Raw genomic sequence first — 55,682 nt, forward strand, 5'->3', positions numbered from 1 at the left:
GGTGCGATGCAGGTCTCCGCGGGCGGAGACCTGGCCAACTGGGCGATCCCGGGGAAGCTCGTCACCGGGATCGGCGGGGCGATGGACCTGGTCCACGGTGCCCGCCGGGTGATCGTGGTGATGACGCACACCGCGAAGGACGGCTCGGCGAAGATCCTCACCGAGTGCGCGCTGCCCCTGACCGGCAAGGCGTGCGTGGACCGGATCATCACCGACCTGGGCGTCCTGGACGTCACCGGTGACGGACTCGTCCTCGTCGAGACCGCTCCCGGGGTCGGCGTCGAGGAGATCATCGCCAAGACCGACGCGAAGCTCACCGTCCCGGAGGGTCTGCTGTGAACACGGTGTACATCGTCGATGCCGTCCGCACGCCGATCGGCCGCTACAACGGCGGCCTGGCGGGCGTGCGTCCGGACGACCTGGCCGCCCACGCCGTCCGCGAGCTCCTCGCCCGCACCCCCGCCCTGGACCCGGCCCGGATCGAGGACGTCTACTTCGGCAACGCCAACGGCGCAGGCGAGGAGAACCGCAACGTCGGCCGGATGGCCGCCCTCCTCGCCGGCCTGCCCACGTCCGTGCCGGGCGTCACCGTCAACCGGCTGTGCGCCTCCGGCCTGGAAGCCGTCATCCAGGCCGCCCGCGCGATCGCGGTGGGGGACGCCTCCATCGCCGTGGCCGGTGGCGTCGAGTCCATGACCCGGGCGCCGTACGTCCTGCCCAAGAACGACCGGCCCTTCCCCGCCGGACACGCCGAGCTGTACTCGACCACGCTCGGCTGGCGGATGGTCAACCCCAGGATGGACCCGCAGTGGACCATCCCGCTGGGCGAGTCGGCCGAACGCATCGCCGACAAGCACAAGATCAGCCGGGAGCAGCAGGACGAGTTCGCCCTCGCCTCCCACCGGAAGGCGGCCGCCGCGCAGGAACAGGGCTTGTTCGACGCCGAGCTGGCGCCGGTCGCCATCCCGCAGCGCAAGGGCGAGCCGGTGGTCTTCGGCGCGGACGAGTGCGTACGGCCGGACGCCTCCCTGGCTGCGATGGCCAAGCTCAAGCCGTCCTTCCGTACGGAGGGCGGCACCGTGACCGCGGGCAACGCGTCGCCGCTGAACGACGGTGCGGCGGCGTTGCTGCTGACCGACGAGGAGGGGCTGCGTTCGCTCGGGCGGGAGCCGTTGGCGCGGGTCAGCGCGACCGGGGTGTCCGGGATCGACCCGGACTACTTCGGTCTCGCTCCCGTCGAGGCGGTGACGCGTGCGCTGGGCAAGGCCGGCAAGGGGTTCGACGACCTGTCGGTTCTCGAGCTGAACGAGGCCTTCGCGGCGCAGGTGCTGGGGTGTGTCGCCGAGTGGCCCGAGTTCGATCCGGCGATCCTCAATCCGCAGGGCGGGGCGATCGCGTTGGGGCATCCGCTCGGTGCCTCGGGGGCGCGGCTCGCGGGGACCGTGGCGCATCAGCTGGCGCGGCGTGGCAGCGGTACCGGTGTCGCCACCTTGTGCATCGGCGTCGGGCAAGGGCTCGCGCTCGTTCTTGAGCGGTAGACGGACCGTGCGCACCTGCGGGTTGCGTTGTGGCCGGTCGCGCAGTTCCTCCCCCAGCGCCCCTGAAGGGGCGCTCACCACCTAGGACTTCTCATGACACTCACCCAGGCCGACATCGACCTCGAAATCGCCGCCGAGCACGCCGCCTACGAGAAGGGCGTCGCCGGAGGAGCCCCCGTCGAGCATCACCCCCGCCGGGACTACGCCCCCTACCGGTCGTCCGTTCTGCGGCATCCGAAGCAACCCCTGGTCGCCATCGACACGGCCAGGGACCCGGAGCTGGTGGAGCTGCACTCCCCCGCGTTCGGGGAGCGGGACATCACCGGGATAGACAATGACCTGACCCGGCAGCACAGCGGTGAGCCCGTCGGTGAGCGGATCACCGTCTCCGGGCGGCTCCTGGACCGGGACGGCCGACCGGTCCGGGGCCAGCTGATCGAGATCTGGCAGGCCAACTCGGCGGGCCGTTACGCCCACCAGCGCGAGCAGCACGACGCCCCGCTGGACCCGAACTTCACGGGCGTCGGCCGTACGATCACCGACGCCGACGGCGGCTACCACTTCACCACCATCCAGCCGGGCCCCTACCCCTGGCGCAACCACCTCAACGCGTGGCGCCCGGCCCACATCCACTTCTCGATGTTCGGTACGGCGTTCACGCAGCGGCTGGTGACGCAGATGTACTTCCCGAGCGACCCGCTGTTCCCGTACGACCCGATCATCCAGTCGGTGACGGACGACGCGGCCCGCCAGCGCCTGGTCGCGACCTACGACCACAGCCTGTCCGTGCCGGAGTTCTCGATGGGCTACCACTGGGACATCGTGCTGGACGGCCCGAACGCCACCTGGATCGAAGAAGGACGCTGACCTGCCATGACGAAGATCGACACGAGCAGCCCGGAGAACGTGCTGCCCACCCCGTCGCACACGGTCGGCCCGTTCTACGGTTACGCGCTGCCGTTCCGCGGCGGTGAGGACATCGCGCCCCTCGGGCACCCGGACACGATCACGGTCCACGGGTACGTCTTCGACGGTGCGGGCCACCCGCTGCCCGACGCGCTCCTGGAGGTGTGGGGCGCCGACCCGGACGGGAACGTGTCCACGACCGACGGTTCGATCCGCCGCGACCCGGCGACCGGCGACTACCTCGGCCGCAACGGCGTGGAGTTCACCGGCTGGGGCCGGATCCAGACGGACACCGACGGCCACTGGTACGCACGGACGCTGCGGCCCGGCGCCCGCGGCGGCAGCGCGCCCTATCTCAGCGTGTGCGTGTTCGCGCGCGGGCTGCTGGTGCACCTGTACACCCGCATCTACCTGCCCGGCGACGACGCGGCGCTCGCCGCCGACCCGCTGCTCACCCGGGTGGGCGAGCGACGCGACACGCTGATCGCCGCCGACGAGCGCCGGGGGACCTACCGTTTCGACATCCGCCTTCAGGGCGAGGGCGAGACGGTCTTCCTGGAGTTCCAGTGAATTCAGCGGAGTACGGCGGCGGTGACGCCGGGCTGCTCGGTCCCGGGTGGTCCGGTTCGGCCGCCGCGGCCGCGACGGGCGACGGCGCCTTCCTGCGGGCGCTGCTCGACGCGGAGGCGGCCCTCACCCGTGCCCAGGCCGCCCTGGGGCAGGCCCCGGCCGAGGCCGCGACGGCCGTGACCGAGGCGGCCGGCCCCGGGCGCTACGACGTCGGCGCCCTCGCGGAACGCGCCCGCCGCGGCGGCAACCCGGTCATCCCGCTCGTCGCCGACCTGACGAAGGCGGTGGGCACGGAGTACGGGCCGTACGTGCACCGGGGTGCGACCAGCCAGGACATCATGGACACGGCGACGATGCTGGTCGCCGCCCGCACCCTGGACCTCGTGCTCGCCGACCTCGACCGCACCGCGCAGGCCCTGGCCCGGTCGGCCGCCGAGCACCGCGACACGCCGATGCCGGGCCGCACGCTCACCCAGCACGCCGTACCGACGACGTTCGGGCTGAAGGCGGCCGGCTGGCGCTCGCTGGTCCTCGACGCCCGGGACCGCGTGACCCCGGTCCGGGAGTCGCTGCCCGCCCAACTGGGCGGCGCGGCAGGCACGCTGGCCGCCTTCGGGGCGTACGGCGCGGAGCACGCCGAGGAGCTGCCGGCGGCGTACGCCCGTGAACTCGCCCTCTCCACACCCCTGTTGCCCTGGCACACCCTGCGCACGCCCATCGCCGACCTGGCCGGGTGCCTCGCGTTCACGGCCGGGGCGCTGGGGAAGGTCGCCGCGGACGTGCTGACCCTGTCCCGTACCGAGATCGGTGAGGTCTCCGAGGGCAGCGGGGGCGGTTCCTCGGCGATGCCGCACAAGGCCAATCCGGTGCGCGCCACGCTGATCGCGGCGGCCGCCCGGCGGGCCTCGCAGCTCGCGGCCGTCCTGTACGGCTCGATGGCCGCGGAGGACGAGCGGCCGGCCGGCGCCTGGCACGCCGAGTGGGAACCGTTGCGGGATCTGCTGCGGACCGTCGGGGGCGCGGCCCGGGACGCGGCGGAGCTGGCGGAGGGGCTGCGGGTGCACCCGGAGGCGATGCGCCGGAACCTCGGCCTCACCAACGGGCTGATCGTCTCGGAGCGGCTCTCCGCCGGGCTGGCCCCCGTGCTCGGCCGGGCCCGTGCCAAGGAGCTGCTCACCGAGCTGGCCCGGCGCACCCACACCGAGCACCGGACGCTGCGCGAACTCCTCGCCGAGGAACCCGATCTGAAGGACGTCGACCTCGACGACCTGACCGATCCCGCCCGCTACACCGGGTCCGCCGGTGTGCTCACCGACCGTGCTCTGGAGCGACGTTGACCGAGAACCTCCTCAACCACCGCGTCGAGGGCCCCGCTTCGGCTCCCCCGCTGCTCCTCGGGCCCTCGCTCGGCACCTCGTACGCCCTGTGGGACGCCGTGGCGCCCGAACTGTCCACCGCCCACCGGGTGGTGCGCTGGAACCTGCCGGGCCACGGCGGTTCGGCGCCCGACCTGATCAGGGCGGGGGCGACCGTGGGTGACCTCGCCGGCCTGGTGCTCACGCTCGCCGACTCGCTCGGCGTCGGGCGGTTCGCGTACGCGGGGGTGTCGCTGGGCGGTGCCGTCGGGCTGCACCTGGCGGTCCACCACCCGGACCGGCTGGAGAACCTTGCGGTGATCTGCTCCTCGGCCCACTTCGGCGGATCCGGGCCGTGGGAGGAGCGGGCCGGGCGGGTGCGCCGGGAAGGTGTGGAGTGGCTCGCGGAGAACGCCCCCAGCCGCTGGTTCACGCCCGGTTTCACCGTGCCGCGGCTGGTCGAGGACCAGCGGACGGCCGACCCGGAGGCGTACGCCGCCTGCTGCGACGCACTCGCCGCCTTCGACCTGCGGGACCGGCTCGGCGAGATCGCCGTCCGCACCCTGCTGATCGCCGGCCGGCAGGATCCAGCGACCCCGCCGCCGCACCTGCGGGAGATCGCGGACGCGGTGCCGTCGGCCACGCTGGTCGAGCTTCCGGGTGCCGCGCACCTGGCGCCCGCACAGTGCCCCGAGGCCGTCCTGACCGCGCTCCGTTCCCACCTCGACGGGGGCGCCCGGCGCGGGATGGCGGTCCGCCGTGAGGTGCTCGGCGACGCACACGTGGACCGTGCCCAGGCCCGGCAGACTCCGTTCACGGCCCGCTTCCAGGACTTCATCTCGCGCTACGCGTGGGGCGAGATCTGGACCGACCCCACGCTCTCCCGCCGCGAACGCAGCATGATCACCCTCACCGCGCTGGTCGCCCACGGCCACTACGACGAGCTGGCCATGCATGTGCGGGCGGCCCGGCGCAACGGGCTCACGCCGGAGGAGATCGGCGCGGTGCTGCTGCAGACGGCCGTGTACTGCGGGGTCCCGGCGGCGAACTCGGCGTTCGCGACGGCCCAGCGGGTGCTGGCGGAGGAAGAAGGGTGACCCTGCCGGGGACAGGCACAGGAGGGGGCGCTGTGCCTACGGTGGGGGCATGTCGACCATCCTGATCACGGGTGCCACCTCCGGGCTCGGCCGCTACGTCGCCTTCGAACTGGTCCGCTCGGGACATGTCGTCCTCGCGCACGGCCGCGACCCCGGCCGTACCGAGCGGCTGGTGGAGGAGCTGCGCACCGAGGGCGACGCCGAGGCGTTCGTCGCGGACCTGGCCTCGCTGGCGCAGATCCGCGAGCTGGGCGCACGGGTCGCCGAGGCGCATCCCGACCTGGACGTACTGATCAACAACGCGGGCGTCGGCGCCGGCGCCCCCGGCTCGGGCCGCGAACTGAGCACGGACGGCCACGAGCTGCGCCTGGCCGTCAACTTCCTGGCCCCGGTGGCCCTCACCCGAGCCCTTCTCCCCGTACTGCGCGCGAACACCCCGGCCCGGATCGTGAACGTCGGCTCGGCCGGCCAGGAGCCCCTGGACTTCGACGACCCCGAATTCACCCGCGGCTACCAGGGCTTCGCGGCGTACTGCAGGGCCAAGTTCGCCCTGGCGGCCCACACCTTCGCTCTGGCGGAGGAGCTGGCGGGCTCGGGCGTCGCGGTGAACGTCCTGCACCCGGCGACCTTCATGGACACGGCGATGGTGCGGGAGGGCGGAGTGGCGCCATGGAGCACGGTGGCGGACGGCGCGCCAGGGGTACTGGCCCTGGCGACACAGGACCTGGGCACGGGCGGTTACTTCGACGGCACGCGTCCGGCCAGGGCCCACGAAGCGACCTACGACCGAGAAGTGCAGAAACGCCTGTCAGCGGTGACTGATCAACTTCTAGCGCTGTAGCGCCCCTTCCTTTCAGGGGCGCTGGGGGTACCCCCGGCCGAAGGCTGGGCGAGGAACTGCGCGACAAGCCCCCACGCACCCGCACCCCGCAACGCACCCGTCAGCGCAACCCCCGACCCGTATCCAGCACCTCCCGAGCCTGAGCAACCAACCCGTCCGCCCCACAGGACCGAGCCAACGCCAGCCCCCTGTTCAACTCGGCCACCGACCGCGCGGCGATCCCGTACTCCACCCGAGCCGCCGCGTGCTCGTACTGGCAGGGCGAGGCCTCCAGATACGCCACCGCCTGCGAGGCGAGCCGCACCTGCCGCTGCCCGGTCTCCAGCGCGGCAGCGCACCGCAACGCCTCGCCGATCGCCGTGTCCGTGCCGAACCGCTCGGCCTGCCGCCGCGCATCGGCCGCCAGCTGGGCCGCCCGCACCGGGTCCTCGCCCGCGAGGGCCCGGGCGAGGTCGAGCGCCCAGGGCACGACCACGGGGTTGAAGTGGCCGCGCGCGGCGGCCGCCTTCTCCGCCGCCTCCAGTTCGTTCACGGCCTCGTCCGTGCGCCCGACGGCGAGCAGCAGCCGGCCGCGTACCGAGCGCGGGTCGGGCATGACGATCGTGGAGGGGTACGGCGGTGCGAAGCCGTACTGTTCGGCGGTCTCCCAGGCCTGCTGGACATGGCCACGGGCAAGCAGCGTGTCGATGAGGTTGCAGGTGGCGGTCCAGTACAGGGGCAGTCGGCGGCCGACCCGCTCGGCGATCCGCAGGGACTCCCGCAGCGAGGTCTCCGCGTCCCGGAGCCGGCCGCGTCGCCGGTGGCCGAGGCCGACGTAGGCATGGGCGAGGGCGAGGTGGCCGCCGCTCCAGCCGGACGACTCGTAGGCGCGCAGTGCCTCGTTGTACAGGCTCTCCGCGCGGTCGAGGCGATCGGTGTAGACGTAGGAGTTGGCGAGCATCAGCAGGAGTTCTATGCCCCACTCGGTGTCGGTCCAGCCGAGGCCGGGCGCGAGCCGGCCGTTGACGAGGGCGCGGTCGCACAGCTCGACGACCTCCTCGGCGCTCTCGCCCTGGATCAGCAGGTCGAAGCCGCGCAGCATCAGCAGGGCACGCTCGGAGTTGTCGCGGCCGGTGCAGGTGGCGGCGAGGCCGGCGAGCCGCTCGGAGCGCCGTGGGGAGACGGCCTCGCCGGCGATGCCCTCCCACATGAACTGGACGGCCTGGAGCCGGAGTTTCGCGGGCCCTTCCTCGTGCCGGGCGGCCTCCGCCTCGACCGTGCGGACGGCCTCCTCCAGCTGGTCGTTGTGGAGGAGGGCCTGGGAGAGCCGGAAGACGGCGTCGACGCGTTCGGGACCGGAGAGACCGGGCATGCCGAGAGCGCTCTGCAGATGGCCGATGGTGACGGCGGGCTTGGTGAGCAGGGTCGCGCAGCCCAGTTCGTAGAGCACGCGCGCGTGGACGTCGGGGAGGGGCGGTTCGCGCAGGGCGCGTTCGAGGCAGCGACGGGCCGCGTCCGGGGCGCCGACGGCGAGGTGTTCCTTGGCCGCGTCCCGCAGCTGTTCGACGAGTTCCTCGTCGTCGTCCGGGTGCACCTTCAGCAGATGGCGGGAGGCCTCGGCTATGCCCCGGCCGTCGTCGATGACGATCTGGGCGGCGATGCCGTGCATGGCGGTGCACATCGCGGGCGGGATGGAGTTGTAGACGGCGGTGGCGATCAGCGGGTGGACGAACTCCAGGTCGCCCGTGTGGGACCGGGAGCCGGCCGGGTCGGGCTCGGTGAGGATACGGGCGGTGCGCAGGAGTTCGGCGCAGCGCTCGGCGTCGTCCACGGCCATGCTGGCGAGCTGGGCGACGAGACCGACGGAGATGCCGGTGCCGAGGATGGCGGCGGCCCAGGCGAACCGGGTGGCGTCGACGCCGAGGCCTTCGAGGCGGGTGACGAGGCCGCCGCCCCTGGCCGACCGGTTGAGGGCGCGCAGTTCGCCGGCCCGGGCCTCGACGGGTTCGACCTCGCTGTCCTGGACCTTGGCGAGGAGTTCGACGGTCTCGTAGGGGTTGCCGCCGGTGACGGCCCAGACCTCGCGGCAGAAGGGGGAGTCGGCGTGCTCGCCGAGGGCGGCGCGGGTGAGGCCGGCGGTGGCGTCCGGGGTGAGGGCGCTGATGGTGCGGACGGGCCGGCCGGCCGCGGCGGCCACGGCGTCGAGGTAGCGGGCGCTGTCGCCGTTGACCTCGCCGGGGCGGCGGGCCACCAGGACCAGGACGGACAGGTCGTCGAGGCGCTCGACGAAGGCGGCGAGCCAGGCCAGCGTCTCCTGGTCGGCCCAGTGCGCGTCGTCGATCAGCAGGACCAGCGGCCAGTCGCGTTTGGCGAGCCGGCGGACGGCGGCGACCAGGCCGTCGCAGACGCCCTGCGGGTCGGCCCGGCGGTCTCCGGGGTCGGTGATGCCGAGGGCGGGGCCGGCGATCTCGTACCAGTCGCCGAGGTACTCCCGGGCCTCCTCGGGCAGCAGGGAGACCAGGGCGGGCTGTAACAGCTGCCGTACCACGTGGAAGGGGACGCTGCGCAGGGTCTCCACGCCGCGGGTGGACCAGACGGTGCAGCCCCGGCGTTCGGCGATGCGGCGGGTCTCGGCCAGCAGCGCGGTCTTGCCGAGCCCGGCCTCGCCGCGGATCACCAGCAGGTTCCCGGAGGTGGAACGGTCGGCGCACAGGACGTCGAGCGCCTCGTCGACGGCGGCGATCTCCTCCTCGCGCTCCCAGAGCGAAGCCGAGGCGCCTCCCGGGGGCTGCTCCTCCGTCATCCTGCTACCTCCCCAAGTCGCCCGAACGACGTACAGACCACGAGCGTAGCCGTCCTGTTGGCTGTCCGGAGGCGGGTCCGGGCAGCTGTTGCCGTGACGGGTGAAAGCGGGTGCGGCAGGGCGACGCGGGACGGCTCCGACCTGCCGCTGTGCAGCGAACGGACCGTCAACGGGCAGGGACATGAAGCTGACTTTCGAAGATCGGGCAGCGCCGGAGCGGAACCGGAACCTCCGGGCGCTCGCGGCGGGCTCGGTCGGCAATTTCATCGAGTGGTACGAGTTCGGTGTCTACGGCTATGTCGCGACCGTCGTCGCCGAGCGGTTCTTCACTCCGGAGGGCGCGAGCGCGGCCGAGGGGCTGGTGCGCACCTACGCCTCGTTCGGGCTGGCGTTCTTCTTCCGTCCGATGGGTGCGGCCCTGTTCGGCCGGATGGCGGACCGGCTCGGCCGGCGGCCGGTGCTGATCCTGGTGGTGGCGCTGATGACGGGGGCGACGGCGCTGATCGGCGTGCTGCCGACGTATGCGCAGGCCGGTGCGGTCGCGCCGTGGCTGCTGACGTTCCTGAGGGTGGTTCAGGGGCTGTCGGCGGGCGGGGAGTTCGGGGGCGCGGTGGCGATGCTGACCGAGTTCGCGCCACCGGGGCGGCGTGGGCTGTACGGGGCGTGGCAGTCGTTCACCGTGGCCTTGGGGCTGCTGGGCGGGGCGGGGGCGGCGGTGGGGCTGTCCGTGCTGCTGACGGCCGATCAGTTCGGTTCCTGGGGGTGGCGGTTGCCGTTCCTCCTGGCGTTGCCGCTGGGTGCGCTCGCGCTGTGGCTGCGGATCGGTCTTGACGAGACACCGGAGTTCCGGGAGCCGGCCGCGGGCGCCGGGCGCGCCGTGCGGGTGCCGCTGCGGGCGATCGTACTGGCCGTCGCCCGGGTGATGGGCTGGTCGGCGGCCGGGTACACCTTCCTGGTGGTGCTGCCGTCGTACCTCCAGGCCGCGCTGCACACCGGCTTCCGGCAGGCGCTGCTGGCGACCGTGGTGGCGAACCTGGGGTTCGCGGCGGCGATCCTGCCGGCGGGGCTGCTCAGCGACCGGGTGGGGCGGCGGCCGGTGATGCTGGCGGGCGCCGGGCTCGTGGTGCTGCTGGCGCTGCCGCTGCTGCACCTCCTCCGGGACCCGGGAACCCCGGCCGCCGTGAAGGGCGCGGCCCTGTGCGGTGCGGGCGCGGTGGTGGGGCTGATGGCCGGGCCGGGGCCCGCGCTGCTGGCCGAGATGTTCCCGGCGCGGGCCCGCTGCACGGGCCTCGGACTCGCCTACGCCCTGTCCAATGCCGTGTTCTCGGGCTGTGCGGGCCTCATCATCACGGAGGCGGTGCGGCGCACCGGGGATCTCGACGTTCCCGGCTACTACGCGGCGGCGACCTGCGCGGTCAGCGTCCTCGCGCTGGTCGGGTCGCCGAAGCCGAAGACGAAGGCGGGTTGAGACATTGCTGGTGATCGGTCTGATGTCCGGGACGTCGTACGACGCGGTGGACGCGGCGGCGGCCGAGCTGCGGCTGGCGGACGGGACGCTGCTGCTGAAGCCGCTGGGGATGGTGAGCACTCCGTACGACGAGGAGCTGCGGGAGGCGCTCGCGGGGGCGCTGCCGCCGGCCGCCGTGCCGCTGGCGCGGGTGTGCCTGCTGGACACCCGGATCGGGCAGGCGTTCGCGGCGGCCGCGGTCCGGGCCGACCGGGAACTGTGCGGCGGGCGTGCCGAGTTGGTGGCCTCGCACGGGCAGACGGTCTACCACTGGGTGGACGGCGGCCGGGTGCACGGCACGCTCCAGCTCGGGCAGCCGGCGTGGATCGCGGAGGCGACGGGGCTGCCGGTCGTCTCGGACCTGCGGTCGCGGGACGTGGCGGCCGGGGGCCAGGGCGCTCCGCTGGTGAGCCTGGTCGACCTGCTGTGGCTGCGCGGGCGGCCCGGGACGCCGGTGGCGCTGAACCTCGGCGGGATCGCCAACCTCACCGCGCCCGACGGCACGGCCTTCGACACCGGGCCGGGGTGCGCGCTGCTGGACGCGGCGGTCCGGGAGTTCACCGGCGGCCGGCTGACGTACGACGTGGACGGGGCGCTGGCGGCGCGCGGCCGCCCGCACGGACCGCTGCTCGAGGAGCTGCTGACGGAGCCGTACTACGCGCTGCCCGCGCCGAAGACGACCGGCAAGGAGCTGTTCCACGCCGGGTACTGGCGGGCGCCCGCCGGGATCTCCGCCGAGGACGCGCTGGCCACCCTCACCCGGCTGACCGCCCGGACGGTGGCGGACGCGGTGCGAGGCGTGGCGGCGACGGAGGTGGTCGCCTCGGGCGGCGGCACCCGCAATCCGGTGCTGATGCGGATGCTGCGCGGCCTGCTCCCGGAGATCCCGGTGCGCGTCTCCGACGAACTCGGGCTGCCCGCGGCGGCGAAGGAGGCGTACGCCTTCGCGGTCCTCGGCTTCCTGACCGCACACGGCCTCGCGGGCACGTTCCCGGCCGCCACCGGCGCCCGGCACCCGAGCGTCCTGGGCTCGCTGACCCCGGGACGGAACGGACTGCGCCTGCCGCCGCCGGCACCGGGGCCGCCGGTACGGCTGCGGATCGAATGAGCCGTCCGCGCCCACCCCACCCGCAGCACGCCGTCCAACCCGTCCGACCGTCCGGATGACGCGGGCTCGCCCCGTCCGACGCCCGGACGACGCGGGTTCGCCCCGTCCGGGCCGTGCCGGATGACGCCGGCTCACCTCGTCCGAGGCGTGCCGGATCAGGCGTCCCGCGCGTACCGGATCGCCTCGTGCGAACATCGCCGGATCCTCTCATCCGACTTTCACCGATGCCTCATACGGTAGGAGCATGACGCAGGTGACTCCCCCCGGGTGGTATCCCGATCCCGGGCAGACAAGTGACGGTCCGGCCACCGAGCGCTGGTGGGACGGCAAGGCCTGGACGGAGCAGACCCGGCCCGCCGGGTCGGCCGCGGACTGGGGTCCCCCGCCGCAGCCGCCGGCCGACGGGCCCGAGCCGGCCGCCGGGGCCCACCCGGCGTACCCGGCGTACCCGGCCGACGGTGCCTACCCGGGTTATCCGGGGTACCCGGCGCAGCCGCCGGCCCCCGCCAGGCGCGGGCTGCCTACCGGCATCGCCGTCGGCGTCGCCGTGGCGGTCCTCGTCGCGATCGGGGTGGGCGCGTGGGCGCTCACCGGCAACGGCAGCGGCGGCCAGCAGGCCTCCCAGCAGAGTTCGGGCGGCCAGGGCGGTTTCGGCCAGGGCGGCCCCGAGGGCCAGAACGGCGGGCAGAACGGCGGCCAGGGCTTCCCGTTCGGCGGGTCGGGCGGTGGCTCGGGATCCGGTGGCACCGACGGGGGCGCGTCGCCGTCGCCGGGGCAGTCCGAGGCGCCGAAGGTCAAGGGCGGCGGCACGGTGTCGGACTCGATCAACGCCATCAGCATCCCGGTGCCGGACGGCTGGACCGGGCAGGCGATCAGCTACGGCGCCAACGTCAGCTCCGACGACTCCTACAAGTGCCCGGGCGACACCTCGCAGACCTGCACCGCCGGCGGCGCCTACTCGGCGCCCGCGGTGGTGCTGGGCACCAAGGGGGACACGGCCGAGGAGGTCGCCAAGGCGGACATCTCGGCCAACGCCACGGAGTCGTACGGCGGCAAGACCTACGGCTCGATCACCTCGCACGAGGTGCTGGCCTCCAAGGCGGTCACCGTGGCCGGGCAGAAGGGGTACATGGTCCGCTGGAAGGCGATCACCAGCAAGGGCGCCGACGGTTACGTCGAGTCGCTGGCCTTCCCGTCGCCCGCGAACGCCCAGCAGATCGTGGTGGTCCGGTTCGGCGTCGACGTCGGCCAGAAGGAGTCGGTCATCGACACGATCACCAGCGGTATCAAGGTGTCCTCGGGCAGCGGCAGCGGTTCGAACGTCTGACCCGCACACCACGCACCGGTCCCGGAACAGCAGTCGGCCGGGTGGAGCGCCCCTCCGCTCAAAGGGGCACCCCACCCGGCCGGGGGGTGCGCGCCGCCCCCGTCCCCACGGTGCGGCGCGAGCAGGTCACCGTCCAGTCATCCCGTGGACGGCGGCCTGGGTCTCAGGTCAGTCCGAGTGCGGGCAGCGCGACGGCCTCCACGAAGCGGACGAGATAGTCGGCGTCGGCGTACTCGCCGGTGAGCACGGGCCGCACCCGCAGGACGCCGAACATCATGGCGGGCACGTAGTCCAGCGCGGGATGGCCCTCGGGCACCTCGCCGCGCACGACGCCGCTGTGCAGGATCTGCTGGAGCGCGGCGATCTCGGGTTCGACGAGTGCCTCGCGCAACGCCTGTGCCAGTGCCTCGTCCGAGTGGACCGCGTGGCCCAGCGCCGAGAGCAGCTTGGTGTCCTTGCGGGACCAGTCGCCCGCGACCCGCGCCACCTCACGCAGGTCCCCGGCGAGTGAGCCGGTGTCGACGCCGGCGAAGCGCACCTCGCGGTTGGCCCGCAGCGCGGCCGCGACGAACTGCGGCTTCGTCTTCCACTGCCGGTAGAGGGTGGACTTGCTGCATCGGGTGCTGGCGGCGATCCCCTCCATGGAGACGGAGTCATAGCCGCACTCGCGGATCTGTTCGAGCACGGCGTCGAAGAACTCCCGCTCACGCTCCGGCGTGATCTTGGAGCGGCGCGAGGCTGCGACCGTCTCCGGTCCGTCCGCGGCCTGCGACGTCATGTGCTCTTCTCCTCACTCGCGCATCACTTGCGGATCACTTCCGCCCCGCCCGCCGTTCGGCCGGCGCGGAAACCTACAACCAGTGTGGCCTACGTCTATCGATACGCCACTGTACCGGTACTCCACCGTATCGGTACAGTGGCGTACCGGTACTCCACCGTATCGGTACAGTGGCGTATCGGTACGCTTCCGTATCGAAGAGTTCGGGCACCGTCCGGGACTCGCACAGCACCACCGTCAGTGAGGGGGCCTGGGATGAGATCCCAGTCCGAGCCGGCAGCAGCGGAGCCGGGCGCGATAGCCCGGCCGCCGCTCGTCCGTGAGCTCCTGCTCGTCGCAGGGCTCTTCCTCGTCTACAAATTCGGGCGCCAACTGGCCACCGGCCATACCGCCGAGGCCCTGCACAACGCCCACCGGATCTGGGACCTGGAACGGACGCTGCGCCTGCCCTCGGAGGTCGACGTGCAGTCCGCACTGCTGCACGGCGACACCCTCGTCCACCTGGCCAACACCTACTACGCCACGGTTCATTTCCCGGCCACGCTGGCCTTTCTGATCTGGCTCTACCTGCGGCGCCCCGCGCACTACGTCTGGGCCCGCCGGGTCCTCGCCCTGGTGACCGCGGCCGCCCTGGTGCTGCCGTTCACCTTCCCGCTGGCCCCGCCCCGCATGCTGGCCGCGACCGGCCTGATCGACACCGCCCGGATCTACGGCCCCTCCGTCTACGGCCCGCCGAGCAGCGACCACCTTTCCAACCAGTTCGCGGCGATGCCCTCGCTGCACTTCGGCTGGGCCCTGATGGTCGCGATCGGCCTGATCGTCGCCACCCGCTCCCGCCTGCGCTGGCTGTGGCTGCTGCACCCGGCGATCACCCTCCTCGTGATCGTGGGCACCGCGAACCACTACTGGCTGGACGCGATCGTCGCCACCGCGATGCTCGGCGCCGCCCTCGCCCTGATCCACCCGCCGCACCGCACGGCCAGCACGGCCGGGCGCGGCACCCGGCACCTCGTCTCCGAGGAGCCCGCACTGGTGGGGGCGGGCCGATGAGCGCCGCGGCCCTGATCGCCGTCGTCCTCTCCCTGGTGTCGGCCGTCGCCTACGCGGCCGCCGCCGTCGCCCAGGAGCGCCTCGCCTCGAAGACCGCCGGTGCGGGCCTGCTGCGGCTGCTCGGCTCCGGTGCCTGGTGGGCGGCGGTGGGCCTGAACGCCGGTGCCGCCCTGCTGCACGTCGTCGCCCTGAAGTACGGCCCGCTGACCCTCGTACAGCCGCTGGGCGCGCTGACCCTGGTCGCCGCCGTACCGATGGGCGCCCGGGTGGCAGGCCGCCGGGTCACCGCCGGCGAGTGGCGGGGCACCGCCCTGACCCTGCTCGGCCTCGGCGCCCTCCTGGTCACGGCCTCCGGCCCCGCACCCCACCAGGTACTGAGCCTCACCGAAGCCCTCGCGGTGGCCGGTACGACGGCCGCCCTGATCGGCGTCCTGTCCCGCCCCGGCGCGCGCCCGGGCCTGCGTCATGCCACCGCGTCCGGCTTCGCCTCGGGCGTCGCCTCGGCCCTCACGCAGACCGTGACGGTGGCGGCGACCGACGGCTCGGGTCCGGCCCTGAGCGTCGAGGTGATCGTGGTGTCCCTGCTGGTCGCCGCGTTCGCGGTGGGCGGCCTGCTGCTCTCCCAGACTGCCTACCGCGGCGGCCTGGGCGCCCCGCTCGCGGTCGTCACCCTGTCCAACCCGATGGCGGCCGCGGTCATCGGCCTGACCCTGCTGGGCCAGGGCCTCCAGGACGGAGCCTGGGGCATCCTCCTCGCCCTGACGGGAGCGGGCCTGGCCTCCTGGGGCGTGGTCCTGCTCACCCGGGTGACCCCGCCGCCGGCACCCGAACCGGACGAGGAACACCCGGTGGCGGCAGTCCTGGCCCTGGACCCCACCCTGCTCCCCCGCCAGCCGACGGAACCGAAAAAACTGACGGCCCTGTAACGCGCCCCAAAGGGGCGCGGGGAACTGCGCGACCGGCCACGAACCACCCGCAGCCGCCTGACGGCAGTCCCCCACGCCCCTTGGGCGCACTCTCACACCGTGATGATCGCCGGGTCGCTGACCCCGGGCTCCCCGTTCTCCACGTGCCCGGCGAACCGCCGCACAAAGCTCGCGTCGGCCTCGGACGTGACCGTCACGTCGTACCACCGCTCGCTGTGGTTGAGGTGCACGATGTGCGTCACCACGGCCCCCGCACGCACCGTGAACGTGCGGCCCCGGCCGCCGTACCCGTCGGCCACCGCCAGCTTCACCGTGCCGCTGCCCTTGTTGGTGAAGGTCAGCTCGATGTCGTCGCCGTGCTGCCGGGCGGTGACCTCGGGTCCCGCCACCTTGCCGGGACCCTGGAAGGTGCGCAGGAAGCCGTTCGGGCCGTGCACGGTCAGGTCGTACGAGCCGCCCGAGTACACCGAGTTCCAGGTGTCGGAGACGGACTTGCCGGCCTCCGTGGTGTAGCTCCAGGGTCCGTCGGCGCGGTTGTCGGAGGTGACCAGGAAGGCGGCACCGGCCTGCGCGCCCGACGCGAACGTGAGCGTGAACTTCCCGGCCGCCGCGTCCAGCGCACCGTCCACCAGCGGGGCGTACTTGAGCGGCCGGGTGGGCCGCGAGCCGCGCTCCTGCTTCGGCAGCGCCGGGTTGGCCGGCGGGGTGGGCACGTAGTCGGGGTGCCGGTTGCCGTCCGGCGGCCGGTAACCGTCCGTGGACGGCAGCGCGACCGGCTTGGTGTCCTTGCGGGAGAAGTCGAACGCCGAGGTCAGGTCGCCGCTGACGGTGCGCCGCCAGGGCGAGATGTTGGGCTCGTGGACGCCGAAGCGGGCCTCCATGAAGCGGATGATCGAGGTGTGGTCGAGCGTCTCGGAGCAGACGAAACCGCCCTTGCTCCACGGGGAGACGACCAGCATCGGGACCCGCTGGCCGAGACCGTAGGCGCCGGCCGGGTGGCTCGCGTTGCCCGCGAAGAGGTCCAGGCTCGGGTCGACCGTGGACTTGCCCTGCGCGGCGGAGGACGGCGGGAACGGCGGGATCAGGTGGTCGAAGAAGCCGTCGTTCTCGTCGTACGTGATGAACAGGGCCGTCTTCGCCCACACCGCGGGGTCGGCGGTGAGCGCGTCGAGGACCTGGGAGACGTACCAGGCGCCGTAGTTCGCGGGCCAGTTGGGGTGCTCGGTGAAGGCCTCGGGGGCGACCACCCAGGAGATCTGCGGCAGCTTGCCGGCCTTGACGTCGGCCTTGAGCCGGTCGAAGAAGCCCTCGCCCTTGGTGGCGTCGGTGCCGGTGCGGGCCTTGTCGTACAGCGGGTCGCCGGGCTGGGCGTTCTGGTACTGCTTGAAGTAGAGCAGGGAGTTGTCGCCGTAGTTGCCGCGGTAGGCGTCCTGGATCCAGCCCCAGCCGCCGGCCGCGTCCAGGCCGTCGCCGACGTCCTGGTAGATCTTCCAGGAGACGCCGGCCTTCTCCAGGCGCTCCGGGTACGTCGTCCAGCTGTAGCCGGCCTCGTCGTTGCCGAGGACCGGGCCGCCGCCCTGACCGTCGTTGCCCGTGTAACCCGTCCACATGTAGTAGCGGTTCGGGTCGGTCGAGCCCATGAACGAGCAGTGGTACGCGTCGCAGATGGTGAACGCGTCGGCCAGCGCGTAGTGGAACGGTATGTCGTCCCGGTTCAGGTACGCCATGGTGGTGGTGCCCTTGGCCGGCACCCACTTGTCGTACTTGCCGGCGTCGACCGCGGTGTGCGTGTCGTTCCAGCCGTGCGGGAGGTCCTGGAGGAAGGCGAGGCCCAGGTCGTCGGCGTCCGGGTGGAAGGGCAGGACGTCCTTCGTGCCGTTCGACTGGTGCCACACGGACTTGTTGTTCTGGGTGACCGAGCGGGGGTCACCGAAGCCACGGACGCCGTTGAGGGTGCCGAAGTAGTGGTCGAACGACCGGTTCTCCTGCATCAGGACGACGATGTGCTCGACGTCCTCGATCGACCCGGTGCGGTGGTTCGCGGGCAGTGCGGCGGCGCGCTGGATGCTGCTGGACAGCGCGGTGAACGCCGTGGTGGCGCCCGCCAGTTGGAGGAATCGGCGCCGGTTGACTTCGGGCATGGGTGAGCGACCTCTCGTCCTGACGCACGGGCTGGCCGGAACTGGGCGGATTGTGCGCGGGTGCGAGTGTTCCAAGGGCATCGAACGTCAGGGAAGGGTCCGGTGGCGCGGATGTGAAACTCGGCGGTACGGGAGGTAGGTGGTCGGTAAGGAGACGGAGCCGGCCGCGACGGGGGGTGACCGCGGCCGGCCGCCCGGGGTCAGCTGATGAAGGAGCCCGCGGCGCAGGCGCTCTCCGTCACCCACTGGTGGGACATGATGTTGTCGTTCATGGGGTGGCCGTCGGTGAAGTGGTCGCGGGTGAGGTCGTCCACGTAGAGCTCGCCCGGCTTCAGGCAGCCGTAGCCGCCCGAGTAGTTGGCGTAGTAGTAGAAGGCCACGACGTCCTTGCCGCCGACGTAGCCGCTGTTCATCACGGAGGAGGCGACGTTGCCGACGCCCTGGAAGCCGCCGGCGTTGTCGGCCCAGCTGGCGTCGTTGCCCGCGCTGACGCCGAGCAGGCCGCCCGCGCAGTCCCAGTCCCGCCAGGCCCGCACGTTGCCGTCGCGGCCCGGCCACGCCGCGTTGCAGCCGGCGGAGGCCTGGGCCGTCGTCGGCACGGCGAAGCCGACGGCCGCGAGGGCCAGCGTGGTGAGGGCGAGGGTCATTTTGCGCATGATGAATCCCGTTCTGCCTCGTCGGAGGCGGTCGGTGTGGGAAGGGCCGCGGCGGGCGCCGCGGAGTCATGGGGCCGTGGCAGGTGGTGGTGTCAGGTGCGGGCGGGCACGATCCGCTCGGCGCGCTCCAGCGCCCTGAGGCGCGCCTGCCGGTAGGCGTCCAGCCGGTCGCCGTACTCGCCGTCCAGCTGGGCCAGGTAGTGGGCCTCGCGTTCCTGGCCCACGGACTCGAGGGAGACCTCGCGGGCGCAGGTGGCGTCGGCGACCGCGATCCGGGTCTCGGCGGCGAAGCTCCCGGCCTCCTCCGCCCGGGTCTGGACCGCGGGGTGCTCCCGGGTGGCCCGCCGGGCCGCGTCCGGGTCCGGGTAGGGGTGGCCGGCCCGCTTCATGCAGGCGGACCACGCGTGCACGGCCGCGGTGAACCGCCGGTCGTGCAGCAGCTTGCCGACGTACAGCGGGCGCAGGTTGCTCGCCGTCGTGTCGAGTCGGAACCAGGTCTGCGGATCGCCGTAAAGCTGCCGCTCCGCCTCGCCGTCGCAGCCGCCGGTCTGCTTGCTGACCGTGCCGCCGCCCGGGACGTCGGTGCGCAGCACTTCGGCGTGCCGGCCGCCGTCGAGAGCGGTGTCGTACGCGGCCTTCCGCGCGGGGGCGAGGCCCTTGCGGTAGGCGCTGTTGGGGTTGCGCAGCCGGGCGCGGTCCTCCTTCGCCGTGATCCGGCTGCCGTATCCGTAGGTACGGGCCCAGCGCACGTCGTCCTGGACGTAGCCGAGCGGCCTGCTCTCGGCCAGGCTCAGCGGGCGGTCCGTCCAGTAGCGGAACCCGTGGCGGGCCATGCACCGGGCGACCAGACGCTGTTCGGCGTCCGAGACCCGCAGGTCCTCCGCGTAGGTGAGGTCGCGGACCCGGTGGGCGGCGACGGGGGCCGAGCCGTCGCCGGACGCCCGGGAGCAGCCGGTGAGGGCGAGCGCGGCCACGGCGGCGACGGCGCTCAGCCGCACGGTCCTTCGGCGGAAGGCGGTGCGCTTCATCGGGCGGCTCCTCGGGCGTACGGCGAACGGCTCGGTGCTTACGGGCCGTTGACGCCGCCGGCAGGGCGTTCGTATGACATGCCGCGACGGAGAATTTCCGGCGCCACGGACATCGCGGCGGATCCTGGTGCGCGGTCATACGCGGGCCGGCCGCCGGCCGTCTCCCGCACAGGGGGCTCTATGGCCACCCACAGAAACCAGCCAACTGCGGCAGGAGGGAGAACGGCTCCCGCGGCGCCGACGGGGCCCGTCCCCGTTCGGCACACCGGGCCTCGCGGCGGTTCCGTCCGGCCGGTGGGACGGAACGGTTCCGGACACGACGGCCCGGTCGTCGGCCTGCCCCGACGGTGGCCGCCGATATCGTTGTCGGCATTCGCGGGGCGGCGATCGGGGACCGATGTTCGAAGTACGTCTGCTCGGCCCGGTGGAGGTCTGGGAGGGCGGCAGGCGGGCCCCGCTCGGTGGCTCCCGGCCGCTGGCCGTCCTCGCCGCGCTCGTCGTCCACCTCGGCGAGGTGATCTCCACCGAGCGGCTGGTGGACTTCGTCTGGGACGAGGAGGCACCGGCCACCGCGGGTGCCCTGGTCGCCACCCATGTCTCCGCCGTACGCCGGGCCCTGGCCCGGGTCGGCACGGCCGAGGTGGTCCGCACCCGGCCCCCGGGCTATGTCGCCGAGCTCGCTCCGGACCGGGTCGACGCCCGCCGCTTCGAGGAACTCCTCGCGGCCGGGCGGTCCCTGGGGCGTACGGAGGAGGCCGCCGACGTGCTCACCGAGGCGCTGGGGCTGTGGCGGGGCCGGGAGGCGCTGGAGGGACTCGGCCAGCCGTTCGCCCGGATCGAGGCGGCCAGGCTCGCGGAACTGCGGCTGGTGGCCGAGGAGGAGTCCTTCGCGCTGGCCCTGGACCTGGACCGCGCCGACGGCGCCATCGCGCCGCTGCTCGCCCACGTGGCCGCGCATCCGCTGCGGGAGCGGCCGCGCGGCCAGCTGATGACCGCCCTGTTCCGCACCGGCCGGGTCTCCGACGCCCTGCGCGTCTACCAGGAGGGCCGGTCGGTGCTCCGCGACGAGCTGGGCATCGACCCGGGGCCCGAGCTGCGGGCGGTGCACCAGGCCGTCCTCACCCATGACACCGGTGTGCTGGGGACCGGGCGGGCCGCCCGGCCGCCGGTACCGGCTCACCGGAGCGGGCGGCCCCGCCCCGCACTCTCCCATCTCCCGCCCGACATCGCCGACTTCGTGGGCCGGGCCGAGCAGGTCAAATGGGCGACGGAGCTGGTGCGGGGCGTCGGCGACAGCGGCCGGACCGCACCGCCGATCGGGGTGATCTCCGGGCGCTCGGGCATCGGCAAGACCGCCCTCGCGGTGCATGTCGGCCACCGCACCGCCGACCTCTTCCCGGACGGCCGTCTCTTCGTGGACCTGCGGGCCGCCGACACCACCCCGCTGGAACCCGCCGACGCACTGGCCCGGCTGCTGCGGGCGATGGGCGTCGACCCCGACACGCTGCCCTCCGGCGTCGAGGAGCTGACCGGCCTGTACCGCACCCACATCGGGCACCGGCGGACCCTGATCGTCCTGGACAACGCGGCCGGTGAGGCGCACCTGCGGCCCCTGCTGCCGCCGGGCCCCGGTGCCGCGGTGCTGGTCACCAGCCGCCGCCGGCTGGTGGCGCTGGAGGGCGCCGCCCATCTGGACCTCGCCGTCCCGGACGAGGCCGAGGCCCTCGACCTGCTCCGCCGGGTGGCCGGTGCGGGACGCACCTGGGCGGAGCCCGAGCAGGCCGCCGAGATCGTCACCCTGTGCGGGCGGCTGCCGCTCGCGGTGCGGATCGCCGGTGCCCGCCTCGCCGCCCGCCCGCACTGGGCACCCGGCCGGCTCGTCGTCCGGCTGCGCGACGAGCGCCGCCGCCTCAACGAACTCAGCGCCGGGGACCTGGAGTTGCGCGCCAGCCTGGAGCTGGGCTACTCGGACCTCGCACCGCAGGAACGCCGGGCCCTGCGCCGCCTCGCCCTGCTGGACCTGCCCGACTTCGCGGCGTGGATCGCCGCTCCCCTGCTCGACATAGCGACGGAGGAGGCCGAGGAGGCCGTCGAGCGGCTGGTGGACTGCCACTTCATCGACGTGGTCGGTGTGGACGGCACCGGCCTCGCCCGCTACCGCATCCACGACCTGGCCCGCGAACACGCCCGCGAGCGCTGCCTCGTCGAGGAGAGCGCCGAGGACCGCACGGCCGCGGTGCTGCGGCTGGCGGCGAGCTGGCTGGACCTCGCCCGCAAGGCCGCCGCCCGGGGCCCCGGCGGCGCCACCCGCCACTTCCCCGAACCGGCCGCCGTCCGCCCGCTCGGCCCGGAGACCGAGGAGGCGGTCCTCGCCCGGCCCGCGGCCTGGTTCGCCGCCGAGCAGGCCGGGCTGCTGGCCGCCGTGACGCACTGCGCCGACCACGGCATGGCCCGCACCGCGCGTGATCTCGCCGGGGCGCTGATCGCGAGTTCCGCCGCGCTGTACAACCAGTTCGACGCCTGGTCCCGAGCGCACACGGCGGCCATGGCGGCGGTGCGGCGCGGCGGTGACGTGGAGGGCGAGGCCTGGCTCCTGGCCGGCCTCGGTCAACTCCGGTACGAACAGGACCGGTTCGACGACTCATACGCCTACTTCGCGGACGCCTTGCGGCTGTTCGGGGAGCGGCTGCCGGACGGGGCGGCCGTGGCCCTCGCCGGGATGGGCACCGCCCGCCGCGAACAGGCCCGCTATCCCGAGGCGTTGGAGCTGCTGGAGGCCGCGCTGGAGCGGTACGGCGACACGGGCGACGCCGGCGCCCGGGCGGGCGTGCTGTACGGCATCGGCTACGTGCACCGCGAGCAGGGGCGCGGCCCACAGGCCCGGGCGGCGCTGTCCGGGGCCCTCGCGCTGTACCGGGCGGCGGCCGACCTGCACGGCGAGGGGCTCACCCTGCGCTCGCTGGCCCTGTGCGACCGGGCCGATGGCCGGTACGCGGATGCCGAACGGCTCTTCCTGGACGCGCTGCGGATCTTCACCGGCCTGCACGACACCTTCGGCGTGATGTACACCGAACAGGCGCTGTCCAAGGTGGAGTTGCGTACCGGCCGGCCGGCGGAGGCGGGACGGCGGCTGATGCGCTGCCTGACCGTGGCCCGGGAGCGCCAGGACCGGTTCGGCGAGGCGCTGGTGCTGCGCACGCTCGGGGAGCTGCGCCTGGCGGCCGGTGACACCGACGCGGCCCGGGAGCCGCTGGAGCTGGCGGCGGCCCTCTGGGCGGAGTTGGGGCTGCCGCTGTGGCGGGCCCGCACGGTGTGGGACCTGGCCGGGGTGTGGTCGGCGGACGGCGAGGCGGAACGGGCGCGGGCGGCGCGGGCGGAGGCGCTGGAGGTGTTCCGGTCGGTGGGCGGACGAGAGGCCTGGGAGCGGGCGGGCGACGATATGCCGTAGCCGCGTCGCGGCCGCGCGGGCGCATGGCCGCGTCCCGGCCGCGCGGGCGCGTAGCGCCGGATCCGCGCTGCAGAAGGGCTGGTGACGCGCTTGCAGGGAAGCTGCAGAGCAATTGCAGGGGCCCCGGGCAGTCTGTTCTGCGTGACGGACATCATCACGCTCTCCGACTCCCGGGTCGCCGAGGTCACCGAGCAGGAGTGCGGTGAACCGCTGGTCGACCTGCGGGAGACACCCGGCCTGCGGATCGACCCGAGGCAGGCCGACGCCGACGGCAGCTACGCGCACCTGCGCCTCGGGGCGCTGCGCCGGCTGCTCCAGGCGCAGTCGCTGCTGCCCGCCGGGATCCGGTTCCTGGTGGTCGAGGGGTACCGGCCGCCCGACCTGCAGCGCCGCTACTTCGAGCAGTACGCGGCGACCCTGCGCGCGGCCCACCCCGAGGCCGGTCCGGACCGGATCCGCGAGCTGGCCAGCGCCTACATCTCGCCGCCCGAGGTGGCCCCGCACGTGAGCGGCGGGGCGGTGGACCTGACCCTGTGCACCGCCGACGGCACCGAGCTGCCGCTGGGCACGGAGGTCAACGCCACCCCGGAGGAGAGCGCGGGCGCCTGCCGCACCGGGGCACCGAACGTCGGCGCCGAGGCGCGCGCCCACCGCGCGTCGATGAGCCGGGCGCTGACCACGGCCGGCTTCGTCAACTACCCGACGGAGTGGTGGCACTGGTCCTACGGCGACCGGTACTGGGCCCTGCTGAGCGGGGCACCGGCCGCCCGCTACGGGCCCGCCGCCGCACCCGTCCGGCCCGCCTGACCGGACACCTCTCTCAGACCGAAGACCAACGGGGGACGACCATGGAAAGCCACGGCGGCACGTGTACGCAGGACCGGCGCGACGAGGTGAACGGCGCCGCCGAGTCCGTGAGCCCGGGAGAGTTCGACGCCTCCTTCACCGCCGACATGCCCAGACTGCGCAGACGGCTGCTCGCCCTGACCGGCAACCCGCACGACGCCGACGACCTCCTCCAGGAGACGTATCTGCGGCTCTCCCGGCGGGCCCGCGCCCGGAACCTGACGCCGCAGCAGCATCCGTACGCCTACACCTGCACGGTCGCGCTGAACCTGCTGCGCGACTCCTGGCTGCACCCCTCCCGCCGGGAGCGCACCACCGACCGGCTGCCGGAGGCCGGCTGGGACGGCGGACTCGGCACGTACGAGGCCTCGGCCACCGCCCTCGCGCTGCTGAGCGTGCTCTCGCCGAAGGAGGCGGCCGCGGTGATCCTCGTCGATCTGGAGGGGCTCACCCACGACACGGCCGGGGAACGGCTCGGCGCCCATCGCGGCACCGTCCAGCGCAACCGGATGCGGGCGCTGGCGAAGATGCGCGCGGCGCTGGCCGGCTGAGCTCCGGGTGCCGCGCCCCGACGGGGGTGGGGCGCGGCATCCGGTGGATCCGCCCGACCCCCGCACCCGGCTCCACGTCGACGAAGGATGTAGACCTTGAACCTCACCACGCCTGCCAGGACGTTCGCGGTGGTCGCTGCTCTGGCCATGGCTCCGCTGCTGCCCGTCACCGCGCAGGCCGCCGCCCAGGACACCTCGTGCGGGGTGCTGGCCTCCGGCGCCTCGGCCACCGCGCAGGCCGCCGTCCAGGCTGCCTGCTCCCAGATCGGCGTCTGGTACAGCTGGGGCGGAGGCCACGGCGCCACTCCCGGTGCCACGTACGGCTACTACGACGGCTCCGACCCGGACAGCCTGCACGACAACGAGCGCATGGGCTTCGACTGTTCGGGCCTGATGCGGTACGCGTACTACCGGGCGACCGGCACGGACCTGCTCAACGGCACCGCCGACGACCAGTTCCACAGCTCCCAGGCCTCGGCCCGCTTCTCGGCGGGCCAGGGCACGGCTCCGCTGGTCCCCGGTGACCTGATGTTCTGGGGCAGCGGGTACATCCACCACGTCGCCATGTACCTGGGCGCGGGGCAGATGGTCGAGGCGTACGAGTCGGGCACCCACATCCGGGTGACCCCGGTCCGCACGGGCGGCGACTACGCGGGCGCGATCCGCATCAACCCGTCCGGCACGCCGGTGCCGCCGCCGGCGAACGGCGGTTCGACCTTCCAGACCTGGGGCACGGGGGTGCACACGCACTCCTCGCCGAGCGTGCACGCCTCGGTGGTCGACACCTTCGCCGGTCCCACGCAGGTCTCCGTCCAGTGCCAGGAGCACGCGGAGGAGGTGAGCGCCGAGGGCTACACCAACGACATCTGGGCCAGGCTGGCCGACGGCTCCTGGATGACCAACATCTACATCAAGGGTCCCGCCGAGCTGCCCGGCATCCCGGACTGCGGCGGCGACAACCCGACGCCGCCGAGCGGGGGCAGCACGGCGTTCCAGACCTGGGGCACGGGCGTGCGCACGCACAGCGAGCCCAACGTGAACGCCGGTGTCGTCGACTACTTCGCCCAGCCGACGACGGTCAACGTGGTGTGCCAGACGCACGCCCAGCGGGTCACCGCCGAGGGGTACGTCAACGACGCCTGGTCCAAGCTGACCAACGGCGCGTGGATGACGAACATCTACATCAAGGGGCCGGCCTGGCTGCCGGGGGTCGCCACCTGCTGATCCGGGCCTGGCTGCGGGGCGTCCGACGAGTGGGCGCCCCGTGGGCACGCCTATTCACTTTGTTGTCCATGCCGAGCCGCCCGTTGCTCCAGCCTCCGCAGGGCCAGGTCCCCCCACTGGAGGTTCTCCCGCTCGAAGGACATCCCGCGCAGCAGGGTCAGGTACGGGCCGATGCGGTCCGCCTCGGCGAAGTACGCCTCCTCGGACCGGCCGGCGAGGAGGCGCTGCCGGATCCGCTCGTAACGGGCGAGTTTGGCGGTGGCCCACTGCATGCGCTCGGCGACGGCCGTCCGGACCGCCTCGATGTCACCGGCGTCCGCGCACTGCACCTTGACCAGCAGCTCGTCGCGGACCACCGCGGGCCGGCCGGGGGGCTCGGACGTGTAGGCGCGTACCGCCTCGCGGCCGGCGTCCGTCAGCGAGAACAGCCGCTTGTTGGGCCTGCGCTCCTGCTCGACGACGCGGGCGGCGACCAGTCCGTCCGCCTCCATGCGCTCCAGTTCGCGGTAGAGCTGCTGGGGCGTCGCCGTCCAGAAGTTGGCGACCGTCGCGTCGAACCCCTTCGCGAGGTCGTAGCCGGAGGCCTCTCCCTCCAGGAGGGCGGCCATCAGCGCATTCCGCAGAGCCATGGGAGCACGCTAGCATCTATCTACTCAATTTTTTGACTAGATGAGGTGGGCTCCATGCATCCCTTCCGCAAGGCCGTCGAGAGCGGTGACATGGACGCCGTGGCCGCCCTGCTGGCCGACGACGTCGTCTTCACCAGCCCGGTCGCCTTCAAGCCGTATCCGGGCAAGGCGATCACGGCCGCGATCCTGCGCGCGGTGTCGCAGGTGTTCGAGGACTTCGCCTACGTACGGGAGATCGCGAACCCGGACGGCCGCGACCACGCCTTCGTGTTCACGGCCGAGGTCGCCGGCAAGCAGCTCCAGGGCTGCGACTTCCTGCACTTCGACGAGACCGGGAAGATCGACGAGTTCACGGTGATGGTGCGCCCGCTGTCGGCCGCGCAGGCGCTGTCCGAGGCAATGGGCGCCCGGTTCGAGCAGATCGCCCAGGAGGCCGCCGCCGCGCGGTGACCCGGGCGGGCGGGTACGCCCTCCGAGCCGTAAGGGCCGACCGGGCTCAGGAGCGGCACCGATCCCCCGCGCCGTCTGAGCTGATGCGAGCACCGTGGGAGCAGCACGGGAGCGCGGCGGAAGCAGGGCGGGGGTCAGGAGATGGGGTCCAGCCCGTAGCGGGTGCGGCCGCCGGTCAGTTCCCGTCCGGTGACCAGTTCCGGCTCGATGCGGACGAAGACCTCCCGCGAGGACGGAACCCAGGACCTGGGGCCGTCCCGGACGAGCCGCGCGTGCTCGCCGGAGTCCCTGACCACGGCCGCGCGGCCGGTCACGACGACGCTCCAGCCGGCCTGCGCGACGGCGTCGACCTCGTCGACCTCGAACGCGACGACCGAACCGTCGACGGCCCGCACCAGCTCCGAGGCCTCGGACGTGCGCATGACCACCGCTCCGTCGCGGTCCAGAGCGAAGTTGACCGGCAGCACGGCCGGCAGCGCCCCGCGCGTGTGGACGATACGGCCGACCGGCACCCCGCCGAGCAGCCGCAGGCACTCGCGCCGGTCGAGTTCACGGAATCCGTCGTTGGCATACATCGGCCGTCTCGTCTCTCAGCTCTCCCACGACGGCGTCCACGCGTACGACGACGCCGGCGGGCTCCTTGATGATCCGCTGCGGGACGGCCGGCAGGCAGGCCCCAGGTGGACGCCGGGAGCTCGCCGGTGTCGCCCCGCCCGTCCACTTTGTCCCGGCCCGGCGGGGTCCGCTTGGGCCGTTCGGCCCCCATCGGCCGCCGGACGGGCCCTCCGGGCCGGCGCCCCGCAAGACGGGCCGTTCGGGCCCGCCGCCGGGACGTCAAGGGGGCCGAACGGCCCTTCCGCGCGACCCGCCGGCTGGTCTTCGCTCTTTCCATGGCCGACAACCACCCGAGGTCCGCGACGTACCGCACGACCCGTACCGACGGGGGCACGACCGTCGTCACCCTGCACGGCGACCTCGACCTCCTGGCGGTTCCGGTTCTCTGCGCGGCCCTCGACCACCTGACGTCCGGTACGGAGCCCGATCTGGTGCTCGACCTGAGCCCCGTCTCGTTCATCGACTGCACCGGCCTCGGTCTCCTGTGCCGGGCCCGCAACCGGGTCCGGTACCGCGTCGGCAGACTGCGCCTGGTGACGCCGGAGGACGACTTCCGGCGGCTGCTGCGCACCACGGGGCTGGGCGACGCCTTCGAGCTGTATCCCGGCCTCCCCGAGGCCCTCGCGGGCACGGACGCCCCCGGAGCGGTCGCCTGACCCGGAGGGGACGGGGAGCAGGGACGTTCAGCCGTTCCAGGTCCAGTCGGCGACCTCGGGCAGGTCGGTGCCGTGCTCGCGGATCCAGGCCTGGTGGCGGGTGCGGGCGTCGGCCATCTGCTGGCGTACGGCCGCGGCGCGGACGGCGAGGCCGGGGACACGGTCGATGACGTCCATGACCAGCCGGTAGCGGTCCAGGTCGTTGCGGACGACCATGTCGAACGGCGTGGTGGTGGTCCCCGACTCCTTGTAGCCGCGCACGTGCAGGTGCGCGTGACCGGTACGGCGGTAGGCGAGGCGGTGGATCAGCCAGGGGTACCCATGGTAGGCGAAGATCACCGGCTTGTCGGCGGTGAACAGGCCGTCGTACTCGAAGTCGGTCATCCCGTGCGGGTGTTCGTCCTTCGGAAGCAGCCTCGTCATGTCGACGACGTTCACCACCCGCACGGCCAGCTGCGGCAGCTGCCGGCGCAGCAGCTGGGCGGCGGCGAGCACTTCCTGGGTGGGCACGTCACCGGCACACGCGAGCACGACGTCGGGCTCGCGGGTGCCGTTCTCGGTGCCGGCCCACTCCCAGATCCCGGCGCCGCGCGCGCAGTGCACGCGGGCCTGGTCCATCGAGAGCCAGTCGAAGCAGGGCTGCTTGCCGGCCACGATGACGTTGACGTAGTCCCGGCTGCGCAGCGCGTGGTCGGCGACGGACAGCAGGGTGTTGGCGTCCGGCGGGAGGTAGACACGGACGACCTCGGGGCTCTTGTTGAGGACGTGGTCGACGAACCCGGGGTCCTGGTGCGAGAAGCCGTTGTGGTCCTGGCGCCAGACGTGGGACGTGAGCAGGTAGTTGAGGGAGGCGACGGGCGCCCGCCACGCCAGCTCCCTGGAGGTCTTCAGCCACTTGATGTGCTGGTTGACCATCGAGTCGACGATGTGCACGAACGCCTCGTAGCAGGAGAACAGTCCGTGCCGGCCGGTGAGGAGATAGCCCTCCAGCCAGCCCTGGCAGGTGTGTTCGGAGAGGATCTCCATCACCCGGCCGTGCCGGTCCAGGTGCTCGTCGACCGGCAGCAGCCCGGCCTGCCAGGCCTTGCCACTGGCGCCGTAGACGGCCTGCAGCCGGTTGGACGCGGTCTCGTCCGGGCCGACCAGCCGGAAGTCCCGGCGCGCCCCGGTGTCCTTCATGACCTGCGCGAGGAGGTCGCCGAGCACCCGCGTGGGTTCGTGCAGGGCCGTCCCCGGCTTGTCGACGGGGACGGCGAACTCGTCGAGGTCGGCCAGGGGCAGGTCGCGGACGAGCAGCCCTCCGTTGGCGTACGGCGACGCGCCCAGCCGCCGTGCTCCCTCCGGGACACAGGCGAGCACGTCGGCGACCGGCCGCCCGTCGGAGGTGAAGAGCTCGTCGGGCCGGTACGACCGCAGCCACGCCTCCAGCTGCCGCAGGTGCTCCGGATTCTCCCGGACGCCGGCCAGTGGCACCTGGTGGGCCCGCCAGGTGCCCTCGACGGGGACGCCGTCCACCTCGGCCGGACCGGTCCACCCCTTCGGCGTACGCAGCACGATGACCGGCCAGTGCACACGCTCGGCGACCCCCTCCTCGCGTGCCGACCGCTGCATCACCGCGATCCGGTCCAGCGCGTCGTCCATCGCCGCCGCCATGGCCCGGTGGACCTCGTGCGGGTCGTCGCCCGTGACGTGGATCGGCTCGTGGCCGTAGCCGCGCAGCAGTTCGTCGAGTTCGGACTCGGGGAGGCGGGCCAGCACGGTCGGGTTGGCGATCTTGTAGCCGTTGAGGTGCAGGATCGGCAGGACCGCGCCGTCGTGGACCGGGTCGAGGAACTTGTTCGAGTGCCAGGAGGCGGCCAGCGGCCCGGTCTCCGCCTCGCCGTCGCCGATCACACAGGCGACCAGCAGGTCCGGGTTGTCGAGGGCCGCACCGTAGGCGTGGGAGAGGGAGTAGCCCAGCTCACCGCCCTCGTGGATGGAACCGGGCGTCTCGGGGGCCACGTGGCTGGGCACCCCGCCCGGGAAGGAGAACTGCCGGAACAGCCGGCCCATCCCGGCCGCGTCCCGGGGAACATCGGGGTAGGTCTCGCTGTAGCTGCCCTCCAGCCAGGAGTTGGCCAGCACGGACGGGCCGCCGTGGCCCGGCCCCCACACGCACAGCGCGTCGAGGCCGCGTGCCCTGATCACCCGGTTGAGGTGGGTGTACACGAGGTTCAGGCCCGGCGAGGTACCCCAGTGGCCCAGCAGCCGGGGCTTGATGTGCTCGGGCCGCAGCGGTTCGGTGAGCAGCGGGTTGGACATCAGGTAGATCTGGCCCGCCGCCAGGTAGTTGGCGGCACGCCAGTGCGCGTCCAGGGTGCGCAGTTCCTCGTCGGACAGTACGGTGGCGTCCTGGTGTTCGACCTTGGACATCGGGTGGCTCCATGGGTAGGTCATCGGGCGGTGGAGGCGGCATGGCCGGCAAACAGGCGGCGGAGCTGCCGCGCAAGGTGTACGAGGCGGAACTGCTGCGGTTGCAGACCGAGTTGGTGAAGCTGCAGGAGTGGGTGCGGGCCACGGGTGCACGTCTTGTAGTGATCTTCGAGGGACGGGACGCGGCCGGCAAAGGCGGGACGATCAAACGGGTGACCGAGCACCTCAATCCGCGGATCGCCCGGATCGCGGCGCTGCCGAAGCCCACCGAGCGCGAGCGCACCCAGTGGTACTTCCAGCGGTACGCGGAGCATCTCCCGGCGGCCGGGGAGATCGTGCTGTTCGACCGGTCCTGGTACAACCGGGCCGGCGTCGAGCACGTGATGGGTTTCTGTACGCGGGAGGAGTACCAGCTCTTCCTGAGGCACTGTCCGATCTTCGAACGGATGCTGGTCGAGTCCGGGATCCTGCTGCGCAAGTACTGGTTCTCGGTGAGCGACACCGAGCAGCAGGACCGGTTCCGCAAGCGTCTGGACGATCCGCTGCGGCGCTGGAAGCTCTCGCCGATGGACCTGGAGTCGATCACCCACTGGGAGGCCTACTCCCGGGCGAAGGACGAGATGCTCGTCCACACGGACGTCACCGACGCGCCCTGGTACGTCGTGGAGAGCGACGACAAGCGCCGGGCCCGGCTGAACATGATGGCCCACCTGCTGTCGACCGTGCCTTACCACGATGTGCCGCCGCCGGTGCTGGAACTCCCGAAGCGGCCGCCGTCGACCGGCTACGAGCGCCCGCCGAGGGATCTGCAGACCTACGTGCCCGACCACGCGGCGAGCCTCTGAGAGAGAAGGCCGCCGGCCGGTACCGGCGGGCGGGACTCGGCCCGCCGGCCGGGTCCTGCGGTGGCGGTGCGAAGCACGATCTTCTCCTCCTGGGCCGTGGGCCCCGCGAGACTCCTTCGGCGGAACCGGCTCCAGCATCGCGTCCGGGGGGTGCGCAGAGCAGGGGCCACTGGTCCCGGACCGGGGCCGCTCGGCCCATGCCCGGGGCCGGGCGGCACGGCCGACGGCATCGGGCCGGCCCCCGGGCGCCGGACCCCGAAGGCCGGTACCGACGGATTCCGGGACACCGGACGGAAGGCGGCGCATGACCCACGGCAGGGGCGGACACCCGGGGTGGCACCGGCTCGTGCCCGGACTCGTCTCGCTGCTCGGCTACCGGCGCGCCTGGCTGAAGGGCGACCTGCTGGCCGGGGTGACCGTCGCCGCGTACCTGGTGCCGCAGGTCATGGCCTACGCCGGGGTGGCCGGGCTGCCCCCCGTCGCCGGCCTGTGGGCGATCCTGCCCGCCCTGGCCCTGTACACGGTGTTCGGCTCCTCGCGGCTGCTGTCGGTCGGCCCGGAGTCGACGACCGCCCTGATGACGGCCACCGTGGTCGCCCCGCTCGCCGCCGGCGATCCCGGCCGCTACGCCGTGCTGGCGGCCGGCCTGGCCGCCACCGTCGGACTGCTCTGCCTGGTCGCGCGGGCGGTCCGCCTGGGATTCCTGGCGGACCTGCTCTCCCGCCCCGTCCTGATCGGCTACCTGGCCGGGGTCGCCCTGATCATGGTCGTGGACCAGCTGCCCAAACTCACCGGAGTACCGGGGACGGGAACCGAGTTCTTCCCCCAGCTCTGGTCGTTCTTCACCCACCTGGGCGAAGCACATGCGGCGACCGTGGTCTTCTCGGCGACGACGCTCGTCTTCCTCCTCGTCGTCACGCGGTACTTCCCGGTGCTGCCCGGCCCGCTGCTGACCGTGGTCCTGGGCACGGCGGCGGTGGTGGCGTTCGGCCTCGACGGCCGTTACGGCATCAGGGTCATCGGCACCGTCCCGGCGGGCCTGCCCGGCCTCGCCGTGCCCGACCCGACCGAGCTGCCGCGCCTGGTCCTTCCCGCGCTCGGGGTCCTCCTGGTGGCGTACACGGACTTCATCCTCACCGCCCGCGCGTTCGCCGGCCGCGGCCCCGACGAGGGTCCCGGGCTCGACGCCGACCAGGAGTTCCTGGCCCTCGGCGCGGCCAACCTCGGCGCGAGCGCCCTGCACGGCTTCCCGGTGAGCAGCAGCGCCAGCCGCACCGCCCTGGCCACCTCGGCGGGGGCCCGCAGCCAGGCGTACTCGCTGGTCGCCGGCGCCCTCGTCCTCGCGGTCCTGCTCTTCCTCAGCCCCCTCCTCACCCGGACGCCCGCCGCGGTGCTCGGCGCCCTGGTCGTCTACGCGGCGACCCGCATGACCGACCTGGCCGGTTTCCGCCGCCTGGCCGCCTTCCGCCGCCGCGAGCTGCTCCTCGCGCTCGGCTGCCTGGCCGGGGTCCTCGCCCTGGACATCCTGTACGGCGTGCTGGTCGCCGTCGGCCTGTCGGTGGCCGAACTGCTGACCCGGGTGGCCCGCCCGCACGACGCTGTCGAGGGCCTGGTACCCGGCGTGGCCGGTATGCACGACATCGACGACTACCCCACCGCCCGCACGATCCCCGGTCTCCTGGTCTACCGCTACGACTCGCCCCTGTTCTTCGCCAACGCCGAGAACTTCCACCGCCGCGCCCTGGCCGCCGTCGACGAACAGACGACGCCCGTCCGCTGGTTCGTCCTCAACATGGAGGCAAACGTGGAGGTCGACATCACCGCCCTCGACGCGGTGGACGCCCTGCGCCGCGAACTGACCGCGCGCGACGTCGTGTTCGCCCTCGCCCGGGTGAAGCAGGACCTGCTGGACAGCCTGGAGGCGTACGGCCTCGCGGACACGGTCGGCCACGACCGCATCTTCCCGACCCTGCCGACGACGGTGACGGCGTACCGCGCGTGGCTGGCGGCACGGCCGGGCCGGTAGGACGGGGACCGGGCACCGCTGCGCGGGGCGGGGAGCGGGCCGTCCGGTCCGGGGCCGTACCGAAGGTCCCGGGCCGAGGGACCGCCCGGCCCATGGCGGGCCCGGCCCCGGCACCGCACGCTGGCCGTGGTGGCCCGTACCCACGTCCCGTCCCGGGAGGCATGCCATGAACACCCCGTCGACCCTCGGCACGCTGCGCGTCCTGCCCGCCGACCGGCAGCGGCAGCTGATGCGGCACGCCCGGGAGGTGGCCTTCCCGCAGGGCACGCGGCTCTTCGAGGAAGGCGGTCACGCCGACCGGTTCTGGATCATCCGCACCGGCCGCGTCGAACTCGACATGCACGTCCCGGGCCGCCGTGCGGCCGTCATAGAGAGCCTCGGGCACAACGAGCTCATCGGCTGGTCGTGGCTGTTCGCACCCCCCGTCTGGCACCTGGGCGCCGAGGCCACCACGCCGGTACGCGCCTACGAGTTCGACGCCGCGACCGTCCTGGCCCTGTGCCAGGAGGACCCGGAGCTGGGCAACGCGATGAGCCAGTGGGTGGGCCAGGTGCTCGCGCACCGCCTGCGCGCGGCCCGCAAACGGCTGCTGGACCTGTACGCCCCGTACGGCGCCGGCGCGAACGTCTGACGCCGGCCGCCGGGCCTGGCGGTGGGGTCCCCATCTCGAGACCTCAGGTCTGTGTGTTCGGCTCGTTCCCTGCTACTGCTCTGAGGACTCGTCATGTGGAGCGGCTCGGCCGCGGAGCGTCACGAGGGTCAGCAGCGCTGAGAACAGTGCGGCCGAGCCACAGACGACGAAGCCGATCGAGTAGCCGTGGCCGAGCGCGTCCAGGGCGAGAGGGTGCAGGTCGGCCAGTTTCGGTGACGCCGCCGAGGCACCGTTCACCGCGAGTGGGCCGCCCTCTTCCAGCACGGCCGTGCCGGCGCCCTTGAGTGCCTGCGGCAGCGCGGAGTCGTGCAGGGAGTCGGAGAAGCTGCTCGCCGCGCGGCTCAGGGCCACGGCGCCGATGACGGCCGGGCCGAGGGTGAAGCCGAAGTCCCGCAGCAGGTTGGTGGTGGCGCTCGCCATGCCGGCCAGGTGCAGGGGAACGGTGTTGACGGCCGTTGCCGTGATCGACGAGACGGTGATCGCGAAGCCCAGGCCGACCAGACCGAGCGGCAGGATCAGCGAGGTGAAGGCGCTGTCGGTGATCGGCAGCGTGGCCGCCCAGTAGTCGCCCGCCGCGATCAGCAGCAGCCCCGCACCGAGCAGGAGCCCCGGTGCCACCGTTCTCAGCAGCCGTTCCGTCAGCGGCAGCATCGCCAAGGTGATGCCGTTGAGCAGGACGAAGGCCAGGGCTGTCCGCATCGGGGCCTGGTCCTGCACCGGGCCGAGCCGGATGCTCACGGAGTAGGCGGTGCCCAGAAAGGCGAACATCCCCACCACGGCCACGACGGAGGCCACCGCGAAGGCGCGGTTGCGGAACAGGTCCAGGCGAAGGAGCGGGGACTTCGCACGCCTCTCGGCCAGGACGAAGGCGGCGAGGAAGACGGCCGCCAGGACGAAGGCGGCGATGATCGAGGGCGAGGCCCATCCGTCCGTGGGGCCCTGGATGATGGCGTAGAGCAGGGAGAACAAGCCGAGGCCGATGGTCAGTTGGCCCGCCACGTCCAGCGAGCGTCCCTCAGGCGCGCTGGAGTTGACGACGAACAGGGCGCTGACGGCGGCACTCGCCGCGGCGATGGCGGTGACCACGACGAAGGACCAACGCCACGAGCCGTAGGTGGCGGTGATGCCCCCGAGCAGGGGCGCGAGGAACCCGCCGGTGGAGAGCAGGGCCGCCCACATCGCGATGACCCGGGCCCGCTGCGCGGGCGAGGTGGTGCCGGCGGCCAGGATGGCCAGCGAGGTCGGGAACAGCGCGGCGGCACCCAGGCCCGACAGGGCCTGTCCGGCCCAGAGCTGGTGGACGCCGGAGGCGGTGGCGCTGACCAGCTCGCCCACGGCGAGCAGCGAAGCGCCGCCTATCAGCAGCCGCTTGCGGCCGAAGAGATCGCCGAGCAGGCCGAAGGTCAGCTCCAGTACGGCGACCGGCAGCAGGAAGGCGTCGGAGATCCAGGTGAGCTGCGAGCCGACCGGATGCAGGTCGGACTGGAACAGCCCGTTGAGCGTGGCCGGAATGGCCAGGCCGATCTGGGCGAGGCAGACGGCGAGGAGACCGGCGACCAGGGTGCCGGTGGTCAGACCGCGCCCGACCTCGGTTCTGGCGGATGGTTCGGTCGTCATTGACACGGGGGCTCCTGAGGTAAGCGGGTTCGGGGCGGGGAGAGGACGCTTGGGGATCAGCGGGTACCGGTCAGACGATTCGGCCGGTAGTCGGTGAAGGCGGCGCCGCCGAGGTCCAGTTCGTCGGCGCTCTGCTGGAGTTCGGCGGGGGTGGCGGAGTTGTCCCAGTGCCCGGTGTCCAGGCGGTGCTCCACGGCGTGCAGCCCGGCGACCACTTCGGCGGTGGTGAAGTTGCAGTGGCTCTGGCGTGCCACATAGGCCTGCCGCAGCAGCGTGGAGTCGCCGGCCCTGCGCACCCGCCCGGCGAAGGCCGTCTCCTGCTCGACGGGCACCAGTTGGTCGGCGGTGGTGTGGATGTCGAGCAGCGGCACGGCCAGTCCCTGTCCGGCCGTGGAGGTCCGCTTCAGACGGGCCACCGCGGCCGGGTCGGCCGATATGTCCGCACCGCGGGTGAGCCGGTTCAGGTCCGTCCGCAGGTCGAGCCCGGCGTCGTGGTAGAGCGCCTTGATCTGCTGGGCATGGCTGGACTTGTGCAGCAGGCCGGCGTAGTCGACGCCCTTGTTCCAGGATGTGTTGCCGCCGGCGGACTGCTCCACCGACCAGCGCGCCGGGACGATGAAACCGAGCAGGCCCTGGGCCAGCCATGCGTACTGCTGCTCCTCCTGGCCCGCGAAGTCGTCACGCGCGGGCGGCTGTTGCCCCGGAGCCCAGTCGGCCAGGTTGAGGAAGGCGGCGGCCAGGGCGATACGGGCACGCCCCGTGGAGGACTGCTGTGCCGTTTCCACAGCCTTGGTGAGCCGGTCGGCGAGGGCTGCGCCGTCGGCCTGGCCGTCCAGGTTCACGAGCTTGTCGGCGTCGGCGGGGTCGAAGAAGGTGGCCAGGGTGTACTCGGCGTCCAGCTGGTAGTTGTCCAGATCCACGCCGCCCGCGACCAGGCCGCACAGGCCGAGCGAGCCGTCGACACGTCCCGCGCCGTCGCGGGCGATCTGGGCGTTGATGAGGCCGCCCATGGACTGACCTACGGAGATGGTCCGGGTGGGCGTGCCGACCTGCCGGCGGAAGGCGGTGAGCGCCGCGAACTGATCCCGCTCGGCCGAGTCGAGTGCCCACATCGAGCCGTTCGGGTCGTAGGAGGAGCCGACGAGGGCGTAGCCGGCGTCGAGCAGTGCCTGGCGCGCCGCGGCCGACGGGGCGTCGGCCGCGGTGGTCGGTCCGAAGCCGTGGCTGAACAGCAGCAGGCTGCCGTTCCACTGCGCGGGTTTGTCCGCGATCCAGGTGGCGCCGTCGGACAGGGTGCCGGAGTAGTGATCGGCGGTGGTGGCCTGGGCGCCGGTCGCCGGCCCGATCAGGGAGGCCGCGAAGGCAGTCGCACAGGCGGCGGCGAAGGTCGAGAAACGGGGTCGGGGCATGGCGGCGGCTCCGCGAGTCGGGGGGAGGACCGAGTGAGGGCGCGAGCTGGAAGAGCGCTGCGAATGTAGGGCTCTTTTTTCATTGCCGTCAATGGCATGCCCAATATTGAGGCAGGTGACCCCGCGTCCGGATGCGCGAGGCCTGGGTGCGGATCAGCCCAGCGGCAGGATGTCGAGCAGTCGGGCGGCCACACGCGCGGCCGGGCGCTCCCAGCGGCCGGCCAGACCGCGGAAGACGGTCTCCGCCTCGGCGGCGGGCCAGTCCCTCGGAAGGTGCTCGGCGGGCAGATGCGGGTCGCGTCGCACCAGGTCCAGCCAGTCGGTGTGGAGCAGGAGCTGGCCTGCGAGTTCGTCGCCGGAGACCGCCGCGGGAAGCGGGTCGGTACGGTCCCAGCGCTCCAGGAACGCCCGGTACCGGGCACCGATGGCCGGCACGTCGAAGGCCTGCTCCAGCACCTCGCGGACATCGGTCGGCGACTCCACCTCCGCCCGGAACACCCGCAGGTACGGTTCCAGGCCGAGATCCGCCACCATCTCGCGCACGTCGACACGCGCCGGTGCCACCCACAGGCCGCTCTGCAGGGGGCCGAAGCCCGCCCAGATCAGCCGGGAGCGCAGGTCGTGCCGTTCACGACTCCACGCCTCGGGCAGCGAGAAGCCCACCATCGTCCACCGGCCGTCCCAGTCCCGGTTCACCGCACCGGTGCGCCAGATGCGGTCCCTGCCGTCCGCCAGCACCTGGACGGCATGCGGAGTCAGCCCGAAGTAGGCCTTCCGGCCCTGGCGATGACGCTCCAGCAGGCCGCGTTTGACCATCCGGTTCAAGGTGGTCCGCACCGCCTCCTCCGTACTGCCCGACCTTCCGAGAGCAGCGATCACGCTGCCCGACGACACGGCGATGGGCCGCCCCAGTACATGGGCACCGAAGAACGTCAGCATCAGGGACTGGGTACGCGGCTCGGGACCGCTCTCCGCGACGGCATCGGCACTGGTCATCGGCACAGCCTAGGCCCGGAGCGGGTGCACACCGTTTCCCGCGTGGCAAAAAATGTCATTTTTGTGACCGCGGTCGAAAGATTGCCGTGTGATGGCGATCGGTGGACGCAGTCGGAAGGCGCCGGGAGAGCTGTTCGGCGGGCGTCAGGTGTCCGGCCGGTTGCCGGCGCCCCCGAGGAGCCCGTCTCCGTCAACGTCTTCACGCTGATCATGGGACGCCGGTCGATCGCCGGTTCCGCCATCGGCGGCATCGCCGAGACCCAGGCGGTGCTCGACTTCTGCACCGCGCACGGCTTCGGCGCCGAGATCGAGGTGATCGGCGCCGACCAGATCAACGATTCACCCCCGGCCCCGAACCCCGACAGCCTCAGAAATCGACTTCCTCGGCACACGCCGGTAGCCATGAAAGGCGTTCTCGGCTTTCCGCCGTGGAATCACATCAAGTTCCGCGAGTTCCCGCAGAGTCAGGGCCACATGCGGAAAATCCGGTCACGCTTCTGTTCTCCATCGTGTCCATTGTGCGAGAAGCACACCGATGGAGGGCAGGGCGATGCCGACCATGGAGACGTCGAGGCCGTCGAGGAACAGCACCAGACAGAGCACGGCGAGGACGGCCCACAGGCGGGCGGTCCAGCCGGGGGTGGATCTCTTTCCCGGCACATGAGCAGACAGGTCGGACGCCTCGGCGCTGAGGAACCGGTCGGAAGAGGGCCGGACCGGGGGCGGAGGCGCGCGGCGCGGTCGGCCTGGTGACGAGCGTGCCAGGAGATGCCGTACCCGAAGAAGGGAGAGCCTCGTCCCAGGCACGGGGTGCGTAGGAGAAAAGGCTCCCCCTTTGAAGGGAATAGCTCGTGAGGGGAACCGCCGGCGGGCGTCAGGCGGAGTTGCTCCTGGCCGTGTGGCCCGGGTCCGCGGCCCAGGAGGCCAGCAGGCGCAGGCTGTCGTGGGTGGGTGTGCCGGATTCGGCGGTCCAGACGATGATCTGCAGGTCGGGGTCGGCGGCCCAGGTGACGGCGTTCCAGTCGAGATACAGGTCCCCGACGACGGGGTGGCGCAGGTGCTTGCTGCCGGTGTCCCGGACGGCGACGTGGTGGGCGCCCCACCATCGCCGGAACTGGTCGTCCCGGACCGAGAGTTCACCCACCAGAGCGGCGAGCTGCGCGTCCCCGGGGTTGTTCGTGTTGTGCATCCGCATCTGGGCGATGGCGAGCCGGGTGACGCCCTCCCAGTCCGCGTACAGCTCGCGCATCGTGGGATCGGTGATGAGCAGCCTGATGTAGTAGCGCTGCTTCTCGGGGATCTTTCCGAAGTCGGCGACCAGGGCGGCGCCCATGGCGTTCCAGGCGACGATCTCGGTGCGCGGTCCGATGACGAAGGCGGGGGTGTGCGCCATGTCGTCGAGCATGCGCTGCAACTGCGGCTGGGCCTTGGGGCGCGGCCGGCGGCGGGGCGGACGGAACTCCTCCTTGGCCGCGAGTTCGTACAGATAGGCACGCTGGTCGTCGTCCAGGCGCAGGACTCGGGACAGGGATTCCAGTACGGACGGCGAGGGCTGGATGCGGCCCTGTTCGAGGCGGGCGTAGTAGTCGGTGCTGATGGCCGCCAGTACGGCGATCTCCTCACGGCGCAGACCCGCGACGCGCCGCGGGCCGCCGTCGGGCAGTCCGACGGCGGCCGGGTCGAGCTCGGCACGGCGCGCCTTGAGGAATTCCCCCAGATCATGGCGGTGAGGATCGTGGCTCATGCCCTCACCTTGGCACCGGAGTGCGGCACTGTCAGGGGGAGGGATCTCTCCCTGGTTCAGCGGACGCGGCTCCACTGGCCGTGCAGCTGGACGAACTGGCCGCCGATGACGGAGCTGGCCATGCAGGTGCCCTCGGTGTAGTCCTCGATGTGCGTGACGTGGTCACCGGCGTCGGGCTCGGTCCAGCGCACGACGAAGAGGCCGTCGCGGAGCCGGGTGGTGGTGTACTCCATCGTCTGCTTCCGGCCCTTGATGGCGCCGCCGGTCACCTCGAAGCTGACCTGCGTCGCCGAGTCGAAGGTGATCTCCACCGTGAAGTGGCCGAGCGGGGTGTCCGGACCGAGGTCCGCCAGCCAGGTCTGCCCGACGCTGGGGAGAGTCGTGTTGCTGTCCATCGTCGTTGTCTCTTTCTGTGGTGCTGTGAGCGGTGGTACCGGGCGTCGGCTCAGTGCCTTGACGACTTCCTGGGCGAGCGGGACGGCCGAGGCGGGGTTCTGGCCGGTGAGAAGGGTGCGGTCCGCTTCGAGGTGGGGGGCGAAGTTCTCCTCGCCCTTGCGGTAGTCCGCGCCCACGTCCGAGACGAGGCGGTCCTGGAGGAGCCACTTCGCCCGGTCGGCGAGGCCGTTCTGGATCTCCTCGGAGTTGGACAGTCCGGTCAGGCGGTAGCCGGCGAAGGGGGACTTGCCGTCGGCGTCCACGGTGGACAGCAGGGCGGCCGGGCCGTGGCACACCAGCGACACGATCTTGCCGGAGGCGAGCCAGGTGTTGAGCAGCCTGCCGGTGGCGGCGTCGTCGGACAGGTCCTCCATAGGGCCCCAGCCGCCGGGGACGAACACGGCGTCGTAGTCGTCGATGTTCACGTCCTCGATGCGGATCGGGTTGGCCAGCTCGGTGGCCTCCCGCAGCGCGGTCCGCATCTTCTCCGCGCCCTCCTCGCCACCGTTGAAGTCGGGGGTCAGGCTGAGCGCGTCGGCGGTCGGCGGGACGCCGCCCGGGGTGGCTGCCGCGATCTCGTAGCCGGCTTCCTTGAAGACGCCGTACGGGCCGATGGCCTCCTCGGCCCAGAAGCCGGCGGGCTGCTCGAACCCGTCGGCCAGGGTCCAGTGGTCGGCGGCGGTGACGAGGAAGAGGATCTTCGTCATGGTTTTCTCCCTGCGGGGTGGGTCGAGAGTGGTCAGTCGTCGTTCGCGGCCAGCTGGACGACGTGGCTGTCGGCGGCCTGGATCAGGTGGGTGAGCTTGCCGCCGCTCACCGTCCACAGGTGGATGAACCGGGCGTCCGACTCGGCGCCGGACGTGGACACCGCGTGGTAGTGGCCGCGGACGAAGACCTCTTCACCGGCGTCGTAGAACTCCTCGGCCACCGCGCCGAAGGACGTGAAGCGGGGCGCGAGCCGGCCGAAGAAGTCGGCCCCTGCGCTCGCCCAGGTCTTGTAGACGCCGCCGTAGGGGAATCCGGGAGTGATGTCCCAGACGATGTCGGGGTCGATGACCTCGGCGACCACGTCCGGGGCCATGCCGGAGTCGTAGAGCCGGCGGACGAGGGCGGTGTTCGGGGAATCGGACATGGGGGTGCTCCTCAGAGTTCTGCGGTGGGTGTCTCAGGCGGCCAGCGCGGCGCGGCCCGCCAGGAAGAACGCGGTCTGCTGAGCGACGCGGGCGCCGAGGCCCTCGGCGGTGGCGATGTCCGACTTGTGGACGGCCTCCGGACCGGCGTCGACCGGGGTCTGGGCCCCGGCGCCGACGAAATAGCCGAGGCGGTTGACGTCGTCCTCGCTGCCCTCGGTGGAGGCCCAGCCCGGCTGCACGCCGAGGCTGATCCAGTGCATGCCGTGCTGGGCGGCCATCGTGAAGAAGTAGCCGAGGGTGGAGGACTTGTCGCCGTTCTTGGCACCGGAGTTGGTGAAACCGGCGGCGATCTTGTCGGCCCAGGTCTGGGTGTACCAGCGCTTGCTGCTGGTCTCGGCGAAGCGGTGGAAGGCGGCGGACGCCGTGCCCATGTAGGTCGGGGCGCCGAAGACGATCGCGTCGGCGGCGTCCAGCTGCGCCCACTGCTCTTCGGTGATGGAGTCCACGGGGATGGAGATCACCTCGGCACCGGCTTCGGCGGCGCCGCGAGCCACGGCCTCGGCCAGGACGGCGGTGTGCCCGTAGCCGGAATGGAAGGCGACGGCGACCGTGGGACGGGAGGTGGAGGACATGGGGGTATTACTCCTGGAAAAGGATTGCGTGAATCGTTCACCGGAAGCATGGCACGGAATTCGACAGCGAAGGTAGGAAGGATTTGTCCCTGCCTCGGAGGAAAGTCCAGGAGGGCATGCCGAAAATCGGAGGGCCCATTTCTTCCGGGCTCTCCTTCAATTCTCCGTACGGCTATGGGCGGAGGTCGCACCCGTCAGGCGGCGGTGTCGGACGCCGGGCCGTCCTGCCGAGTCGCCGCCCAGAAGGAGCGGAAGCGCAGCCCCTCGTAGCCACGCGAGTCGGGTTCGGCGGCCCAGACGATGAGTTGCCGGCCGGGGTCGGCCACGCAGGTGAGTGCGTCCCAGCCGAGGGTGAGTTCACCGGCGACCGGGTGGTTGAACGCCTTGGTGCCACCGGCGCGGGGTGCCACATGGCGGCCTCCCCACCACGCACGGAACTGGTCGTCACTCACGGACAGGTCGCCCACGAGGGCGGCCAGCCGCCGGTCGTCGGGGCAGGCCGCGGCCTGCTGCCGCAGCACGGCCACGGTGTTGCGAGCGGATTCCTCCCAGTCGGTGTACAGCGTTCGCATGGCCGGGTCGGTGAAGAGCCGTCGGCCGTAGTTGCGCTGCGGCCTGGGGATCTTCGCGAAGTCGGTGCTGAACAGGGCGGCGGCCATCGGGTTCCACGCAAGGATGTCCAGGTGCCGCCCCAGGATCATGCCGGGGGCCACGCTGAGCTCGTTCAGCACGGCACGCAGCCGGGGGTGCGCTTTCTGCGCGGTGCGCCGCCGTGGCCCGCCGGCATCCTTTCCGGCCAGCTCGAAGAGATGGTCCCGTTGGGCGTCGCTCAGATGCAGGACGCGGACGAGGTCGGACAGCACGGCTGCGGAGGGGGTGATGCGCCCCTGCTCCAGACGGGTGTAGCAGGTGGTGCTGATGGAGGCCAGTACGGCCACCTCGTCCCGGCGCAGGCCGGTCACGCGCCTGTGCCGGTCGGTTTCGGGCAGACCGACCGTGCGGGGGCTGAGCTCGGCCCGACGGGCCTTCAGGAATTGGCCCAGCTCCTTACGGTGCGCACTGCTGTTCATACCGACCAGTGTGGGCTGTCCGCCACTTGGCCGGGTAGGACGGTTCTATCCCTGGATACGTCGCCCCTTGGGTGGAATTCTTCTCCGTACCGGCCCTGCGGGCGGTGACAGAGTCGGAGATCGGCAATCATTTGCACTGGCCGTCGACGCTGCTTCCGTATACCCCATTGGTCATCGTCAAGGAATTCGGCAAGTCCGGGTGACATGACCGCCCCCGGCAGCACAGGAATGCACGACGAGAATCACGTGGGAACTCCTGAAGCGGCCGCCGAACGGCAAGGGCCACCCCTCAGTGCGAAGTGCCCACCCGGGCCCGAGCCCCACCCGAGAAACGCATCAGGAGAAAAGTCATGCGCGCGACCGTGATCCACGCCCCCGGCGACATCCGGGTGGAGGACGTCCCCGAGCCCAAGATCGTCAACCCCACGGACGCGATCATCCGTACGGTCGCCACCTGTGTGTGCGGTTCGGACCTGTGGCCGTATCGCGGTCTGGAGCCCGTCGGTGACCCGCACCCGATGGGGCACGAGTACGTCGGCATCGTCGAGGAGACCGGCAGCGAGGTCAGCCACGTCAAGCCGGGCCAGTTCGTGGTCGGCTCCTTCGCCACCTCGGACAACACCTGTGCCAACTGCCGGAGGGGCTGGCAGTCCTCCTGTCTGAACCGCGAGTTCATGAGTACCTGCCAGGCCGAGTACGTGCGCATCCCCAACGCCCACGGCACGCTGGTCGCCACCGACGAGCAGCCGGACGCCGACCACGTGGCCGGTCTGCTGGCCGTCTCCGACGTGATGGGCACCGGCTGGTGGGCCGCCCTCGCCGCCGAGGTCAAGCCCGGCTCGACGGCCGTGGTGGTCGGTGACGGCGCGGTCGGACTGTGCGGTGTGATCGCCGCGAAGGAACTCGGCGCGGAACGGATCATCGCCATGTCCCGGCACGAGTCCCGGCAGAAGCTGGCCCTGGAGTTCGGCGCCACCGACATCGTCACCGAGCGCGGCGAGGACGGCGTCGCCCGGATCAAGGACCTCACGAACGGCATCGGCGCCGACTCCGTCCTGGAGTGCGTCGGCACCGCCGAGGCCATGAGCCAGGCCCTGCACTCCGCCCGCCCCGGCGGCAACGTCGGCTTCGTCGGCGTCCCGCACGAGGTCGCCGTCGACGGCTTGGAACTGTTCTTCTCCCAGGTAGGCCTGCGCGGCGGCCCGGCTCCGGTGCGCCGCTACCTGCCCGACCTGATCGACCGGGTCCTGTCCGGCCGGATCAACCCGGGCAAGGTCTTCGACCTCACGCTGCCCCTGGAGCAGGTCGCCGAGGGCTACAAGGCGATGGACGAGCGCCGCGCCATCAAGACCCTCCTCACGCCCTGACCCCGCTCGCCTCGTGGGCGTGAGCTGCGCCGGCCGCGCTCACGCCCACGAGGGCACACCCCACCGCACGGTCGTAGCCGTAAAGGGAGGCAAGCCCATGACGACCTGGACGAACGACGAGCTGACCCGGATCGAGCACGCCGAGGAACTGCAGACGGCTCCCTCGCGCCGCGACGGAACGCCGCGCACACCCGTGCCGATCTGGGTCGTCCGCGACGGCGACGACCTCTACGTCCGCTCCTTCCGCGGCGGCGCCGGCGCCTGGTACCGCACCGCGCGGGCCAGCCACCAGGGCCGCATCAGCTCCGGCGGCGTCACCAAGGACGTCGCCCTCGCCGAGGTCACCGACCCCGGCGTCAACGACCGCATCGACGCCGCCTTCAGCGACATCACCTCCTAGCAGGAGATCGCCCACGCCTGCGAGATCCCCGTCGGTACGGTGCGCAGCCGCCTCAACCAGGCCCGCGCGAAGCTCGCCCAGGTGCTGCCGGCGACCGCCACACATGTACACGACGACGCTTCCCGGCTCACCGAGGACAGCCGCCAGGAGGCCGAGGCGACGCTGGACGGCGCCCGGCGCGGCTGCCGGCCCGGGGAGATCCTCGAACTGTGGCCGCCGGAGACCGAACCGCTCGGCGTCCTGAGCAAGCCGGGCGAACGCTGCCACCCCTTCCCGGCCATGCGAAGGAACCGGGACAAGGGCGTCACCCAGCATCTGCGCCATGTCGCGGCCAGCCGTTCCGTCACCATCTGGGACATGGACGTCACCAACCCCGCCGGCATCGCCGATCCCTGCCCGCCGACCCTGGCCCCGCTCATGATCCGCCGCAACAGGCGCGTTCAGACCCTCCGCATGGTCTTCCCCCAGCCACAGCGATGAGGGGACGGCTGCGGTCCCACGTTCTGCCACCCGCTGATCACCACGGCTGTCGTGAATCTCGCCTCACCCTGCGAACGGCCGCGCACGAGGCGCTGGCCGCCGCCTACCGGCTGCCGACCCGAGCCCTCGACGACGTCACCGGCAGCGCCCGGACCGAGAACTGGGACCGCCTCGGGATCCTCTACACCCTGCGGCTGGTCAGCCGCCGCGCCCTGGAGGCCGAACCGTGCAAGCTGCTCGACACCGCGATGGCCCGGCTCCCGCCGGAGACGGTCAGCACGTTCCGGCTGTGCTGCGACGCGTAGCGGGCCACGGCCGAGCTTCGCGCCACCGGCGTTTCCGTCGCCCGGCCCGACGTGGCACGGGAGCCGCTGACCGCCCAGGAACGACAGATCGCCGAGTTCGCGGCGACCGGCCTGAGCAACAAGCAGATCGGCGAACGGCTGTTCCTGTCTCACCGCACGGTCGGCTCCCATCTGGACCGCCTGTACCCCAAGCTGGGCATCACGTCCCGGAAGCGCGCTGCCTGACCGTGCCGACGACCGGGCCCGTAGCCGGTGAACCGTGGACGGGTCCGGTCCGTCGAGTCGTCGGCGGCGTCTGACGCCGATTGCCCGCGTGCCGGGTTCGCTCATGTGCGGGCGGCTGCGGCTACGGTTACGGCAGGTCGCGCTCACGCGGTGGTAGCCGCATGGCCGATGCCCCGGGCCCGTGACGTGGCGTCGTTCCCGCCGTCCCCGGAGAGGAAGCCCTCGCGCAGTTGCAGCGGTGCCATGCCGTGCCAGCGGCGGACCGCCCGGCGCAGGGCGCGTTCGTCGGAGAAGCCTGCTTGGCGGGCGACCTCGCGGAGAGTGAGGTGGGGACGGTGCAGGAGCTGTTCGACGCGTTCACGGCGGACGCCCTCGACGATCGCCTCGTAGGAGGTGCCGCAGTCGGCCAGGCGACGGCGCAGGGTGCGTTCGCTCGACGCGTGTCTGCGGGCCTGTTCGGAGAAGGAGGGGACGGCCGGGAGGCTCTGTGCGACGGAGATCTCCAGTACCTCCAGGAGATCCTGCTGCCGGCGACGTGAGGCCATCTGCGCTTCGAGCAGTTCGAGCGTCGAGGCGTACGTGACCGGATCGCGGCCCGGCATCGGCCGGTTGATCCATGCCTGCGGCACCACCATCCGGTTGCGGGGGGCGCCGAAGTGCAGCGGGCAGCGGAAGAGGTCGCGGAAGGGCTGGACGTCGCGTGGGGCGGGGAAGGTGAAGTGGACCTCTTGGGGTGCGAGGCCCGCGCCGGCGGCGAGCCGCCCCAGCGTGACGACGCTGGAGAACGCCTCCTCGACGAGGAAGACGGCGACGTTCGGGTCGACCATCGGATCCGGGAGGTCGGCCCGGACCACGTAGTCGGAATCCTCCTGCGCCGCCGACCAGACCGTCATGGCCCCGGACACGTTCTGGAAGCGCACTCCTGCCTCGATGGCGACCCTGAGGGTGTCGCTGGCGAGCATGGCGAAGCCCAGCAGGCCCCAGGCGGTGAGGTGCTGTGCGGCTCCGACCCGCAGGCCCAGGTTCTCGTCTCCGGTGAGTTCGACGGCGCGTCGGATGACGGCACTGCCCTGGCGGTAGGAGACGCGCAGGGCCGCCGATCGCATCAGTGTCTCGGTGAGACCGACGTGCGTCAGCTCCGGTCCGAGGTCGACGCCGTACTCCCCGGTGATCTCGCCCAGGTAGCGCAGGATGTTCGGGGAGATCGTCGCGGACGTGCTGCGGGTGGTGCCGTTCTCCGGACGGGGCGCCTCGCGCATGGCTTCTCTCCAGGGCCGTACTCGTGACCACTTTAGGCATTCGCGCCCGCTTCCGGCCTTGCTAGCGAGTGCGGATCCAGACTGTCTTCTCCCTGGTCCACTGGGCGAAGGCGTCGGTGGATCGCTCCGCCCCGCCGAATCCGGACTGTTTCCAGCCTCCGAAGGGGGCGGTGATCTCGCCCTCGCTGTACGCGTTGACGGAGACCACTCCGGCCTGGATGCCGCGGGCGAGGCGCAAGGCGGTGTCGAGGTCGTGGGTCCAGAGGGAGGCGGCGAGGCCGTAGGGGGTGGCGTTCGCCGTACGGATCGCCTCCCGCTCCGAGGTGAAGGTCTGGACGGTGACGACGGGGCCGAAGAGTTCCTCGGTGAGGACCCGGCTGCCGTCGGGGGCGCCGACGACGACGGTCGGCGGGTAGTAGGCGCCGTGCGGGTGCAGGCCGGCCGGCAGACCGGCGGTGTGGGCCACGGCTCCGGCGGCGACCGTTTCGTCCACGGCGCGGGCGACCCGGTCTCGCGCCGCCGTGCTGATCAGCGGACCGATCCGGGTCTCCGGCTTGGCGGGGTCACCGATGACCAGGGCCCCGGCGGCGGCCGTGAACCGTGCCACGACCTGGGCGGCGATGTCCTCGTGGACCAGGATCCGGGAGCCGGCCGTGCAGTTCTGCCCCGTCGTCAGGAACGCGGCCCCGATCATGTCGTCGATGAGTTCGGCGCCGAAGTCGAGCGCGTCCGGCATCAGGACCTGGGGGCTCTTGCCGCCCATCTCCAGGGAGACCCGTTTGAAGTTGGTCTCCGCGGCATCGGCAAGGATCCGTCGGCCGGTCGCCGTCGAACCCGTGAACGACAGGGCGCCGATGGCGGGATGGCGGGCGAGTGCCCGGCCGGCTTCCCTGCCGTAGCCGGGCAGGACGGTGAGCGCGCCGTCCGGCAGCCCCGCCTCCGTCGCCAGCCGAGACACGTGCAGGACCGAGCGCGGGGTCGCCTCGGCGGGCTTGAGCAGCAGGCTGTTGCCGGCGGCGAGGGCGGGGCCGATCTTCCAGGCGGCCATGGCGAGGGGGTAGTTCCAGGGGAGGATGGCGGCGGCCACGCCGACGGGCTCGCGGCTCATCAGACCGAGGTGCTCATGTCCGGTGGGTGCGATGCGGCCGTAGACCTTGTCGGCCGCCTCCGCGAACCAGCGGATCGACTCGATCGCGCCGGGCACGTCGCCGGTACGGCACTCCGTGATGGGCTTGCCCGCGTCCTCGCAGTCCAGCCGGGCCAGGATCCCGGCGTCGCGTTCCATCAGCTCGGCGAGGCCCAGCAGCACCGCGGCCCGCTCCCGGGGCGACCGACCCGCCCACACCCCGCTGTCGAAGGCACGGTGGGCCTGGGCCACGGCCGTGTCCACCTCGTCCGCGGTCGCGGCGGGCAGGGTGTCGAGCGTCTCCCCGGTGGCCGGGTTGACGACCCGGAGCAGACGGTCGTCCCGGTGGGTGTCCGTGGTCACGGTCATGCCTCCTTCACCAGTTCCCAGCGCCCGTCGACCTGCCGGGCCAGTCCTCTGCGGCGCAGGTCCTCCAGGTACCGGGCCAGGCCGCGCTCGCCGCGCCTGCGGAAGAGCGGGAGAAGCCTGGGGAGGAGGTTCGGTACGAGCATGGAGAAGCGGACCAGGAGCGATTCGCCGGCGCGTGGATACGCTTCGAGACGCGGCCGGTCGAGCATGCTGATCACGGCGGCGACGACGTCGGACGGCTGTTGCGGCGGGTCCTGGAACTGCAGGGAGTTGCCGCCGTCGACGGCCTCCTGGCGCAGCATCGCGGTGTCGGTCGCCGACGGCAGGACCGAGCCGACGCGGATGCCCTTGCCCTCCAGGTCGAGGGCGATGGACAGCATCGCACCGCGCAACCCGAACTTCGACGCCGCGTAGATGGGGGTCTCGCCCTGCGGGAAGATGCCGGCGAGCGACACGGTGGTGATGATGCGGGGGTCGGCGGAGGCACTCAGCAGGGGGATGGCGAGCCGGGTGGCCACCAGCGGGGAGACCATGTTGAGGTCGATCTCCCGCTCGATGGTCTCCACCGCGCGCGCGTCGAACCGCTCGGTGCTGGTCATGCCGACGTTGTTGACCAGGACGTCGAGGCGGCCGAAGGCCAAGGCGACGTGTTCGAAGAGCTCCGCCACTCCGGCCCGGTCCAGCAGGTCGCAGCCGAGCCCCAGGTGGCTGGTGCCGGGCAGGCTGTCCGCGACCTGATGCGCCCGGCCGCCATCGATGTCTACGACAACGCAGATGGCGCCGCCGATCGCGAACCGCCGGCACAGCGCGCTGCCGATGCCGCCCGCGCCGCCGGTCACCAGCATCACCTTGCCGGTGTAGTCGTAGCCGCTCATGCCACCGTCTCCTTGCTGCGGACGGCCGGCACCGCAGGAGGGCGTCCCTCGGTGGGCCAGCCCATGCCCGCGGCGACCTTGGTGAGGTACTTGGTGTACGCGGCGCTGTCGACGTAGCCGGTGTGGCGCGGGGAGTCCACGAACCTGAGCCCGCCGGACAGGTCGGGGCGGTCGCCGCGGATCATGCGGGCGAACCGCTCGGCGTTCGGCAGGCCCCGCCGGGTGTCCTGCACGAAGCCGGCGATCAGCTGTGCCTGCGCGTCGAAGATTTTGTAGGCACCGGAGTTGGTCTCGATGAAGCCGACGCCGAACAGACCCTCGTGCTCGCGGGAGAACGACGACAGGTACAGGTCGGGGTGCTGTTCGTCGCCGAAGTAGCGCTGCGCGACGGGCACCTTGTGGACGTAGCCGGTGGCCAGCAGGATCAGGTCGAAGTCGTTGCTGCTGCCGTCGGTGAAGTGGACGGTGCCGCCCTCGGCGCGGAGGATTCCCGGCCGCGCGGTGATGTCACCGTGCTGCAGGTGGTGGAGCAGCATCGAGTTGACCGTGGGGTGGGTCTCGAAGAGCTTGTGGTCCGGCTTCTGCAGGCCGAGGCGGCGCGGATCGCCGTTGACGATCCGCAGGAGGGTGCCGAACAGCTTCTGCTCCAGCCACTTCGGCATCCGCGGACCGACGCCTTCGAGGGTGTCCACGGGCCTGCCGAACAGGTGCTTGGGGATGAACCAGTAGCCGCGGCGCATGCTGATCTCCGCGTGGTCGGCGGCCCGGGCCGCGTCGCAGGCGATGTCGCAACCGGAGTTGCCCGCGCCCACCACGAGGACTCGCCTGCCGCGCAGTTCGTCGCTGCTGCGGTAGCCCACCGTGTGCCGGATCTCGCCGCTGAAATCACCTGGGATCTCGGGGATGTCGGGGTGCCACTGCGCGCCGGTACAGACCACGACCTGCGCGTGCCGGCTGGTGCGTCCGTCGGCACGGGTGACCGTCCAGGTGCCGTCCGGATTCTTCGCCACGTCCCGGGCCCCGGTGCCGAACTCGATCCGCTCCGTCAGCCCGTACGCGTCGGCGAAGGACGTCAGATACGACAGGATCTGGCGCCGCGAGGGGTAGTCGGCGAAGTGGTCGGGCATCGGCCAGCCGCCGAACCCCGAGAGGGTCTTGCTGGAGATGAAATGCGCCGACTCGTACATCGGGCTGCCCGGGTTGTCGATGTCCCACAGACCACCCGGCCCCGTGTGCCGCTCCATGTGCGTGTACGGAAGCCGTCGCTCACCGAGCGCCCGCGCCACCGCCAGCCCCGCGGGACCGGCCCCGATCACACACGTGTCGAATTCGGACTCCTTCACGAGTCCACCTCCTCTCGTCGCCACGTTCGGCGTGGGAGGAACTTAGGCAGCGTGCGGGCGCTCATGGACTGGCCTGTGCGGCCACAAAGGGGGCCGCAGCGGCCAGCCCCCTGACCGGCCTGGAGCGGCGCGGGCCGGTGCCCCTGCCGCCCGGCCGACGGTGAGCCGGTCCCCTGAGGCACCGCTCGGGCCACCCGGCCCGTCCGCTCGTGGCCGCCAGGGTCCTCCGTGTGGCCGCCGGTGCCCTCCGCTGCGCCGGTCCGCATTCCTACGGTTGCTCCCATTCGCGCACACCGGCCCGTCCGCGGTCCGTGACAGGAAGAGGGTCCCCATGACCGCATCCGTCGGAGCGGCGGCTCCGCCTCGGTCCGCGGGCAGCGGCCCGCTCGCGGGAGCCCGCCGGGTCGCGGCCACCGTGTTCGCCGCCCAGGGCGCGGCGGTGGCCGCCGTGTCCACCACCGTGCCCGCCATGGAGAGCCATCTGGGGCTGTCGTCCCTGGCGATGACCGCGCTCACGATCGCCCTGACCCTGGCCGCGGGCGCCGGCAGCTTCGCGGGTCTGGCCGCCGTACGCCGCTCGGGCCCCGTCGCCGTCATGCGCACAGCGGTACTGACCGCGGCCGCGGCCCTGCTGTCCGTGGCCTGGGCACCCGGCCGGGTCTCCGCCTCGGCGGCCTATGTCCTCTTCGGGCTGGCGCTGGGCGCCATCGACGTGTCCGTCAACACCCGCGCGGCCACCGTCGAACGCCACTACGGGCGCAGCATCCTCTCCTCCTTCTACGCCGCGTGGAGCGCCGCGGGGGTTGCGGTCGCCCTGCTGACGGCAGGCCTCTCCCGGCTCAGCTGGCCGGTCGAGTACGTCCTGACCGCGCACGCCGCGCTCGTGGCCCTCCTGGCGCTGACCGTCAGGCCGCATGCCCTGCCGCCCGCGCCCTCCCCGTCCGGTGCCGGACCGGCACCGGCTGAGGAGGTCCTGGGCGGACGGGTCTGGGCGCGGCTCGTCCCCTTCGGGGTCGTTCTCCTGGTCGCCTACGTCGTCGACTCCACGGTCTCGGCATGGTCGACCGCCTACCTGCATCAGACCCTCGCCGCGTCTCTGGCGGCCGCCCCGCTCGCGTACGCGGCCTACCAGGCGGGCACGGTGACCGGCCGGGCGGGCGCCGACCGCATGGTCCGCAGGGTCGGGCCGGTGGCGATGGTCCGAGCCGCCGCTCTGCTCGCGGCCGTCGCCCTGGCCGGTCTGGCAGCGGCCCCGAGCTGGCCGTACGCGGTGGTCTCGGCATGCTGCGCGGGCCTCGGAGTCGCGGCCCTCACCCCTCTGTGCGTCGCCGCGGCCGGCCGGCTGCGACCCGGTGCCCCCGAGACGGTGCTGGCCCGGCTCAACGTCTTCAACTACGTCGGCGTTCTCGTCGGAGCCGGAGCGAGCGGGGGGCTCGGGGCGACAGGCCACTTCCGCATCGCCTACGCGGTTCCCGCCGCACTCGCCCTGATCCCGGTGGCCTCGGCACGCTTCTTCCGGCCCGGTGACCTCCCTCCCCGCAGTCCCTGATTCGGTCAGGCGGCGCCGAATGTCGCAGGTCCGCGACGGTCGTGGCCGGCGCGGTCTGCCAGTGCTCTGACCGGGAAGGTTCCGCTATCGCCGGGCGATGATGCTGCTGGCGTCCGCCGGCGGAAACCGCGTCCCGGTGACCGCCCAGCTGGTCCAGGCCGACGAGGACACGGTGCGGGAGCTGATCCACCGGTTCAACGAGATCGGCCTGGCCTGTCCGGACCCTCGATGGGCGGGAGGCCGTCCCCGCCTGCTCAAGCCTGACGACGAGGACGTCGTCGTCCAGACGGCCACCACCCGCCCCACCAGGCCCGGCCGGCCATTTACCCGCTGGTCGATGCGCAAACTCGCCGCCTGCCTGCGCCGCGTGCATGGACGCGTCATCCGCATCGGCCGGGAAGCCTTACGGTGCCTGCTCCGGCGCCGTGGCATCACCTTCCAGCGCACGAAGGCGTGGAAGGAGTCTCCCGACCCGGGCGCGACGCCAAGCTCAACCGTATCGAGCAGGTGCTGGAACGCTTCACGGACCGGGTCTTCGCCTTCGACGAGTTCGGGCCGCTCGGGACCCGACCTACCGGCGGTTCCTGCTGGGCCGAACAGGGCAAGCCCAACCGCCTGCCGGCCACCTGCCACCGCACCTACGGCGTCACCTGCTTCCACGGCTGCTACTCCGTCGGCGACGACCGGCTGTGGGGCGTCAACCACCGCCGCAGAGGCACCGCCAACAGCCTCGCCGCCTTGGAGTCGATCCGTGCCGCCCGACCCGACGGCGCCCCGATCTACATCATTCTGGACAATCTCTCGGCCCACACCGGCGCGGGCATCCGCCGCTGGGCGAAGAAGAACAAGGTCGAACTGTGCTTCACCCGACCTGCGCCTCCTGGGCCGACCCGATCGAGGCGCACTTCGGCCCGCTGCGGCAATTCACCCCGGCCGACTCAAACCACCGCAGTTATCCCGGGCAGACCCAGGCCCTGATCCGCTACCTGCGCCGGCGAAACGTCAATGCCCGTCACCCCGGACGTGCTCGCCGCCCAGCGCAGGGAACGCGCCCGCATCCGCAGCGAGAAGGGCCTCCGCTGGGGCGGTCGGCCCATCGACTGCGCTGCCCGCTTGTTCAGTTCGCCGACGCTGACGGACCATGCATCGGCTCCGATTGCAGCAGCGGAACCCGCCTCGTGAGCGCGGCAGCCGGAAGCAGACTGTCTGGTTCGGTGCCAGGGTCCGCGGTGACCACGACGCCGGCTGTTTGAGCGTCGAAGCCGGTCGGCCAGACCGTGAGGTCGCTCGCCAGCGCGCCTTCCAGCCTCGCCTCTCGCAGGTCGGTGTCGGAGAGGTCGCAGCCCCGGAGGTCGGCCAACCGCAGGTCCGCGCCGGCGAATACGGCGCCCTGGGCCCGGGCCTTGCGCAGGTTCGCCTCCCGCAGGTCCGCACCGGAGAAGTCCGCCGACCTCACGTCGGCTTTGACCAGGCGTGCGCCGCGCAGGTCGGCTTGCAGACAGCGGACCTGGTGGAGAATGGAAGTGCTGAGTTCGGCATGCCGCAGGTTGGCGGCGATCAGTGACGCCTTGCTCAGGTTGACCTGGTAGACGCTCGCCGCTTCCAGGCACGCGCCGTCGAAGTTGACTCCGTGCAGCCACAATCCGTCACAGTCGGCTCGGCGCAGGTCGGTCAAACTGACGTTGAGCCACTCCGGCCGGCGCTCCTGGTACAGGACTCCAAGGCAGGTCAGCGCCGTCTGGGCGTCCGCGGCGCGGGTCTCCAACGGGGGCACCGAGTTGACGGACACGTCCGCCGCCGGAACTGCGGGTTCCTGCGGCGGCCAGGGAAGGTGTGTCCGCAGATACGCCGCCATGATGGAGACGACCGCCTCGCGGTCGCGGCCGGAATGATCCGCAATCCGCCACAGTGCGTAGATGCCTCCGATCCGCACGTCCAGCTTGTCACTGCCGAGCTGGTCTACGGCCCGGCTGAAGCGATCGGTGATGTTCCCCTCTCGGGTTGCGTTCAGCCCGTCTTGGCTGACGCGCAGCTGCCGCCATGTGGCATAGGCGCCGAACAGGACGACCGCACCGCCGACCGTCTGCAGAAGCGTGGTGCGTACGTTGTTCACCGCGTTCAACCGGTCCGCTGCAGCGAGGTGGCCGCCTGCGAGGTCGTGGTCGACTATCAGTCCCGGAAGAACCAGGAGTACCACGCCCAGTAACACGATCACGGCCAGTGCGGCCAGCGCCACAGCAACGGCACGAGTCAGGCGCCACCGGTCACGAAAGGATCCCCCCATAGCCAGAGGATCCTAGGACAAGGCCGAACCCGGTGAACCTTTGCGGTCACAGCACTGGGTGGCCATTCTGAGCATGGCAGTGGGTCGCACGGTCTCTTCACGCGCGTGCCGCCGTCCATGCGTATCTGGGACACGACGTTTGGGTGATCACCCGTGAAGCACCGAGACCGTGCCGATCGGTCTACCCGTCTTCGCTCTTGCCGCGGCCGATGCAGCGGCCCCAAAGTTGTACTTCACGACCTTGGGGGTGGCCGGATGAGGCGTACGCGCGCTCGTCAATCAGTGGCTTCCGCTCTGGGCGCGTGCGCTCTACTCGCTGCGGCGGCCTGCGGTGGCGGCGCGGAACGAGCCGCCAAGCCCTCACATTCGACAGCAGTATCGCGCACGTACACCAGCCGGTCCTTCGCGACGCCGCTCACGATCACCGTCCCCGCCTCACTGGGAGCGCTGCCGGTATCGGACACGAGCACCTTCCTGACGTGGGTGAAGTCGAGCAACAAGGTCCGGTTCCTGCTGCCCGCGGTCGTGTACCGGCCAGGGGGCGGTGGTAGCCCCGAAAAGCCGCCTGCCACCTACAAGGGCTACGTGGCATTCCTTCATGATCAGGCCGGATATCACGCGAACTGGCAGGATGAGAAGCCCACGACCGTCGGTGGTCGCGCCGCCACTCTGCTGACCGGCACCACCAATGAACCGATGGACGGGTCGCTCGGCTGCCCGACGGCCGAAGCGGATCCCGACAAGGACTGCTTCGGCCTCCAGCCCGACTACGAACTTCGAGTGGCCGTCATCGACGCTCCCAGCAGGCCACTGGTTGCATGGACCTCGATAGATCTCACTCAGGTCCAGGATCCTTCGGCCGCCGTCACACGGTTCGAAGGCATGCTCCGGACCGTCGAATTCCGATGAGTGCAGATCCTTGTGGCAGTGGACGACGCGCAGCTGCTGAACGAGGTGTCCACGCTCCTGCTGCACGACTTGGCGCTTCGGGGACTGTCGGAGTGCCCGGCACGGCGCGTACGGGCGAACCTGCGCCGGACGCGGTGACCACACCATGAACGAGGGAGCGCCCGAGGGCGCAAGGAGGTGTCGAGGTGAGA

At 72.2% G+C, this 55,682-nt stretch carries 49 protein-coding genes and 3 pseudogenes (1 of these 52 cut by a window edge); 30 read left to right on the forward strand and 22 right to left on the reverse strand.

The genetic code is table 11. The features are described from left to right. The 7 genes from ACFY6U_RS11695 to ACFY6U_RS11725 all read left to right on the forward strand — a co-directional run. Positions 1 to 339: the 3' portion of a CoA transferase subunit B gene (locus ACFY6U_RS11695; protein WP_390037072.1), read on the forward strand. It extends 306 nt beyond the left edge of the window; only the last 339 of its 645 coding nucleotides appear in the window; the start codon falls outside the window, past its left edge; the stop codon is at positions 337 to 339. Then, on the forward strand, positions 336 to 1,538 hold the full coding sequence (locus ACFY6U_RS11700; protein WP_390037074.1) for a thiolase family protein: 1,203 nt from the start codon (positions 336 to 338) through the stop codon (positions 1,536 to 1,538). Before ACFY6U_RS11695 ends, ACFY6U_RS11700 begins: the two co-directional genes overlap by 4 nt. 93 nt (positions 1,539 to 1,631) lie before the next feature. Beyond that, positions 1,632 to 2,405 carry a protocatechuate 3,4-dioxygenase subunit beta gene (gene pcaH, locus ACFY6U_RS11705; RefSeq protein WP_390037075.1) on the forward strand — a complete coding sequence of 258 codons (774 nt, stop codon included), beginning with the start codon at positions 1,632 to 1,634 and terminating at the stop codon, positions 2,403 to 2,405. A gap of 6 nt (positions 2,406 to 2,411) precedes the next feature. Further along, positions 2,412 to 3,014 (forward strand): protocatechuate 3,4-dioxygenase subunit alpha, encoded by a 603-nt coding sequence (gene pcaG, locus ACFY6U_RS11710; RefSeq protein WP_390037077.1) that lies wholly within the window; start codon positions 2,412 to 2,414, stop codon positions 3,012 to 3,014. Beyond that, a complete protein-coding gene (pcaB, locus tag ACFY6U_RS11715; RefSeq protein ID WP_390037079.1) occupies positions 3,011 to 4,351 on the forward strand; it encodes a 3-carboxy-cis,cis-muconate cycloisomerase in 1,341 nt (446 codons plus the stop codon). Before pcaG ends, pcaB begins: the two co-directional genes overlap by 4 nt. Then, the gene (gene pcaD, locus ACFY6U_RS11720) at positions 4,348 to 5,466 is read left to right on the forward strand and encodes a 3-oxoadipate enol-lactonase (protein WP_390037081.1); all 1,119 of its coding nucleotides are present in this window, start codon (positions 4,348 to 4,350) and stop codon (positions 5,464 to 5,466) included. The genes pcaB and pcaD overlap by 4 nt, the downstream gene beginning before the upstream one ends. Before the next feature lie 49 nt (positions 5,467 to 5,515). Continuing rightward, entirely contained in the window at positions 5,516 to 6,307 is a 792-nt protein-coding gene (locus ACFY6U_RS11725) for an SDR family NAD(P)-dependent oxidoreductase (protein WP_390037083.1), read from the forward strand. Positions 6,308 to 6,407: 100 nt separating this feature from the next. Here the strand turns inward: ACFY6U_RS11725 and ACFY6U_RS11730 are convergent, their stop codons facing one another. Beyond that, positions 6,408 to 9,089 (reverse strand): ATP-binding protein, encoded by a 2,682-nt coding sequence (locus tag ACFY6U_RS11730; protein ID WP_390037085.1) that lies wholly within the window; start codon positions 9,087 to 9,089, stop codon positions 6,408 to 6,410. A gap of 181 nt (positions 9,090 to 9,270) precedes the next feature. Between ACFY6U_RS11730 and ACFY6U_RS11735 the strand changes: the two genes are divergently transcribed. From ACFY6U_RS11735 to ACFY6U_RS11745, 3 genes are all read left to right on the forward strand, one after another. Then, entirely contained in the window at positions 9,271 to 10,557 is a 1,287-nt protein-coding gene (locus ACFY6U_RS11735; RefSeq protein ID WP_390037087.1) for an MFS transporter, read from the forward strand. A gap of 4 nt (positions 10,558 to 10,561) precedes the next feature. Beyond that, complete coding sequence (locus ACFY6U_RS11740; RefSeq protein WP_390037089.1) at positions 10,562 to 11,704, forward strand: anhydro-N-acetylmuramic acid kinase; 1,143 nt, start codon at positions 10,562 to 10,564, stop codon at positions 11,702 to 11,704. 244 nt (positions 11,705 to 11,948) lie between these two features. Next, complete coding sequence (locus ACFY6U_RS11745) at positions 11,949 to 13,031, forward strand: DUF2510 domain-containing protein (protein WP_390037091.1); 1,083 nt, start codon at positions 11,949 to 11,951, stop codon at positions 13,029 to 13,031. A 163-nt stretch (positions 13,032 to 13,194) separates the two neighbouring features. On the opposite strand, the gene ACFY6U_RS11750 is transcribed toward ACFY6U_RS11745, so the two are convergent. Then, positions 13,195 to 13,809: a TetR/AcrR family transcriptional regulator gene (locus ACFY6U_RS11750; RefSeq protein WP_390037093.1), complete on the reverse strand. Its 615-nt coding sequence runs from the start codon at positions 13,807 to 13,809 to the stop codon at positions 13,195 to 13,197. Between the two features lie 255 nt (positions 13,810 to 14,064). Here ACFY6U_RS11750 and ACFY6U_RS11755 point away from each other — a divergent pair, with 255 nt between their 5' ends. Both ACFY6U_RS11755 and ACFY6U_RS11760 read left to right on the forward strand, forming a co-directional pair. Then, positions 14,065 to 14,859, forward strand: coding sequence for a phosphatase PAP2 family protein (locus ACFY6U_RS11755; RefSeq protein WP_390037095.1), 795 nt, complete (start codon positions 14,065 to 14,067; stop codon positions 14,857 to 14,859). Next, a complete protein-coding gene (locus ACFY6U_RS11760) occupies positions 14,856 to 15,785 on the forward strand; it encodes a hypothetical protein (RefSeq protein ID WP_390037097.1) in 930 nt (309 codons plus the stop codon). Before ACFY6U_RS11755 ends, ACFY6U_RS11760 begins: the two co-directional genes overlap by 4 nt. 92 nt (positions 15,786 to 15,877) lie before the next feature. Here the strand turns inward: ACFY6U_RS11760 and ACFY6U_RS11765 are convergent, their stop codons facing one another. The 3 genes from ACFY6U_RS11765 to ACFY6U_RS11775 all read right to left on the reverse strand — a co-directional run bounded on the left by ACFY6U_RS11765 (position 15,878) and on the right by ACFY6U_RS11775 (position 19,610). Then, positions 15,878 to 17,926, reverse strand: a complete 2,049-nt coding sequence (locus ACFY6U_RS11765) for a phosphocholine-specific phospholipase C (protein WP_390037099.1) — start codon at positions 17,924 to 17,926, stop codon at positions 15,878 to 15,880. A 200-nt stretch (positions 17,927 to 18,126) separates the two neighbouring features. Further along, a complete protein-coding gene (locus ACFY6U_RS11770; RefSeq protein ID WP_390037101.1) occupies positions 18,127 to 18,582 on the reverse strand; it encodes a hypothetical protein in 456 nt (151 codons plus the stop codon). A gap of 92 nt (positions 18,583 to 18,674) precedes the next feature. Continuing rightward, positions 18,675 to 19,610 carry a hypothetical protein gene (locus tag ACFY6U_RS11775; RefSeq protein ID WP_390037103.1) on the reverse strand — a complete coding sequence of 312 codons (936 nt, stop codon included), beginning with the start codon at positions 19,608 to 19,610 and terminating at the stop codon, positions 18,675 to 18,677. Between the two features lie 397 nt (positions 19,611 to 20,007). On the opposite strand from ACFY6U_RS11775, the gene ACFY6U_RS11780 reads away from it, so the two are divergent. The 4 genes from ACFY6U_RS11780 (at position 20,008) to ACFY6U_RS11795 (ending at position 25,679) form a co-directional block, all read left to right on the forward strand. Next, a complete protein-coding gene (locus ACFY6U_RS11780; RefSeq protein ID WP_390037105.1) occupies positions 20,008 to 23,058 on the forward strand; it encodes a BTAD domain-containing putative transcriptional regulator in 3,051 nt (1,016 codons plus the stop codon). 141 nt (positions 23,059 to 23,199) lie between these two features. Beyond that, positions 23,200 to 23,865, forward strand: a complete 666-nt coding sequence (locus tag ACFY6U_RS11785) for a M15 family metallopeptidase (RefSeq protein ID WP_390037107.1) — start codon at positions 23,200 to 23,202, stop codon at positions 23,863 to 23,865. A gap of 41 nt (positions 23,866 to 23,906) precedes the next feature. Continuing rightward, complete coding sequence (locus tag ACFY6U_RS11790; RefSeq protein WP_390037109.1) at positions 23,907 to 24,455, forward strand: RNA polymerase sigma factor; 549 nt, start codon at positions 23,907 to 23,909, stop codon at positions 24,453 to 24,455. Positions 24,456 to 24,602: 147 nt separating this feature from the next. Further along, positions 24,603 to 25,679 (forward strand): C40 family peptidase, encoded by a 1,077-nt coding sequence (locus tag ACFY6U_RS11795; RefSeq protein WP_390037628.1) that lies wholly within the window; start codon positions 24,603 to 24,605, stop codon positions 25,677 to 25,679. A 50-nt stretch (positions 25,680 to 25,729) separates the two neighbouring features. Here the strand turns inward: ACFY6U_RS11795 and ACFY6U_RS11800 are convergent, their stop codons facing one another. Beyond that, the gene (locus tag ACFY6U_RS11800) at positions 25,730 to 26,308 is read right to left on the reverse strand and encodes a PadR family transcriptional regulator (protein ID WP_390037111.1); all 579 of its coding nucleotides are present in this window, start codon (positions 26,306 to 26,308) and stop codon (positions 25,730 to 25,732) included. 54 nt (positions 26,309 to 26,362) lie between these two features. On the opposite strand from ACFY6U_RS11800, the gene ACFY6U_RS11805 reads away from it, so the two are divergent. Continuing rightward, a complete protein-coding gene (locus ACFY6U_RS11805; protein WP_390037112.1) occupies positions 26,363 to 26,758 on the forward strand; it encodes a nuclear transport factor 2 family protein in 396 nt (131 codons plus the stop codon). A gap of 134 nt (positions 26,759 to 26,892) precedes the next feature. Here the strand turns inward: ACFY6U_RS11805 and ACFY6U_RS11810 are convergent, their stop codons facing one another. Continuing rightward, complete coding sequence (locus tag ACFY6U_RS11810) at positions 26,893 to 27,333, reverse strand: pyridoxamine 5'-phosphate oxidase family protein (protein ID WP_390037114.1); 441 nt, start codon at positions 27,331 to 27,333, stop codon at positions 26,893 to 26,895. A gap of 315 nt (positions 27,334 to 27,648) precedes the next feature. On the opposite strand from ACFY6U_RS11810, the gene ACFY6U_RS11815 reads away from it, so the two are divergent. After that, entirely contained in the window at positions 27,649 to 28,029 is a 381-nt protein-coding gene (locus ACFY6U_RS11815; RefSeq protein ID WP_390037115.1) for an STAS domain-containing protein, read from the forward strand. A gap of 27 nt (positions 28,030 to 28,056) precedes the next feature. On the opposite strand, the gene ACFY6U_RS11820 is transcribed toward ACFY6U_RS11815, so the two are convergent. Beyond that, a complete protein-coding gene (locus ACFY6U_RS11820; protein WP_390037117.1) occupies positions 28,057 to 30,441 on the reverse strand; it encodes a phosphoketolase in 2,385 nt (794 codons plus the stop codon). A gap of 41 nt (positions 30,442 to 30,482) precedes the next feature. On the opposite strand from ACFY6U_RS11820, the gene ppk2 reads away from it, so the two are divergent. The 3 genes from ppk2 (at position 30,483) to ACFY6U_RS11835 (ending at position 33,943) form a co-directional block, all read left to right on the forward strand. Further along, entirely contained in the window at positions 30,483 to 31,286 is an 804-nt protein-coding gene (ppk2, locus tag ACFY6U_RS11825) for a polyphosphate kinase 2 (RefSeq protein WP_390037119.1), read from the forward strand. Positions 31,287 to 31,590: 304 nt separating this feature from the next. Further along, entirely contained in the window at positions 31,591 to 33,312 is a 1,722-nt protein-coding gene (locus tag ACFY6U_RS11830) for a SulP family inorganic anion transporter (protein ID WP_390037121.1), read from the forward strand. A 166-nt stretch (positions 33,313 to 33,478) separates the two neighbouring features. Beyond that, on the forward strand, positions 33,479 to 33,943 hold the full coding sequence (locus tag ACFY6U_RS11835) for a Crp/Fnr family transcriptional regulator (protein ID WP_390037123.1): 465 nt from the start codon (positions 33,479 to 33,481) through the stop codon (positions 33,941 to 33,943). 72 nt (positions 33,944 to 34,015) lie between these two features. On the opposite strand, the gene ACFY6U_RS11840 is transcribed toward ACFY6U_RS11835, so the two are convergent. The 3 genes from ACFY6U_RS11840 to ACFY6U_RS11850 form a co-directional block, all read right to left on the reverse strand. Continuing rightward, positions 34,016 to 35,581 (reverse strand): MFS transporter, encoded by a 1,566-nt coding sequence (locus ACFY6U_RS11840; RefSeq protein ID WP_390037125.1) that lies wholly within the window; start codon positions 35,579 to 35,581, stop codon positions 34,016 to 34,018. A gap of 56 nt (positions 35,582 to 35,637) precedes the next feature. Then, complete coding sequence (locus tag ACFY6U_RS11845) at positions 35,638 to 36,990, reverse strand: alpha/beta hydrolase (RefSeq protein WP_390037127.1); 1,353 nt, start codon at positions 36,988 to 36,990, stop codon at positions 35,638 to 35,640. 153 nt (positions 36,991 to 37,143) lie between these two features. Then, complete coding sequence (locus ACFY6U_RS11850; protein ID WP_390037129.1) at positions 37,144 to 37,992, reverse strand: PaaX family transcriptional regulator C-terminal domain-containing protein; 849 nt, start codon at positions 37,990 to 37,992, stop codon at positions 37,144 to 37,146. A gap of 36 nt (positions 37,993 to 38,028) precedes the next feature. On the opposite strand from ACFY6U_RS11850, the gene ACFY6U_RS11855 reads away from it, so the two are divergent. After that, positions 38,029 to 38,739, forward strand: coding sequence for a hypothetical protein (locus tag ACFY6U_RS11855; protein WP_390037131.1), 711 nt, complete (start codon positions 38,029 to 38,031; stop codon positions 38,737 to 38,739). A 121-nt stretch (positions 38,740 to 38,860) separates the two neighbouring features. Here ACFY6U_RS11855 and ACFY6U_RS11860 read toward each other — a convergent pair whose 3' ends face one another. From ACFY6U_RS11860 to ACFY6U_RS11885, 6 genes and pseudogenes are all read right to left on the reverse strand, one after another. Then, on the reverse strand, positions 38,861 to 39,730 hold the full coding sequence (locus ACFY6U_RS11860) for a helix-turn-helix transcriptional regulator (protein WP_390037133.1): 870 nt from the start codon (positions 39,728 to 39,730) through the stop codon (positions 38,861 to 38,863). Positions 39,731 to 39,786: 56 nt separating this feature from the next. Continuing rightward, positions 39,787 to 40,125 carry a hypothetical protein gene (locus tag ACFY6U_RS11865; protein ID WP_390037630.1) on the reverse strand — a complete coding sequence of 113 codons (339 nt, stop codon included), beginning with the start codon at positions 40,123 to 40,125 and terminating at the stop codon, positions 39,787 to 39,789. 51 nt (positions 40,126 to 40,176) lie between these two features. Next, positions 40,177 to 40,872, reverse strand: a pseudogene (locus tag ACFY6U_RS11870) (type 1 glutamine amidotransferase domain-containing protein); the annotation flags it as partial. A gap of 32 nt (positions 40,873 to 40,904) precedes the next feature. After that, positions 40,905 to 41,297, reverse strand: a complete 393-nt coding sequence (locus ACFY6U_RS11875; RefSeq protein ID WP_390037135.1) for a nuclear transport factor 2 family protein — start codon at positions 41,295 to 41,297, stop codon at positions 40,905 to 40,907. 33 nt (positions 41,298 to 41,330) lie between these two features. Continuing rightward, complete coding sequence (locus tag ACFY6U_RS11880) at positions 41,331 to 41,930, reverse strand: flavodoxin family protein (protein WP_390037137.1); 600 nt, start codon at positions 41,928 to 41,930, stop codon at positions 41,331 to 41,333. Between the two features lie 194 nt (positions 41,931 to 42,124). Beyond that, positions 42,125 to 43,000 carry a helix-turn-helix transcriptional regulator gene (locus ACFY6U_RS11885; RefSeq protein ID WP_390037139.1) on the reverse strand — a complete coding sequence of 292 codons (876 nt, stop codon included), beginning with the start codon at positions 42,998 to 43,000 and terminating at the stop codon, positions 42,125 to 42,127. Between the two features lie 350 nt (positions 43,001 to 43,350). Between ACFY6U_RS11885 and ACFY6U_RS11890 the strand changes: the two genes are divergently transcribed. From ACFY6U_RS11890 to ACFY6U_RS11910, 5 genes and pseudogenes are all read left to right on the forward strand, one after another. Beyond that, positions 43,351 to 44,367, forward strand: a complete 1,017-nt coding sequence (locus ACFY6U_RS11890; protein ID WP_390037141.1) for a zinc-dependent alcohol dehydrogenase family protein — start codon at positions 43,351 to 43,353, stop codon at positions 44,365 to 44,367. A 97-nt stretch (positions 44,368 to 44,464) separates the two neighbouring features. Beyond that, a complete protein-coding gene (locus ACFY6U_RS11895) occupies positions 44,465 to 44,767 on the forward strand; it encodes a DUF2255 family protein (RefSeq protein WP_390037142.1) in 303 nt (100 codons plus the stop codon). 39 nt (positions 44,768 to 44,806) lie between these two features. Continuing rightward, positions 44,807 to 45,247, forward strand: a complete 441-nt coding sequence (locus ACFY6U_RS11900; protein ID WP_390037144.1) for a hypothetical protein — start codon at positions 44,807 to 44,809, stop codon at positions 45,245 to 45,247. Beyond that, positions 45,244 to 45,552 (forward strand): hypothetical protein, encoded by a 309-nt coding sequence (locus tag ACFY6U_RS11905; protein ID WP_390037146.1) that lies wholly within the window; start codon positions 45,244 to 45,246, stop codon positions 45,550 to 45,552. Before ACFY6U_RS11900 ends, ACFY6U_RS11905 begins: the two co-directional genes overlap by 4 nt. Next, a pseudogene (locus ACFY6U_RS11910) lies at positions 45,553 to 45,777 on the forward strand (response regulator transcription factor); the annotation flags it as partial. It lies immediately after the preceding gene. 143 nt (positions 45,778 to 45,920) lie between these two features. Here the strand turns inward: ACFY6U_RS11910 and ACFY6U_RS11915 are convergent. From ACFY6U_RS11915 to ACFY6U_RS11930, 4 genes are all read right to left on the reverse strand, one after another. Then, the gene (locus tag ACFY6U_RS11915) at positions 45,921 to 47,036 is read right to left on the reverse strand and encodes an AraC family transcriptional regulator (protein ID WP_390037148.1); all 1,116 of its coding nucleotides are present in this window, start codon (positions 47,034 to 47,036) and stop codon (positions 45,921 to 45,923) included. A 61-nt stretch (positions 47,037 to 47,097) separates the two neighbouring features. Further along, a complete protein-coding gene (locus ACFY6U_RS11920; RefSeq protein WP_390037149.1) occupies positions 47,098 to 48,531 on the reverse strand; it encodes an aldehyde dehydrogenase family protein in 1,434 nt (477 codons plus the stop codon). After that, the gene (locus ACFY6U_RS11925) at positions 48,528 to 49,406 is read right to left on the reverse strand and encodes an SDR family NAD(P)-dependent oxidoreductase (protein WP_390037151.1); all 879 of its coding nucleotides are present in this window, start codon (positions 49,404 to 49,406) and stop codon (positions 48,528 to 48,530) included. Before ACFY6U_RS11925 ends, ACFY6U_RS11920 begins: the two co-directional genes overlap by 4 nt. After that, the gene (locus tag ACFY6U_RS11930; RefSeq protein ID WP_390037153.1) at positions 49,403 to 50,749 is read right to left on the reverse strand and encodes a flavin-containing monooxygenase; all 1,347 of its coding nucleotides are present in this window, start codon (positions 50,747 to 50,749) and stop codon (positions 49,403 to 49,405) included. The genes ACFY6U_RS11925 and ACFY6U_RS11930 overlap by 4 nt, the downstream gene beginning before the upstream one ends. A gap of 331 nt (positions 50,750 to 51,080) precedes the next feature. Here ACFY6U_RS11930 and ACFY6U_RS11935 point away from each other — a divergent pair, with 331 nt between their 5' ends. Then, complete coding sequence (locus tag ACFY6U_RS11935) at positions 51,081 to 52,298, forward strand: MFS transporter (protein ID WP_390037155.1); 1,218 nt, start codon at positions 51,081 to 51,083, stop codon at positions 52,296 to 52,298. An 82-nt stretch (positions 52,299 to 52,380) separates the two neighbouring features. After that, positions 52,381 to 53,408: pseudogene (locus ACFY6U_RS11940) on the forward strand (IS630 family transposase); the annotation flags it as partial. Between the two features lie 7 nt (positions 53,409 to 53,415). On the opposite strand, the gene ACFY6U_RS11945 reads toward ACFY6U_RS11940, so the two are convergent. Continuing rightward, positions 53,416 to 54,534 carry a pentapeptide repeat-containing protein gene (locus ACFY6U_RS11945; protein ID WP_390037157.1) on the reverse strand — a complete coding sequence of 373 codons (1,119 nt, stop codon included), beginning with the start codon at positions 54,532 to 54,534 and terminating at the stop codon, positions 53,416 to 53,418. Positions 54,535 to 55,065: 531 nt separating this feature from the next. Here ACFY6U_RS11945 and ACFY6U_RS11950 point away from each other — a divergent pair. Next, on the forward strand, positions 55,066 to 55,491 hold the full coding sequence (locus ACFY6U_RS11950) for a hypothetical protein (protein WP_390037159.1): 426 nt from the start codon (positions 55,066 to 55,068) through the stop codon (positions 55,489 to 55,491). The last annotated feature ends 191 nt before the right edge of the window (positions 55,492 to 55,682 follow it).

This window comes from Streptomyces sp. NPDC013157, assembly GCF_042899865.1.
In the GTDB taxonomy this organism is placed as follows: domain Bacteria; phylum Actinomycetota; class Actinomycetes; order Streptomycetales; family Streptomycetaceae; genus Streptomyces.

Bases quoted from the DNA above. Each gene is read 5' to 3' on its own strand.
- pcaH (WP_390037075.1), top strand. From the start codon at position 1,632: ATGACACTCACCCAGGCCGACATCGACCTCGAAATCGCCGCCGAGCAC.
- pcaG (WP_390037077.1), top strand. From the start codon at position 2,412: ATGACGAAGATCGACACGAGCAGCCCGGAGAACGTGCTGCCCACCCCG.
- ACFY6U_RS11725 (WP_390037083.1), top strand. From the start codon at position 5,516: ATGTCGACCATCCTGATCACGGGTGCCACCTCCGGGCTCGGCCGCTAC.
- ACFY6U_RS11730 (WP_390037085.1), bottom strand. From the start codon at position 9,089: ATGACGGAGGAGCAGCCCCCGGGAGGCGCCTCGGCTTCGCTCTGGGAG.
- ACFY6U_RS11735 (WP_390037087.1), top strand. From the start codon at position 9,271: ATGAAGCTGACTTTCGAAGATCGGGCAGCGCCGGAGCGGAACCGGAAC.
- ACFY6U_RS11745 (WP_390037091.1), top strand. From the start codon at position 11,949: ATGACGCAGGTGACTCCCCCCGGGTGGTATCCCGATCCCGGGCAGACA.
- ACFY6U_RS11750 (WP_390037093.1), bottom strand. From the start codon at position 13,809: ATGACGTCGCAGGCCGCGGACGGACCGGAGACGGTCGCAGCCTCGCGC.
- ACFY6U_RS11755 (WP_390037095.1), top strand. From the start codon at position 14,065: ATGAGATCCCAGTCCGAGCCGGCAGCAGCGGAGCCGGGCGCGATAGCC.
- ACFY6U_RS11760 (WP_390037097.1), top strand. From the start codon at position 14,856: ATGAGCGCCGCGGCCCTGATCGCCGTCGTCCTCTCCCTGGTGTCGGCC.
- ACFY6U_RS11765 (WP_390037099.1), bottom strand. From the start codon at position 17,926: ATGCCCGAAGTCAACCGGCGCCGATTCCTCCAACTGGCGGGCGCCACC.
- ACFY6U_RS11770 (WP_390037101.1), bottom strand. From the start codon at position 18,582: ATGCGCAAAATGACCCTCGCCCTCACCACGCTGGCCCTCGCGGCCGTC.
- ACFY6U_RS11775 (WP_390037103.1), bottom strand. From the start codon at position 19,610: ATGAAGCGCACCGCCTTCCGCCGAAGGACCGTGCGGCTGAGCGCCGTC.
- ACFY6U_RS11780 (WP_390037105.1), top strand. From the start codon at position 20,008: ATGTTCGAAGTACGTCTGCTCGGCCCGGTGGAGGTCTGGGAGGGCGGC.
- ACFY6U_RS11790 (WP_390037109.1), top strand. From the start codon at position 23,907: ATGGAAAGCCACGGCGGCACGTGTACGCAGGACCGGCGCGACGAGGTG.
- ACFY6U_RS11795 (WP_390037628.1), top strand. From the start codon at position 24,603: ATGGCTCCGCTGCTGCCCGTCACCGCGCAGGCCGCCGCCCAGGACACC.
- ACFY6U_RS11800 (WP_390037111.1), bottom strand. From the start codon at position 26,308: ATGGCTCTGCGGAATGCGCTGATGGCCGCCCTCCTGGAGGGAGAGGCC.
- ACFY6U_RS11805 (WP_390037112.1), top strand. From the start codon at position 26,363: ATGCATCCCTTCCGCAAGGCCGTCGAGAGCGGTGACATGGACGCCGTG.
- ACFY6U_RS11810 (WP_390037114.1), bottom strand. From the start codon at position 27,333: ATGTATGCCAACGACGGATTCCGTGAACTCGACCGGCGCGAGTGCCTG.
- ACFY6U_RS11815 (WP_390037115.1), top strand. From the start codon at position 27,649: ATGGCCGACAACCACCCGAGGTCCGCGACGTACCGCACGACCCGTACC.
- ACFY6U_RS11820 (WP_390037117.1), bottom strand. From the start codon at position 30,441: ATGTCCAAGGTCGAACACCAGGACGCCACCGTACTGTCCGACGAGGAA.
- ppk2 (WP_390037119.1), top strand. From the start codon at position 30,483: ATGGCCGGCAAACAGGCGGCGGAGCTGCCGCGCAAGGTGTACGAGGCG.
- ACFY6U_RS11830 (WP_390037121.1), top strand. From the start codon at position 31,591: ATGACCCACGGCAGGGGCGGACACCCGGGGTGGCACCGGCTCGTGCCC.
- ACFY6U_RS11835 (WP_390037123.1), top strand. From the start codon at position 33,479: ATGAACACCCCGTCGACCCTCGGCACGCTGCGCGTCCTGCCCGCCGAC.
- ACFY6U_RS11840 (WP_390037125.1), bottom strand. From the start codon at position 35,581: ATGACGACCGAACCATCCGCCAGAACCGAGGTCGGGCGCGGTCTGACC.
- ACFY6U_RS11845 (WP_390037127.1), bottom strand. From the start codon at position 36,990: ATGCCCCGACCCCGTTTCTCGACCTTCGCCGCCGCCTGTGCGACTGCC.
- ACFY6U_RS11860 (WP_390037133.1), bottom strand. From the start codon at position 39,730: ATGAGCCACGATCCTCACCGCCATGATCTGGGGGAATTCCTCAAGGCG.
- ACFY6U_RS11865 (WP_390037630.1), bottom strand. From the start codon at position 40,125: ATGGACAGCAACACGACTCTCCCCAGCGTCGGGCAGACCTGGCTGGCG.
- ACFY6U_RS11875 (WP_390037135.1), bottom strand. From the start codon at position 41,297: ATGTCCGATTCCCCGAACACCGCCCTCGTCCGCCGGCTCTACGACTCC.
- ACFY6U_RS11880 (WP_390037137.1), bottom strand. From the start codon at position 41,930: ATGTCCTCCACCTCCCGTCCCACGGTCGCCGTCGCCTTCCATTCCGGC.
- ACFY6U_RS11885 (WP_390037139.1), bottom strand. From the start codon at position 43,000: ATGAACAGCAGTGCGCACCGTAAGGAGCTGGGCCAATTCCTGAAGGCC.
- ACFY6U_RS11890 (WP_390037141.1), top strand. From the start codon at position 43,351: ATGCGCGCGACCGTGATCCACGCCCCCGGCGACATCCGGGTGGAGGAC.
- ACFY6U_RS11895 (WP_390037142.1), top strand. From the start codon at position 44,465: ATGACGACCTGGACGAACGACGAGCTGACCCGGATCGAGCACGCCGAG.
- ACFY6U_RS11905 (WP_390037146.1), top strand. From the start codon at position 45,244: ATGAGGGGACGGCTGCGGTCCCACGTTCTGCCACCCGCTGATCACCAC.
- ACFY6U_RS11915 (WP_390037148.1), bottom strand. From the start codon at position 47,036: ATGCGCGAGGCGCCCCGTCCGGAGAACGGCACCACCCGCAGCACGTCC.
- ACFY6U_RS11920 (WP_390037149.1), bottom strand. From the start codon at position 48,531: ATGACCGTGACCACGGACACCCACCGGGACGACCGTCTGCTCCGGGTC.
- ACFY6U_RS11925 (WP_390037151.1), bottom strand. From the start codon at position 49,406: ATGAGCGGCTACGACTACACCGGCAAGGTGATGCTGGTGACCGGCGGC.
- ACFY6U_RS11935 (WP_390037155.1), top strand. From the start codon at position 51,081: ATGACCGCATCCGTCGGAGCGGCGGCTCCGCCTCGGTCCGCGGGCAGC.